The sequence below is a fragment of the Pseudoalteromonas sp. BSi20311 genome, assembly GCF_000239875.1.
Taxonomy (GTDB): domain Bacteria; phylum Pseudomonadota; class Gammaproteobacteria; order Enterobacterales; family Alteromonadaceae; genus Pseudoalteromonas.
On the sequence record NZ_BADU01000060.1, the window covers coordinates 1 to 57,671 of the forward strand.

The window sequence follows — 57,671 nt, forward strand, 5'->3', positions numbered from 1 at the left end:
TTCGCGCTACACAGAGGTGAATTGGTATTTTTTTTAAGCATTTCTCTGTGAACTCAGTGTTCTCGGTGGTAAATATTTTTTAAATTAATGACCTTGCGCGGCATAAAGCCCCGCCTAAAATAAATTTAGAAGGTAACCATATCAGTAGGCGGAAGTTTACCTCGCGCATTTTAATATGACGTCTAAAATCTAATCTTGTTTAAACACAGAGAAGTGAATGAGTGTAAATGAGAAGACAACGGGCTTCGAGTGACGAGCTGCGAGCTACTGCTAAAACCTTTGACCTTTGACCTTTGACTTTTGACCTTTGACCTTTGACTTTTGACCTTTGACCTTTAACCTTTGACCTTTAACCTTTGACCTTTGACCTTTAACCTTTGACCTTTGACCTTTAACCTTTGACCTTTAACCTTTGACCTTTAACCTTTGACCTTTAACCTTTGACCTTTGACCTTTGACCTTTGACCTTTAACCTTTAACCTTTAACCTTTAACCTTTGACCTTAAACCTTAAACCTTTAACCTGAAACCTTTAACCTTTGACCTTAAACCTTAAACCTTTAACCTGAAACCTAGGAACCTAAAGCCCGTAGCTCGAACCTCGTGGCCCGCACCCCGAGGCCCGAATCTCACACCTAAATCTCAGGCATAAAAAAAGCCGCATAAAATGCGGCTTTGGGGGTTTAGTCTCACTTCACTTTGGGCGTGTCTCCAAAACTTAGTGAATACGTTACCAAGGAACTGTTTAAGACTAGATAGACTCTAATGCAATTTTAACCATTTCGTTGAACGTGGTTTGACGCTCATCTGCAGGTGTTGCTTCGCCGGTGATCACGTGATCGCTTACGGTGAATAATGCCATTGCTTTTGCGCCATACTCTGCAGCTACACCGTATAGGCCAGCTGTTTCCATATCAACCGCAAGTACACCTAGTTTGTCTAGGTCTTTGTAGAAAGTGTCATCAGCTTGATAGAAAGTATCGGTAGTAAATACGTTACCTACTTTTGCATCAATGCCTAAATCTTTAGCCGCATTAACGCCGTTTAAAAGTAAATCAAAGTTAGCAATCGCTGCAAAGTCAGTACCACGAACACGGGCACGGTTCACGTTAGAATCAGTGCTTGCACCTTGTGCAAAGATTACGTCGCGAATTTTAATATCGCTGCCAATACCACCACAGGTACCAATACGGATAATATTTTTAACGCCAAAACTAACAATAAGCTCACGAGCATAAATTGACATTGAAGGAATGCCCATGCCAGAACCCATAATGCTCACTGGCTTACCTTTGTAAGTTCCAGTAAAGCCGTACATGTTACGTACGCCAGTTACTTGCACTGCATCATCTAAAAAGTTTTCAGCAATATATTGTGCGCGTAGCGGATCGCCTGGCATTAATACTGTTTCGGCAAAATCACCTACGTTTGCACTGATATGCGGAGTACTCATTGATTGTTTTCCTTTTGTTTGGCTAAAAGCCCTATTACTTTAAAATAGCGAGCGTATTTCTAAGTTATTTAACTGTGTTCAGCTTATCAATAAAGCCATCACCATATTCTAACGCTTTAAGGTTAAACCATTGCGCAAGTGTTTGACCGATATCAGCAAAGCTATTGCGTTCGCCCAGTGGCATGTTGTTCATTCCTGGCTGGTAAGCAATAACTGGCACATATTCACGTGTGTGCTCAGACCCTGGAAAGGTCGGGTCACAGCCATGATCGGCGGTGATCATTAATAAATCATCTGGCTTTAGCTGATCTAAAATAGTTGGTAAGTAATCATCAAACTCTTTTAGCGCTTTAGCATAGCCAACAGGATTTCTGCGATGGCCAAACTTTTCATCAAAATCAACTAAATTGGTAAAAATTAAACTGTGATCCTGCGCAGTGGCCATCACTTCACTGGTTTTTTCTAGCAAGTTCATTAACCCTGGCGCTTTATGCTTTTGGGTAATGCCTTGGTGCGCATAAATATCTGAAATTTTACCAATACTGATTACTTCGCCACCGTCTTTTGCAAGTACATCAAGCAATGTTGGCGAAGGCGGTAATACTGAATAATCACGACGATTACCGGTTCTGGCAAAGTCTTGACTATTTGAACCCAAAAATGGCCGCGCAATCACTCGTCCTATATTCATTTCATCAAGCAGCGCCCGTGCGATTTCGCATACTTGATAAAGCTTCTCTAGACCGAATGATTCTTCATGCGCGGCTATTTGAAACACACTGTCAGCTGAGGTGTAACAGATTGGTTTACCTGTTTTTACGTGCTCTTCACCTAGCTGCTCTAAAATGGTGGTTCCCGATGCATGGCAATTGCCTAAAATGCCCGGAATACCTGTGCGAGCAATAAACTCGTCTACAAATTCTTGTGGGAAACTCGGTTGTGTTTTTGGGAAATATCCCCAATCAAATAACACTGGCACGCCAGCCATTTCCCAATGACCCGATGGCGTGTCTTTACCGCTTGAAAGCTCTTTTGCATAACCCCATGCACCTTGTGGCTCATTTCGGTCAGCAATTAAACAGGGTTCTTTACCAGCGGCTTCACATGCATCAACTAACCCTAATTTTGAAAGGTTAGGAAGCGAAAGCTTACTGCCAGTTTCGTCATAATATGCCTTGAGTAAATGTGCGAATGTATTAGCACCTACATCACCGAATTTATCTGCATCGGGTGCTGCGCCAATTCCTAAACTATCCGCCATTAAGATAATTGCTCTTGCCATTGTGACCTCACATCTGTTCTAGGTGGTTACTTTATCTGCTCTTCGATTTTTCCGTACAGGACATAAGTCCTGTTTCATAAAACCTAAACATTATAAATTTGCACTCTTAAGCGAAGCAAAAGAGATTAATCGTGTCTTTTTTGCTATTGTGATCTACCAACAATATATCCTTCTGTGTGGGTGAGAACTTTAGTGACACGAACTATTATAGCTATTGCAGGCGCATCGGCGTCCGGCAAATCTCTATTTAGCCAAACAATTTATAATGAATTGGTAAATGAGCTTGAACCAGGCGCTATCGCCATTATTGAAGAAGATGCTTATTACAAGGATCAATCGCATTTGCCGATGGCACATCGTACGCAAACGAATTACGACCATCCTGATGCATTTGAACACGAACTAATGCTTGAGCATTTAACACAACTTCGTAATGGCCACTCTGTTGAAGTACCAACTTATGATTATGCCCAACATACACGCAGCGATAAAACACGCCGTGTGGCTTCGGCTAAAATACTCATTGTAGAAGGTATTTTATTACTGAGCGATAAAGCGCTTAATAAAGAATTTGATATCAAGGTGTTTATAGATACACCGCTAGATATTTGTTTAATGCGCCGAATGCAACGCGACATGGAACAAAGAGGCAGAACATTACAATCTGTTGTTGAGCAATATCAAGCAACTGTTAGACCGATGTTTTATCAATTTATTGAGCCTTCAAAGCATAACGCTGATTTAGTTGTGACTCGAGGCGGTATGAATCGCGTTGCGATTGATATTATAAAAAGTAAAATAAAGTACATTTTACAAGAATAACAACGGGAAACGTTTGTATGACAACATTTATGAGCTTAGTAGGCATGATGGTGCTACTAGGCATTGCCTTTGCAGCCTCAACTAATCGCAAAGCAATAAAACTAAGAACCGTGGGTATCGCATTTTTAATGCAAGTGATTATCGGCGGATTTGTACTGTTTTTTGAAGCAGGCAAAAATGTATTAGCGAGTATGTCTCGCGCCGTTTCATCGGTTATTGGTTATGCCAACGATGGAATTAGCTTTTTATTTGGCCCATTAGCTTCGCAAGATACGCTAGGGTTTATTTTTGCAATTCAAGTATTGCCCGTTATTGTGTTTTTCTCAGCGTTGGTTGCTGTGTTATATCACTTAGGCATTATGGATTGGATTATTAAAATTTTGGGTGGCGGTTTACAAAAATTATTGAAAACCTCACGCACCGAGTCGCTTTCAGCCACAGCAAATATTTTTGTTGGTCAAACTGAAGCGCCTTTAATTGTTAAACCGTTTATTGCAACCATGACCAAGTCGGAATTGTTTGCCGTAATGGTTGGTGGTTTAGCCACCGTAGCAGGCTCTGTAATGGCCGGTTATGTAATTATTGGCGTAGACCTTAAGTATTTAATTGCAGCCAGCTTTATGGCGGCACCAGGTGGTTTCTTAATGGCAAAAATGATAGTGCCAGAGACAGAAACACCTAAAGATGATTTAGCCGAGATAGATTTAGGCGATGACAAACCGGTTAATGTTATTGATGCAGCAGCATCAGGCGCAGCAAACGGTATGCAGTTGGCACTTAACGTAGGTGCTATGCTACTTGCTTTCGTTGCGTTAATTGCTTTATTAAACGGTTTATTAGGCGGTATTGGTGGGTTGTTTGATTACCCTACATTAACGCTACAAGAAATTTTAGGCTACTTATTTGCCCCTGTTGCATGGTTACTAGGAGTACCGTGGAATGAGGCAATTATAGCCGGCAGTTTTATTGGTCAAAAGTTAGTGGTAAATGAGTTTGTTGCTTACTTAGACTTTATAAATTATCGCGATACGTTAAGTGCGCATACACAAGCAATTGTTACTTTTGCATTGTGTGGCTTTGCTAACTTATCATCGATAGCCATTTTACTAGGTGGATTAGGCGGTATGGCGCCTAGTCGGCGAAAGGATATCGCACGCTTAGGGCTCAGAGCAGTGTTAGCAGGATCTATGGCTAACCTTATGAGCGCAGCAATTGCTGGGTTTTTCCTCTCGCTAGCTTAGAAACTTAATGAGATGATCCATCTGTTGCAAAACAATAGGATAGCGCTTTAAGGGGTTAAAGCACTATCTGACTTGAACGATACTTCACCAAGGGCCGCAAGGCCCTTTTATCGTTTTAGCCCCCCTACTTTAAACCCTTTTAATATCTTCGTTAATTCTCACGTTCTCTCTACGATTAATACCAATTCGCTTAGTTAAGTAGTCTATTTTGAGGCTGGAAAACGCATTGATAGCAAGGCAGAAAATTGGCTATTTAGTTGTTCTCGGCAATTGCTCCTGCATTGCTCTACCTTCTGCATCCATGCAGTCGTAAATGAGAATTTTTTAACGCAGGTAGCGACACGTTTACCCCCGTAAAATGATTAAGTATTATTGCGGATTGGTATAAATTCAGCACAGTCAAAGTGTTAAAGTCATCAGAAAAAGTGGCCCAGAGGCTAACTAGCGGTGAAATGCTATGCGTTCAACTATGATGTCGGATAGCGATGAATTTAATTTTTAACGTAACGGTTAATATAAGGTTTATACTCAGATTCAGCTTTAAGTTGCTTTAATGCTTGATTAAAACGTTCCACCACCACGGGTGAGGCAGCCTTATTAAAACCAATATAATTGCCTTTTAGCTCATCTACATGAATTTGTTTAAGCTTTACTACGTCATCCCTTGAATAGCCAAATGGTTCAGTTTGGTGGCCTATGGTAAAGTCAGATCCAATAATTAAATCGATACGTTTTTTAAAAAACAGACGCATAAATGAGTCTGCTTCACTAAATAGCAATAAGTTTTTATCAGCTACAAACCCAAGTCGACGCACCAGCATTTCATAAATATCGCCTCGTACTATGCCTAGCGAGTAGTTTTTAGCTTGGGTGATATCGTCCATGACAATATGTTCACTGGTTTTTAATTTATAAAAATAGGTTTGATTTGACACCAAGGGTCCAACCCATTTAAAAAGAGGCTCTCGCTCTTGCGTTTTTGCCAAAGAAAAAATGGCTGACTGCGGGTTACTTTGCACTAAGTGGTAAGCACGCTTCCAAGGTAGCATTATAAACTCGCACTCTAGCGCTGCACGGGCACAGGTATCTTTTACTATGTCATGATTGATACCCACCAATTGGCCAGTGCCATCTTGAAAGTTATACGGAGGAAAACTTTCGGTATAAATAACCAGTTTAGGCTCAGCAGCCTGAATTTTTTGGCTAAATAACAGCGCAAAAGCTAATAGTATAAATTTATAGATACACACCCCCTATGATTTAAGTAATAACTTTAACCTAGAAAACTCGTAGAGACTATTAATTTATAACGCTGTCTGTAATGTTAAAATAGCAGATGACTTAAATAGAAATAAAATGACGGGAATGTTAAAGCGGTGGTGTAATATTCTTAAATTTTGGGCACAAAAAAAGCGCCTTAAGCGCTTTTTTTCATTTTACTTAAAAAGTAAAATTATAGAGCTGTGATGTTATCAGCTTGAGGACCTTTTTGACCTTGTGAAAGAGTGAACTCTACACGTTGGCCTTCAGCTAAAGTTTTGAAACCTTCGCTTTTGATTGCTGAGAAATGTGCGAAAACGTCTGGACCATTTTCTTGCTCGATGAAACCAAAACCTTTAGACTCGTTGAACCACTTAACTGTACCTGATACGATGTTAGACATAGTATTATTCCTGATATAAAAATTAAATTGTGCCCTAGTGGGCGGTGTAGCAAAAAATGAGATGGTACTTAAAAACTTCAGGACGGTACTACAAGTATTACTTATACAACAACGAAATGGAGATTTATAAATTACATGCTTTCTTTCTAGCTGCGGCCTACTATATAGAGTTACAGTGACAAGTCAACCTTTTATGCAATTTAATTAATAAAATAACGCTCGTAACCCACTTTATACATTAAGTACTTGTTTAAGCAGCTTAAAACTCAAACTCTAACGCCATTCTAAAGCTATGATTCTTCTCTGACTGGCTGATTTCAGTAATAAAACCGGCTTCCCACTTTAATTGTTTTTGCCCATCAAAGCGGTGTAAACCAATAAACCCTGGACCAATACCCACAAAGTCTTCCCCTAAATACATTTCAATCGCAGGTTGAAATGCAGCACGATAGCGGTAACGATACTGCGCTCTAAACTCACTTTCCCACTCGTTTTCTATGTCTTGCCCCCACTCGTACACTAAAAAGGCATTAAGCGTTAAACTGGCGCGATCTATCTCTTTTTCAACTACAAATCCCGTTGTGGCTTCAAAAACATCTTTGGTGTGTTGTTTTTCTAGTTCAAACAAAGCGCCCCAATCGGCCCATAATCGGCCTTGTTCTATTAGTTGCCATCTAAGCTCCAATTCATATGCTTGTAAGCCAAAGTCGCCGTTGTCGTCTCGCTCACCCACTAAATAACCTTCTAGTGCCATGGTATCGTTAATTGCCCCGCCCAACCCTAAACGCTGCGCTAAAATATTGCCGCTGTCAGTTTGGTGCGATACGAATCGCCATTCGACCTCGCGTTCAAACGGTAAAACGTACGGGTGATATACTTTATCCACCACCATTCCGTCGGCGTGCGCGTATGTGGGTATCAATAAACCAATTAACATAGCACCTGCAAATAACTTCATTGCCTTCATGATTGTTCCTTAGCCATTGATTTAGGAATAAAATAACAAACAGATAAAAAGACCACGCTGCTTAGGATATAACTTAAAACACTGGTTAAATTAGGTGTGGCCTCATAACCAATAAACGCACGCAACATACGCCCAAACTCTGAATTTTCGGTTAAAATAGCACGTAAATCCCAAACCGTTGCGGTGGTTGCTATCACATCAATTTGACTGGCTAAATCCAGTGCTACCACTAGTTTTGCTGCACTATTTAGTGCTAGTAAAAGTAAAATAGGGGAAAGTCCGAAACGCTGTTTAATGGCACTCAATAAAAAGTACAGCAACACACTAAAACTACTGCATATTCCAAGCCCTAAAAAAGTGCCAATAAATAAGCTTTGTGCCGCTTCGTTGCTTTGCCAAAATCCAATTAAATAAATTATGTAATGACTCAAATAAAGCGTCATCACACTCATAATTGCGATAATAAAAGCAGCTGTTGCTCGTTTAACGGCGTAGTGCAGTGCACTGAAAAAAATTAAAATACACAAGCCAATCTGAGTATATTCTAAACCTTGGTAATCGAACCAAGGACTAATAATCGGGGCGCTTTTTACAAATAAAAATGTTAAGCCTATACCTAAACCAAGCATACCCAGCAACCGTAGCAAACTTTGCTTGGCAATCACTTGCAGCAAAATAAGTAAAATGGCGACTGGCAGTAACTGATTGAGGCTCATCACTAAACTAGTTATTAGCATTGGGTTGCTCCTTATCAGTGACAATAACAGCACCGCGCGCAGTATTTGGCGAAAACTCACCAAAAAATTCATAGCGGCCAGGTGTTAATGGCCCAATATAAATCACGCTTTTGCGATTAGGGTAAAGCACTTTCTCTCGGTTGAGATCAAAGCTGTCGAATTCTTCAGGCGTACTATCTTGATTTTCGATTAACAAGCGTACCTTTTTATTAGCTGGCACGACGATTTCTGCGGGGTAAAACAAATGATCTTTAAGTACAACTAAATACTCTTTGCTAACAACATTAAATGACAAAAATATGCAGCAATATAAGTAAGGGCTAATAAGTCGTTTAATCACATTTAGCTCCTGCAAAAACCACCTGCACCTTTAAGCCGCCCAAAGCGCTATCCGTTAAATTAATCTGGGCGTTATAAATAGCGATAATATGCTGAACTATTGCCATGCCCAAGCCAGCTCCCTGCTCACCTGAAGGATGTTGATCGCCGCCAACGCGATAAAAGCGATTAAATACTCGTTTTTTTTGCTCATCCGTCATACCTGGGCCACTGTCTTCTATTTGCCAAATACGCTGCCTGTGCGTTTGATTTAGGGTTATTTTTATTTGTCCATTTGCTGGCGTGTACTTAATGGCGTTACTGAGTAAATTTGAAATCAACGTCACTAAGGTAAATTCATCACCATTAATAATAAAGTCATCCCCATCAAGGCTGATGGAATGATTTTTAGCCGCCAATTTATCATATAACTGGCTAACCACGGCTTGGCTAATGCCCAATAATGACTGTTCTTTAAATTGCTTTTGCCACTGCTCTGGCTGAGTGCGTCCGAGGATCAACATTTGCTCTACGATATTGGTGAGTCGATTAATACCTTGAGTCATGGCTTGTAACTCTTGGTTATCACCTTGCTGCGCCGCAAGATTATGCACATTTATTTTTAAGCTACTCAAAGGAGTGCGTAACTCATGTGCCGCATCAGAGGCAAAAAAGCGTTCTCGTAAATAGGCGGTTTCTACGCGTTTAAATAAGTCGTTCAAACGGCTGATCACCGGTTTTATTTCTTCATCGGTTACCTGCCAATTAATAGCAGTAAAGTCATTTGCTTGGCGCTGTGCTAGTTGCCTTGATAAGCGTGTTAATGGGGCTAATGCGTACTTCACAAAAAAGCTGATAAACAAAGCAAGTAAAGGAACCGCCCAGAGCATAGGTAGCATGGCCGACAAAATAACTGCTTCAGCGAGTTCAAATCGTTTAGCTATTGGCTCGACAACGATCACCGTGCGCAAAGAGGTTTTAAACACAAACACTCGCATGCGCTGACCTGCAATATTTAGCGTTTGAAAACCTGCTTGATAGTGGCTCAAATCAAGATTCAGCTCATCAGAGCCGCTCAGTAGTTCACCTGCTTGCCAAATTTGGTACAACAACTGCGAGCTTTCATGGGTTTTAGGCGCCATAGCATTACTCGATAAAGGCTGTTGCATCAAAACGCCTGCCACTACTTTTAGCTCGCTATCGAGTAACTGCTCACCATGGCTCATGCTTTTTTGATAGCCTTTAACTAAGGCTAAAAAGCAGGTTAATACCATCATTGACAGTAAAATAAGCGTCAGCCGTTTACGAATTGACATTTTTTCCTACTACGTAGCCAATACCGCGGAGAGTTTTAATAAAATCGCTAGGGAATTTTTTTCTTAAGTGATGAATATGTACTTCAATGGTGTTAGAGCCAACCTCTTCACCCCATTGATAGAGTTTATTTTCTAACTGCTGTTTAGATTGCACGCGACCTTGGTTTTCCAATAGTGCCTTTAGCAGCATGTATTCTTTTCGTGGCAGAGAAAGCAGCTCATCGCTGAGTGTGACACTATGCGCTGACGTATCCATGGTCACTTCACCACAGTGTAATAAACTTGACTGAGTTTGATTTACTCGCCGGCTCGCCACACGCAAGCGAGCAAATAACTCGGCTGGTTCAAATGGCTTAGCTAAATAATCATCAGCGCCCATGTCAAGCCCTTGCACCTTGTCATCTATGCTACTTCGTGCAGTTAGTATAACCACCGGAATCACTTTTTTTTGCGCTTTTATGTGCTTTAAAATTTGTGAACCATCACCATCGGGTAAACCTAGGTCAAGTATAACCAACTCTATTTCACCACTGCCTAAGCATTGCAATGCATGCTTAACCGTTGCGCTATGCTCTACACTGTAGCCTTCTTGGCGCAATGAGCGGCAAAGCCCTTGGGCTACAAGGTGATCGTCTTCGACTAATAATAAATGCATTGTGGCGTGTGTTATCTCTTTAGTTTTTTATCAACTTTAGCTAATAATTGGCTAATTGCTCGCTGGCGATATTTGTCCGCTTTGGGGCGAGTATCACGAATGCCCGCCGCTTGTGCAACTAACAAATAGGCTTTAGCTTGTTTGTATTGGCGTTCATCATATAAAAATTCACCATATAAGTAATTAGTATCAATGCCTTTTTGGTTAAAAGCGAGTGCTTGCTTAAATAATTTATCTGCGGTGTCATCATCACCAAAGCCAATAGGCCAACCGGGCACCTTACTGTATAAGGTTGCAAGGCTTGCATACGCTGAGCCCCCTAAAGCACTGTCGTCTATTTTAAGGGCTTGTTCTAATGACGCCTTTGCATCTTTAGCATAACCGAGCGCCCCTAAACCACCTTTTGCACCAGCAAAACTGGCCAGCACAATGCCATTCCACGTATAGCTATTTGCCGAATCCGGATAGTGTTTCGTAAACTCACTACTTTGCTCACTTAACGCTGTAAACGCTTTAATTTGGGCATCGTCTTTAAGCTCATAATTAGCCACCGCCCATTGCTGTTGAATTGCCAGTAAATCACTTTGCTCATCGGCCAGCACCGGTGATGAACTCACGCACGCTACTATGAAATAGCTCACTAAATTAAATTTTTTCATCATAAGATCCTCTATTAACCTAAAAACTGCTTTATTTTAGGTAGTTGCTTTGCAATAGCGCTATCAACAATACGCGGAAATACGCCATTAATGCGGGCAAACAATTTTTCAGGAAAACCAATAAAACGTCGCGGATTCGCACTGTGCAATAGCGCAACCAACTCATCTGCCACTAACTGTGGAGAGTCCATTTTGTTACCTAGCGCCTTATTCATTGCTCGTGTTTGTGCATTATTAATATCTGTATCGGTAGCTCTTGGTGCTAAATAGCTTACTTTAACGGGCGTATCTGAAAGCTCTCGAGATAGCGCTTCGCTAAAACCACGCAAACCAAATTTGCTCGCGCAATATAAAGTTTGATACGGATAACCTATGCTGCCAAACGACGAGCCGACATTAATAATATGCCCCTTCGATGCGTGCAACTGCGCTAAAAACAGCTGACATAACTTCATAGGAATAGCCAAGTTAGTGTTCAATATCTTGTCGATTTGTTCACTACTCGATGCACTTAAGCTTTGCATCACATTAATGCCTGCATTGTTTATCAGTAACTTAGCGCCACCTAGTTGCTTAGCTTTAATGGCTAATGCCAACATGTTTTCTGCAACCGTTAAATCGCCGACAAAAACCATACTGCCAGGACATTGGCTACTTAACGTATTGAGGGCATCACTATTTCGCCCTACCAAAAGTAACTGCCAACCTTGGCCGTGTAGTGTTTTGGCAATGGCTTGACCAATTCCACCTGTCGCACCAGTTAATACACATAAGCCGGTATTCATGCATGTTGCTCTTGTGCTGATGCTTTAAAAAACGGCTCGTCATCTAAAGCGCGAAAAATATCGCCGTACAAACGGTAAAAACATTTTGCGCCATGTAAAATAGCCTGCTGATCCGCCTCGTCAGTAATTTGATTCATTAGGTTTTCAAAAAACTTAACATGCTCTATATCAAGCGCGCCGTGAGAGGTTAAATAGCTAAACGCTTTTTTAGGAAGTCCTACTGCATTTGCTATGTTTGATGCGGCACCGTCGGCTAGCGCAATTGAAGTTCCTTCTAATACGTGAACCATGCCAAAAAAGCTAAGCGGATTTTTACGTGCAATACTATCGTAGGCATACGACACCATCATTTCAGTAGCGAATTGTGGCTGACTATGGCGCACACTTTCTTTATCAAATCCACAGACTGCAATATCGTTTAGCACCCACTCTTGATGGCCAATTTCTTCTTCAATATATTCAGCTACCGCTTCGCGTAACCATTCTTGCTCATCAGTTAAACGCGCGCCAAGTGACATCATTAAAGGAACGGTGTGTTTTACATGATGATAAGCCTGCGCTAAAAACGAGGCATACTCTTCAAGCGTTGCTTGTCCGTTAAATACACGCTGTATAATTGGCGCAGCTAATAAGTACTCACGCTCGTTTTGAGTTTGTGCTTTTAATGTATTAAAAAAATCACTCATGGATCACTTCTCCAAGTCGGTAGAACTGTTCAAAAATAGGGCTATAGTGCTGACTAATTGCCGCTCGTTTAGGGCGATTATTAGCGGTTAATAATCCTTGCTGCTCGTTTAAAGGTTGGGCTAAACGGTGCCACTTTTTAATCTGTGCGTAGTCAGGAAGTTGCTGGTTTACTGTTTTTAAATGTGCTGTTAATTGCGCATCACTAAACTTGGGAGCCGCATAGATAAGCGCGCTTAAAAATGGCTGGCTTTCACCAAACACCACCGCTTGCTGTATCGCACTTTGGCTTAAAATTAATGATTCAGGCCATTCGGCGCTAACATTGCGCCCCATACTGGTGATGATCAGATTTTTTACTCGCCCTTTTATGTACAGCTTATTATTACGCTTAGATACTAAGTCGCCAGTGGCGTACCAGGTATTTGGGTTATGCGGCGCTTGATTTAAATACCCTAAAAATAACGCTCCTTTAATAAATAACTCACCATTTTCAACTTTCGTTTCAACGTGCCCTAATACTTCACCAGCGCTATTTATGTCGTCATAGTTGGGGGTGTTTAAACTCACTACTGAAGCAGCCTCGGACAAACCATACCCTTGATAAACCGGTAGGTTATATTCTCGTGCAGTTAAAATTAAAGATTCACTAACCCTTGCTCCGCCAACAGCAATAAACTTAAGTGACTTTGGTGGCTGCCAGCCTTGCTTTGCAAAGGCAACTAAACACGTTAATAACTCAGGCACTAAAATAAGGGTGTTAGGTTTCACACTATCGATTGCACCAATGAGTTTGTTAGGGTTTTTTAACCCTGAGCCAACAAAACCTAATTCGTTTAGCGGCATTAAATGTACACAACCGCCACTTAACAAAGGCGCATACACACCCGCTATATTTTCCAATAGTACTGGCAGCGGAAGTAAGCATAAATGCACGGGGTTACTAATGTTTATTTGCTCACATAATGACTGAGCTACCTGCATCTGGCTTTGTGTTGATAAGCACACCCCTTTTGGCTCGCCAGTAGAACCTGAAGTAAAGGTAATTTTTTGCGTACCAGTAAAATAGTCCACGGGCTCAATCGCATCGAGCTGATAAATATAAAGGGTATAATGCTCAAATAATGTTACCGACAATGAATGCTTACCAAGCGAATGACGAGGCATATCACTAATAAAAAACTGAGCACCGCATTGCGCTAGCACATACTGTGTTTGCTGCTGACTAAAAAAATGGGCGATAGGCACCGCAACCTTGTTTGCAGCACTGGTTGCGGCATCAACAACCAGCCAAGCTGGAGTATTATCAAGCTGGAAGGCAATTGCACCAGAATCTAAAGCGTTAAAAATAGCTGTCAGCTTATTAGTTTCTTGTTGTAACTCCAAAACGCTAATAGGCATCACTTTATTGGCTAAGTAACTAACAACCACTGGCTCATTCGCTACCTTATTAATATTATTTAATAGGCTCATAAGCTCTCCAACGCAGTCATCAAGGCATTAATTTGTTGTGTATTTTGCTGTTTAATATTTAACAGCATGGGTGTGTTAAGTACTTGCTGATGTGCCTGCGCTAAATTAACAATGCACACCGTAGGCTGGTTCTCATAATAGCTACCCCAGCTCTTTGGCTGATCTACTACACTGCCATTAGCCAGTGCAATTTCGTTGCAGCTTACACCTAGTAGGCGCAGTAAGGCGCGTACTTTTTTGGTAGCGCAAAACACTAAGTAGCTCGCGCCAAAGCCGCACAAAGCTTCATTTACAATAATAAAATGAGACAACGTGGCTTTTCGATGTGTTGAGCATAGATTACCTAGCTCAAATACCGTATTTCGCGGTGTGCCTGGTGGTAAAAATTGCTCGATGGCCGCAGCTAAATATTGCTCAATAAATAAAGCAGAGGTTGCACTTCTTAAACCCAAAGTGCACTGACCTTGCACAGTTTGGTACTGGCATAGTAACGGCATAAATGAAGTAAGATGAGCATTGTACGCCGTTAAAAACCCTTGTTTAACGGTGTTTTCAAGGCGCTGGCGGTGCTCATCATTTTGCGTAGCAGTAAAAAAATGAAAAGACTGTTGAAACCGCACAGCGGGGGAATGATGTTGAGCTAGTTGCATAAAAGCATCGCCTGTATTAAATCTATAGATAAAATTTAATCAGTGAAACTTAAATAAAACTTAAGGTAAGTTAATTTTAAAAATAAATTTAATTTTTAGCTGGCTATCACACACTTATTTCGGCCTGTTTCTTTGGCGTGATAGAGCGCTTTGTCAGCGCATTTATATACTTGGTCAATATCATCACTATGTTGTGGCCAAGTGGCGATACCAATAGATACATTTATATAGCCTACTTTTGCCATTAATGTGCTGGCTACTTGGTTGCGTAAACGCTCAGCAATAACAAACGCACTATCACTATTTTCGTTAGGTAACACTAGTAAAAACTCTTCCCCACCGGTGCGTGCCACAATATCGTGCTTGCGCGATAGCGATTGTATAATGTGAGTAAGTGTTTTTAATACTTCATCACCCGTATCATGACCAAATGTATCATTAACCCGTTTAAAAAAGTCGATATCAATTTCAAGCACAGCAAACGGTATATGTTTATCCATTAGGTTTTCAAGCAATACGTTTAAGCCACGTCGGTTGTGTGCGCCAGTTAGCGGATCGGTAAGTGCATCTTGACGTAATTGCCCCATTTGCGATTGCAAAACATGAACGCCTTCTAACATCGCGTGTTTAAGCTGGTTACTTTCGAAGTACCAAGACTTAATACCTTTAAGATGATCCACGTTTTTCTTATCGGTTGATAAATTGGCGCTATCGGCTAATAACCTTAACGGCTTAGCAATATAGTGAGCTAACATAGCTATTAATAAAAAAGTAATGAGTACTATGGGTAACATTCGTTTAAGCACTAGCCCTTGAAAAGTGTCTAACTTAGCAAGTGTTGCTGCTTCACTTCGCTGGGCAACAATCCCCCAATTAGCAAGCCCTACGTGGGAAAATCCGGCCAGCATTGTCACTCCCTGACTATTTATAACCCGAGTGTATCCATCTTCACCTTGCAACACTCGCTCTATTACTGGGTTATTAAATACTTGCTCACCAATGCGCTGAGACTCCGGATGATAAAGTAAGGTTTTGTTGTCAGCGACCACATAAAAGTACGCTCCGCCATCGTAACTATGCTGTTTCAACAAAGCATTTAAAATACTTTGCTGCTCTAAATAAAAGCTACCGCCTATATAACCGTAATAATTCCCCTCTTGATCAAACAAGGGGTAAGAAAGCACTACAATTAAATTATTAGCAAGCGAAATATAAGGCAGACTGACCTGCGGACGTTTTAGCTTAAATGCTTGCTTAGAATGGGGTGAATTAACGGTTTTATTAATAATATTTAAAGACACAGGTGAGGCTGCTTTAACCACACCTTGCATATTGATAGCAACCGAATTAAAACTCTGAGTTTGCTCTAAAAGGCGGTTGGTTTCAGCTTGGAGTAACTCAGTGTTAGTAATATCTTCAGCAATAATACTGGCTGAAAACTCAAGTTGCTGCATTGCCGCTGCTAAAAAATGCTCAGTTGCTGAGGCTAACTTACTGGCAAATACATGATTACTTTGCAGGGTATCTTCTATTACCCGTTCTTTTTGCACTTGATAACTAATATATAAACCACTAAACAAAATAGCAGCTGCAGCGGGTATAGCTAACAAAAGAATTAATTGCCTTAGGTTAAAAGTAAATGGTAATCGAAAACGCAAATTAATATCATCCTAAGCAAATAAAAACGACTGCTATGCACTGCATACACCATTAATATAATACATAAATAGAACTAAGTAGCCTAATTTTTGTTATTTTAAGGATAATTAAATCATACAGTTTATATTTGCTGGTTTTTGCAGTTAAGCTCAATAATAGTTAAGCTGCATGCACTTTATTTTTATTTAGCCTTGAGGTGTGTGTTGCTAAATAAGTACTTGTTATCGTCTTCTCTTTTTTTAATCGGATGTTTCATGCCAATAAAATCTTCTTTTGCCGATTCTTCGCTGTCACTTAAACAGCAACTTGGGCAAAAGCTCATGCTCGATTTGCGCTATTTTTGTGACCAAGGCAGTAGCCAACGTTGCAGAACGCCATTAACCGAATTGCCCGATGAATTAGCAAAAGCAATTAGCTGTTATGATATTGGCGGGGTAATTTTATTTTCTGAAAACACCCAAAACATAGAACAAATAATTAGCCTTAATCAGCAGCTACAACAAGCTGCATCTAAATCTAAGTCAGGCCTACCACTGTTTATTTCTATTGACCAAGAAGGCGGACGTGTAGCTCGTTTACCGCGCGATGTGGCCACCTCATTCACCGGTAATATGTCAATTGGCGCAACTTACCCTGAGCATGGTACTTATTTCGCAACCCAAACGGCACGGGTACTGGCCTCTGAACTCTCAGCGCTTGGCATTAATGTAAATTATGCGCCTACAGTTGATGTGAACATGAACCCTGACAATCCGGTTATTAATGTACGCTCTTTTAGTGAAAACCCCGATGAAGTTGCGGCACTGGGCGCGGCACAAGTAATTGAGTTTGAAAAAAACGGTATTATTAGCGCTATAAAACACTTTCCAGGACATGGCGATACCAATGTAGACAGCCATACAGGCTTACCTAAGGTAATGCATTCAAAAGAGGTTATTTACGCTCAAGATTTAGCACCCTTTAAACAGATTATTGAGCAGCATAGTCCGGGTATGATAATGACTGCGCATATTCAATACCCTGAGCTTGATAGCAGCACATTAACTAATGTAGACGGTAAGCAAATGATTAAACCCGCGACCATGTCGCGTAAAATCATGACCGATATTCTTCGCGATGAGCTGAACTATCAAGGTGTAGTGGTAACCGATGCACTGGATATGGCCGGTATAAGTCATTTTTTCAGCCCTACCCAAGCAGTTGTAAACACTTTTGCAGCTGGGGTTGATATAGCGCTAATGCCAATAGAAATTAGAACGCCTGAGGATATAAATAAACTTGATGCGCTCATTGACTCTTTAGTCAGTGCAGTTAAAACAAAACAACTAAACGCAGACGAAATTGCCCATTCGACGCAGCGTATTACCTCGCTTAAACATCAATTTAAATTACACGCTTTGCCTAACCCCATTAATGCATTAGCCAATGCCAAACAGGTTATTGGTAATAAAGCACATCGTGAATTAGAAGCATCACTGGCGTTAGCGGCAATTACCCAAATAAAAAACAACAATAATACCTTGCCGCTTAAACTTAGCGCGGATCAGCATATTCATATTATTATGCCCGACACCCGCAAGTGTATGGCAATGCAACAAGCAATTAGTGCGTTAAGTTCACAACCACTCAGTTTTAGTTGCAGCAGCTTACAGGGCTTTTATCCAAGTGAAGCGCAGCGCAACATAAACCAAGCAAGTATTGTTATTGCTGGCAATGCAACGCCGAATCAAAGTGCAGTGGAAATTGGCGGTATGGATGATTTAGCCGATAACCCAAACTTTGCCTTAAAAAACGCAGAGCAACCCAAAGCGCTTGAATCATTACTAAAAATGGCTAAACAAAAACACACTCCAACGGTATTTATTAGTTTGCGAGCACCGTATGACATTGCACAATTTGGTCACTATGCTGATGCAGTGCTTGCTTCCTACGCTTATAATATTGATGTGGATAAAAACGAGCTGGTATCTGGGCCTGCTTTTACTGCATTGGCGAAAGTATTATTAGGCCAAGCTCCAGCCAAAGGCCAATTACCGGTAACAATTAAACAATCGAAGAGCCATTAATATGAAACTTAATTGTGATTTAGGCGAGAGCTTTGGCGCATGGCAAATGGGCCTTGATAACGATGTTATGCCCCATATTGATATGGCAAATATTGCTTGTGGCTTTCATGCAGGTGATTCGAGTGTAATGGCGCATACCCTAAAGCTAGCTAAACAACATAATGTTATGATTGGCGCTCACCCAAGCTACCCCGATAAACAAGGATTTGGTAGGCGTTCAATGAGCATGAGCGTGGCTGAGCTCACTCAGTGTTTGCACTATCAAATAGCCGCCCTTGATGGCATGGCAAAAGTACAAGGGCTAACCCTTAGCTATGTAAAACCCCATGGTGCGTTATATAACGACATGATGACAAACCAGCAACTACTCACCACTGTTATGGGTGCAGTTGCCAGTTACCCTGCAAACTTAAAGTTGATGATACTCGCCACAGCCGATGCCAAGCTACATCAAACCATGGCTCGCCACCTTGGGCTCACACTCGTATTAGAAGCGTTCGCAGACAGGCAGTACACTGACCAAGGGCACTTAGTATCACGAAATATAGCCGGCAGTGTGCATAACAAAGACGCATTATTAGCTCAGGTTAAGCAGCTTTTAGCCAGTAACAGTGTGACTACTCAATCTGGAAAATCGTTAACACTAGTCGCTGACAGTGTTTGCGTGCATGGCGATAACCCCCAAGGCATTGCAATTATTGAAGAGATAAAAGCGCTTTGCTCAGCCAATAACTAAAGTCAAAAATACAGATTAAGCTGTAAACCCCCTTTACAGCTTTTGCTTTCTTTTACCACCTGCATTCATTGGTAGTTTTAAATGCGAGCTTCGTCGCATCTGACTATAAATTATCCCTCTACTACCCTATAAATAGATTAGTGATTTAAAACAGGGATAAACAATGAAAACGCTTTTAGCTATGAGCCTTATACTAGGTAGCAGCCACTTGGCCGTTGCCAATACCGATACATTGCAACTTCAAGATATATTCAACTTAGAATATGCCAACCAAATAGATATTACTGACGACGGTAAAACAGTGTACTTTGTCCGCAACCGCATGGATATTAAAACCGATCGCAAAGTCGGTAATATTTGGTCTGTTGATTACAGCACAGGACAATTACAGCCCTTAACATCTGGTGTATTTATGGACTACTCGCCGGTGTTGTCACCCGATGGACAGCGCCTTGCATTCATCTCTAACAGAGATGGCAGTAATCAAATATACATGAAGTGGCTTAAAACGGGTGCTGTGGCAAAAATTAGTAACCTTACTAATGCACCTCGCTCAATCACTTGGTCACCTAATTCTAAACAACTGGTGTTTAGTATGTTTGTTCCTGAAATAAGCTCACCTCCTGTTAGTTTGCCAGGCAAACCTAAAGGCGCTAGCTGGGCAGAGCCAGCTAAATTTATTGACAATGTTTACTACCGTGCAGATGGCAGTGGCTATAGTCAAAAAGGATTTAATCAGCTATTTACTCTTAATGCGAATGGCGGCAATGCACAACAACTCACTACCGATAACTTTGATTATAATGGCGGTGTAAGCTTTAGTAAAAACGGCGAATCACTTTATTTTTCAGCCAATAGACACGCTGAACATGCACTCAAGCCAACCAATAGTGAAGTGTACCAGCTTAATTTAAACACGTTAGAGATCACCCCACTGACCGACCGTAATGGGCCAGATCAACAACCTCAGATCTCACCTAACGGTCAGTACCTTGCTTATACTGGCTACGATGATAAGCGCACTAACTATGAAAATACTCAGCTTTATATTCGTGATTTAAAAACCGGTGATACCCAAAGTCTTACTCCCGATTTCGATCGCAGCGTTGGCCAAATACAATGGAGCGCAAATTCAAAAGGCCTCTATTTTAGTTATGCAGATGAAGGCCAAACCGCACTCGCTTATCAACCTCGAAGTGGTAAACGTAAGGTGATTACCGAACAAATAGGGAGCGTGGCGTTTGGGCGTCCTTATTCTGGTGGTGATTTTGATATTAGTGAAAATGGTGACATTGCATTTACCTTGGCTGATACCCAGCGCCCTGCTGATGTAGCTACAATAAAACGTGGCAAAGTACAGCGTTTAACTGATTTAAACTCAGATGCACTACAAACTAAACAGCTCGCCAAGGTTGAAGAGCTATGGTTAAAATCAAGCCACGACGAATTACCAATACAAGGCTGGGTTGCTTACCCGCCGGGTTTTGATAAATCAAAAAAATACCCACTGGTGCTTGAAATCCACGGTGGTCCTGTTGCTAACTATGGCCCTCATTTTAGTGCTGAAGTTCAATTATTTGCAGCCAAAGGAAATGTTGTTTTATACATGAATCCGCGAGGCAGTGACTCGTACGGTAAAGAGTTTGCGCAAACTATTCATCATAATTACCCAAGCAATGATTACGATGATTTAATGACAGGCGTTGACGCGCTAATCGACAAAGGTTTTATTGATGAGTCTAAGTTGTTCGTTACCGGTGGTTCTGGCGGCGGTGTATTAACCGCGTGGATTGTAGGCCATACGGATCGCTTTGCTGCAGCTGTGGTTGCAAAACCAGTGATTAATTGGATCAGCTTTGTACTAACTGCCGACTTCTATCCATTTTTTGCCGATTATTGGTTTCCAGGTAAACCATGGGATCATATTGAGCATTATATGAAGCGCTCACCAATCAATTATGTTGGCAATGTTAAAACCCCAACCATGCTACTGACTGGTGAAGCAGACTACCGTACGCCAATTTCAGAAACAGAGCAGTTTTATCAAGCCTTAAAATTACAGGGGGTTGATACCGCGATGGTGCGCATCCCAAACGCTTCACATGGAATTACTTCCCGTCCATCTAACTTAATGACCAAAGTGGCATATATTCAATGGTGGTTTGATAAACATTCGAAATAAAACGTCGAGTTATGAGTGACGAGCTATTGTAAGCTCGCTTCTCGACGCTCGACGCTCGACGCTCGACGCTCACAAGTGTAAACCCCCTTTACAGCAATAATGTGAGTAATCCCTTACATACTTAAACTAAATATCGGACTTAGTTTCAAGCTGAGTTGGTAAAAATTCGGTTTATACTAACTCAGCTCCTTTGAGTTAGTAAAAATTCGGTTTGAGTCACTGTTTATAAGCCCTCAGTTAGTAAAAAAATGTTTTATAAGCTACAACAGTTAGTAAAAAATCGGTTTATTACTTTATAAACCCCGGTTAAAAATCTTTAAATTAAGCGTTTATATAGTCAAATTAAGGGTTAGAAAGGCAAATCTACCCTTAATAATGAAGATAATGGCTGTTTTCAAGCTGGTTAGTTAAAACCTGATCTGCTTTTTGAACTAGCTAGTTAAATCGTGATCTGCTTTTAATAGCTTAGGGTCTGTTGACCTTTGCGGATTAAAATTTGCTCAAACTAGGGGCGGTTTAATCGCGGCGCGAGGTTTGTAACCTAGTGGGCTAAGTAAAAACCGAGCAACAAAGAGTAAATCGCCCCTAGGCAGAACCCTTCGGGCAGCGCCTGTTTGGCATTGATGCTGCGTTATCGCCTATTTATGGGGAAGAACCACACCACATAGGCTCTGCCTTGCCTAACTACCAAACAGACTGCTGCAAATTTAACCTTGAAAGGTCAACAGACCCTAGTTAAACTCTTATCTATATGTGGTAAAAAGCGGTTAATTTATTGTGCTTACACGTGTCAAAGCGTAATCAACATAAAGCCCTCACAGCCAAGCATAAACATCCTTTAAATTTAATTTACACTTTTAACCTGCACTGCATCCCTGAATAACTAGCTAGTAAAATACTGATCTATTAAATTTTGCCTTTATGCAGGCATAAAAAAAGGGCCTTGCGGCCCTTAAGTAACACTATCTAGTTGAATTAGAATTGGTTCATGGTGTTAGCTTCACCACCGGCTTTAAGTGCATTCTCGCCAGAGAAGTACTCTTTGTGCGTATCGCCAATGTTTGAGCCTGCAAGGTCTTGGTGCTTAACTGACGCTTGCTCACGACGGATTTCTTGACGTTGTACGTCACGTACATAAGCCAGCATACCTAAGTCACCGAAGTAACCTTCAGATAGAATATCTGTGCTTAGTGCCGCTGTATGGTACGTTGGCAATGTGATTAGGTGATGGAAAATACCAGCTTCACGTGCGCCATCGCGTTGGAAGTTTTGTACTAATAAGTCTGCAGCTGCAGCAAGCTCTGTTGCATCCATTTCTGGAGCCATAAGCGCTTTGTTGTCATCAATACTTGGGTAAGCGCTTAGATCACGACCTGCTTCTTGCCACTCTTGGTATACTTGCTCACGGAACTTAAGCGTCCAGTTGAACGACGGTGAGTTGTTGTATACTAATTTAGCATCTGGAACTTGTTCTTTAACGCGATTTACCAGCTCTGCAATTTGTTTTACGTGTGGTTTTTCTGTTTCAATCCACAGTAAATCAGCGCCTGACTGTAAGCTAGTTACACAATCTAGTACTACGCGGTCTTTCTCAGTGCCTTCGCGGAACTGGTATAAACCGTTATCTAGGCGTGTAGGCTTACAAAGTTGGCCATTAAGCTTCATTGCCGTTTCGCCTTCATTTAAATCTTCAACGCTGTTTACCGGTGTTGTTTCTAAAAATGCATTGTATTGGCTTGCTAAGTCACCTGGTTTTTGTGAAACCGGTACTTTTTGCGTTAGGCTTGCACCTAGTGAATCGGTACGTGCAACGATAATGCCGTTATCAATACCTAGCTCTAGGAACGCGTAACGTACTGCGTTAATTTTAGCTAAAAAGTCTTCATGAGGAACGGTAACTTTACCTGCTTGGTGACCACATTGCTTAGCATCTGATACTTGGTTTTCGATTTGGATAGCACAAGCACCCGCTTCAATCATCTTTTTAGCAAGTAGGTAAGTCGCTTCTTCGTTACCAAAACCTGCATCAATATCAGCAATGATTGGCACAACGTGCGTTTCAAAGTTATCAATTTTATTAAGCACGGCTTGAACGTCGCCGCCGTTTGCTTTTGCATCGTCTAGCTCATTGAATAAATGGTCAAGTTCACGTGCATCAGCTTGCTTTAAGAAAGTGTAGATTTCTTCGATAAGTGCTGGTACTGATGTTTTTTCGTGCATACTTTGATCTGGAAGTGGGCCAAACTCAGAGCGAAGCGCTGCAACCATCCAGCCACTTAGGTATACGTAGCTGCGTTTAGTTGTTTTTTGGTGACGCTTAATTGCCATCATCATTTGTTGCGCAGTAAAACCATGCCAACAACCTAAAGACTGCGTGTACTGGCTTGTGTCTTTGTCGTATGCCGCCATGTCTTCACGCATAATGTCAGCAGTAAATTGTGCAATATCAACACCAGAGCGAAAACGGTTTTGTAAACGCATGCGAGTTGCGTATTCAGGATTAATAGTTTTCCATGCACTGCCTTGTGATTGGCATAGTGTTGCTAGTGTATCTGTTTCGCCTTGATATGTTGTCATAATAAAGTCCTTCGAACGGGTATTAATATTTATTGTTGAGAGAGTGACTACATCGCGTTAGCTCTGTAGCGCTTAATTAAACATTAGGCTTATTTTTTAGATTTAGTAAATTTATAGTTGTTATTGCGGCTATACATATAGTGAATGGTTAAAAAGCACTCAAAGCGACTTTTTTTGCGATATGGTAAGTGTACGCATATAAAAAATGCACTCTGACGGACCGTTTAAGGATTTTAATTATGAGCCACACTCTCACCCACTCTGGACTCAGCGTTGATAAGCAACTAGCTGAATTTGTTAAAAAACAACTATTACCTGGTACCCATCTAGACGAACACCAGTTTTGGAAAAGCTTTGCTCATATAGTGCAAACACTTACTCCGCTGAACAAGTCGCTACTCGCTAAACGTGAACAATTACAAAAGCAGATTGATGACTACCATGTTGCTAATAAAAACGGTGATCAAGCCCAGTACCAAGCGTTTTTAAAAGACATTGGCTATTTAGTTGATGAACCTGAAGACTTTAATATTGAAACCCAGAATGTAGAGCCAGAAATAGCATTGACTGCAGGGCCACAGTTAGTGGTACCGGTTAGTAATGCCCGTTTTGCTTTAAATGCTGCTAATGCACGTTGGGGTTCACTTTACGATGCACTATACGGCACAGACGTACTCAGTGAAGACGATGGTGCAGAGAAAGGGACTCAATACAATCCAGTGCGCGGCTTTAAAGTAATGGCTTACGCCAGACAGTTTTTAGATAAAGCGCTACCGCTTGAAAATGGCTCGCACATCGAAAGCACTAATTATTCAATTGTGGATGGCGCACTTGCTATTACATTACGCGACAGCTCGCACACTGCGCTTAAAAACCCTGAACAACTCGTTGGCTATCAAGGTGAGGCACAAAACCCAAGTGTTATTTTACTTAAAAACAATGGATTACATGTTGAGCTGCAAATAGATCATCACCACCCTATTGGCCAAGCTGATAAAGCAGGGCTAAAAGATGTGGTACTTGAAGCGGCGCTGACCACTATTATGGACTGTGAAGACTCCGTTGCTGCAGTGGATGCCGAAGATAAAGTGCAAGTGTACAAAAACTGGTTAGGCTTAATGCAAGGTAACTTAGTTGAAACGTTTAGAAAAGGCGACAAAATGGTCGACCGTACGTTACAAGCCGATCGCCAATACACAGGTCTTGATGGCCAAAAACTGACCCTAAAAGGGCGCAGTATGATGTTTGTGCGTAACGTTGGGCATTTAATGACAAACCCTGCCATTACCGATGTAAGTGGTAATGATGTGTTTGAAGGCATCATGGATGCCATGTTCACCGCAACAGCCGCACTGCACGATTTAAACACTAAAAATGCCATTCAAAACTCAACTGCACAAAGTATTAATATTGTAAAACCAAAAATGCATGGCCCTGATGAAGTGGCATTTGCTAACACTTTATTTGGTATGGTTGAAGAGGCACTAAGCTTGCCGAAAAACACCCTTAAAATGGGCATTATGGACGAGGAGCGTCGTACTTCTGCTAACCTAAAAGCCTGTATTCATGCAGCTAAAGAGCGCGTTGTATTTATTAACACCGGCTTTTTAGACCGCACCGGTGATGAAATACACACCTCTATGCAAGCGGGTGTGGTACTGCCTAAAGCGGCTATTAAAGCACAGCCTTGGATCAGCGCTTATGAAGATCGTAACGTCGATATTGGCCTAGCCTGTGGCTTAAGCCACAAAGCACAAATTGGTAAAGGTATGTGGGCAATGCCCGATAAAATGGCGATGATGATGGAGCAAAAAGTTGCCCACCCTCAGTCAGGTGCAAATACGGCTTGGGTGCCCTCTCCTACTGCCGCTACATTACACGCAATGCACTATCATGATGTTGATGTATTTAGCCTGCAGCAAAGCATTGCCACGCGCCAAATAGCAAGCCTAGAAAGCTTGCTAACACCACCGCTAATGACAACCCCAGAAACACTATCAAAAGAAGATATTCAAAGTGAGCTTGAGAACAACGCGCAAGGCATTTTAGGTTACGTAGTACGCTGGATTGACCAAGGAATAGGCTGTTCTAAAGTGCCTGACATTAACCATATTGGCTTAATGGAAGATAGAGCGACCTTACGTATTTCAAGTCAGCATATCGCCAACTGGCTGCATCACGGCGTGTGCAGTAAAGAGCAAGTGCAAAATGTAATGGCAAAAATGGCTAAGGTTGTTGATGGCCAAAATGAGCATGATAGCCTTTACAGCCCTATGGCTACTAATGAGCAAACACTGGCTAAAAGTGTTGCTTATCAAGCCGCTATGGCACTAGTATTTGAAGGCGTTAGCCAACCTAGCGGTTATACTGAGCCGCTACTGCACAGCTACCGCTTAAAATATAAAGCACAGCACTAACTTAAAACTTAACCTAAAAACAAAAAAATCAGCTTTACTAAGCTGATTTTTTATAACTCTAGTGAATAATCACTATTCAAATCACTACGAATTAATTTTTAATGGTCGCGTTGTGATAAACATTTTGTACGTCATCGCAATCTTCAAGCATATTGATAAATTTATCAAAGTTGGCAATCACTTCTTCATCAGTAATTTCAACATGCACTTGTGGTACAAAGGTAATCTCATCAATTTCAAAGTTAATGCCTTCAAATGCTTCTTCTAATGCCGTTTTAGCTTTAAAGTACTCAGTATGCGGTGCAAACACCGACACCTTGCCATCTTCGGCTTCTACATCAGTAACATCAACATCAGCCATCATCAGGGCTTCTAACACCACTTCATCGTCGTCGCCTGCAAACCCTAAAACAGCGAGGTGATCAAACATATGAGCAACACAACCAGGTGTGCCTATTTTTGAATCTGTTTTAGTAAACGGTAAGCGCACATCTTTAATTGTACGATTAGGGTTGTCAGTTAAACAGTCAACAATCACCATACAATTACCCGGGCCGTAACCTTCGTAACGAGCGGTTGAGTAATCTTCCCCTGCCCCACCGGCTGCTTTTTCAATTGCTTTTTCGATTACGTGCGCGGGAACTTGGTCTTTTTTGGCTTTTTCAATTAAGCGTCGCAATGTTTGATTTACATCCGGGTCGGGTTCACCACTTTTGGCTGCAACGTAAATTTCTTTACCATACTTCGAATTTACTTTAGTTTTTGCGTTGGCTGTTTTAGCCATCGAACTTTTGCGGACTTCAAATGCTCTGCCCATCTTGTGCCTCTATTGAATACGTTCTGTTTTCGATATTTTACCAATTCAAAGCGTATTGGGCTAGTGGTTCAACATGCTATGCTAAGTAAAAGCAGCTGGGTATTAATTTAAATAATACCCGTTATGCTATTAGCGAAATGAAATACAGTGCAATTTAACATAATTAGGGTCTGTTAACCTTTGCGGATTGCTATTTGTTCAAACTAGGGGCTATTTAATCGCGGCGCAAGGTTTGTAACCTAGTGGACTAAGTCAAAACCGAGCAACAAAGAGTAAATCGCCCCTAGGCAGAACCCGAAGGGCAGCGCCTGTTTGGCATTGCTGCTGCGTTATCGCCTATTTATGGGGAGTAACCACACCACATAGGCTCTGCCTTGCCTAAATACCAAACAGACTGCTGCAAATACAACCTTGAAAGGTCAACAGACCCCAATCTTTTCAGCGTAACTTTCAACTAACGACACTAACTCATCAAACGCATGAATCACAAAGTCGGCTTGTTCGGCATACGCGGGGGTCACATCAGGTGCATACAAACAGGCTCGCATTTTTGCATTATGGGCCGCTTGTATATCATATAAATAATCACCAACGTAAATAACATTATCAACGGGCATTGACCAATGGCTTGCAATAGTTAATAAAGCACTTGGATCGGGTTTAGCCGGTGCGTCTGTTCGGGTGAGTACCATTTCAATTGGCAACGGATTGTGTTGCAACTTTAGTGTGGCCGCTTTATCAAAATTACGGGTCACAATAGCCATGGGGATATTTTTAGCTTGCAGAGCGTTGACAGCTGCAACAACGCCGGGTAAAAACGTCGCCGTTTGCGCGTCGAGTAGCTCATGCTGATGAACTATATTCATTGCTTCTTCACGCATGTAGGGCGAGGGCAATTGCTCTATATATTCAAGTAGGTCTAGCTCTGCAGGACAACCTACTTGGGCTTTTATTAATGAAAAGTTTAATTCTGATGATACTAAGGTTCCGTCTAAATCAAAAATAACACCTTTGATTGCCTCAATTTGCGTTTTCATTTCATTCCTTGCGCTAAATAATTAGCTCATTTTGCTGGGTTTGCTTTACATAAAAGAGTATATCAATAAACGTATTGGAAAGAGCTCAGTCCATTGCACTCCCAGTATAGCTCATTTGATAACACAATAGCTTGGGTTTGAATAATATCTGTTGTAATGGTTTTACGATGAAGTAAATTAACTCGATCAGCTAATCTTTGGTAAAAAAGTGCGCACCTTATAAAAGATGCGCGGTGGGTTAGTTAGTTTCAAATCGCGCTTCAAGCCATGTATCGTCTTGGCTAAAGTTTAACGTTTTAACTTGTCCTCGCCCTTCAACATTTACCATATTGACTTGCGCAGGCCATAAATCGCGAAGTGCGCCATTACTCATTCTAACGCCTTCAATCTCATCGGGGATCGTTGCTTCTTGGTATACCCAAAAGAACTTACCATCCACTTGTGCACCCACATAATTAAGCGTAAGTGGCTCACCCACTAAGGTTTGCAAAGCAACATGAGACTCAACATATTTAGCAAAGCGTTTTTGGTCACGCTTGTTATTTATGATATCCACTTTGCCTTTAAATAAGTTGCCAACAGCATGCTCTGTGTCATGTAAGTAAAAACGATGCATCAATTCAATATTGTGCGTGCGCTGATTAAATAACACCGTGGTAACGGATGATTTTAATTGATGCGCCATACTCGGCGCAGCAATTAAAAAACAAGCAATAATAAGCAAAAAGCGCATTATTATTGGTCCTCGCCGTTATTTTTTTCGTCTTTTGGCTCGTCTTTTTTCAGCTCAGTTTTAATATCTTGCATGATATCACGGCTTACTTTTGCCTTACTCTTTTCACGTTTGTACACTTCAATACGTGAAGGAATAATACGACGTGGGTAGTGATTATTTTCTACATTCACATCCGCTGTTTCCCAACCTGGATCAACCGTTACTGAGGTGAGCGGTTTGTTTTTGTCGGTAATAATCAGCTTTTGTACATTTTTGTGGTTACGACGCCAAATTTCTGCGGGAATGTAACGCTCTTCTTTAGTACCATCTTCATAAGTTAGCTCTAAAAGAATCGGCATCACTAGACCGCCCAAGTTTGAAAACTCCATAACATAGTAGTTTTTGTCTTCTTCTAGCGCGCGATCGAGTGTTTTACGCTCCCACGGTTTTAAGCCTTTTAAAAACTTGTTGTACGCATTACGTTCTTTATTGGTAACCGTAAAGCGATCGTTTTCGTCATAAAAATCGGTTACATCTGGATTTTTCTCAACCCAGGTTTTTTTACCTTCAGCACGATTACGCTCAACAAATAATGAGCTTGGCTTATTCGCTTCAATGTCACGTAAACGTTTAAAGTCGATATCAGGGTTTTTGGTGTCTAACCGTAATTGATATACTTTATCAAGCGAGATATCAACATGGTCTGTGGTGTAAAACCAACCACGCCAGAACCAATCTAAATCAACGCCTGACGCTTCTTCCATAGTACGGAAAAAATCAGCTGGAGTAGGGCGCTTATATTTCCAGCGCTGTGCATACTCTTTAAACGCAAAATCAAATAATTCACGACCTAAAATAACTTCACGTAAAATATTTAATGCTGCAGCTGGTTTAGTGTAGGCATTAGGGCCTAAACGAAGCACACTGTCTGATTGCGTCATAATAGGCACTTGAGTTTCAGACTTCATGTACGCCACAATATCACGTGGCTCAACACCCCAAGGAATGGTTGGATCCCATTCACGCCCAGCAACACCATCTAAAAAGCTATTTAAACCTTCATCCATCCAGGTCCATTGGCGCTCATCTGAGTTTACAATCATAGGGAAATAAATATGCCCCACTTCGTGGATAACAACCCCGATTAAAAAGCGCTTTTCTGCTTGAGAATAAGTACGCGTGCCATCGTCTTGTAAATCTGTACGTGGACCATTAAAAGTGATCATTGGGTATTCCATACCCCCTACAGGACCATTGACTGACTGTGCAGTTGGGTACGGGTAATCAAATGAGTATTTTGAATATACTTCCATGGTATGTACCACAGATTCAGTTGAATATTTCTTCCATAAATCGCCACCTTCTTTAGGGAAAAACGACATAGCCATAACCAGTGGTTGCTCATTCCCCCCTTGTTGGTAACCTTTAGCATCCCACATAAATTTACGTGACGACGCCCATGCAAAATCACGAACGTTTTCAGCTTTAAAATGCCACGTTTTTGTTTTGTCTGTACCGGCTTTTTCGTTTTCGAGTGCTTCTTCTTCAGTAACTACAAATACCGGGCGCTTTGCTGTTTCAGCTTCTTTTAAACGCATGCGTTGAGTACTGGTTAAAACTGAGCTTGGGTTATCAAGCTTACCGGTTGCCGATACAATATGATCCGCTGGAACTGTAATTTCAACGTTGTAGTCGCCAAATTCCAAGGTGAATTCACCGCTACCTAGAAATGGCTTGTTGGTCCATGCTTCGTAATCAGTATACGCAGCTAAACGAGGGAACCACTGTGCCACTAGGAAAATATCGTTACCGTCTTCTTCAAAGTGCTCATAACCTGCACGTGCACCAACCGCATCTTCTTCAACCAAGTTAAACGCGAAGTCCATGCTAAACTCAACATCTTTACCCGGTTTAAGTGGCGTGTTTAAGTCTATACGCATTAAAGTATCAACAACCGTTACGCGAAGCGCTTTACCATCTTCATCTTTAACATTGCTAATGGTGTAACCCAGCTCATTGTCGTTCATAAACTGCTGACGACGTAAATCACCTAAGCTTAATTTAGCAGGCTTGGCATCCGGTTCGTTTTGTAGGGTACTTTTAAAAGTTTGCGTGGTTTCTGCAATCGAGTCATTTTTAAAAATGTTTTGATCAAGCTGTAGCCATAAATATTTAAGCGTATGCGGTGAGTTATTTTTATATTCAATTGTTTGACTCCCCGTTAAACGACGCTTTTGCTCATCAAGCTTTACATCAATATCGTAATCAACGCGTTGTTGCCAGTAATTTTCTGCCGGTGCACCTGCGGCACTTCGGTAAACATTAGGGGTAGGCAAAGCTTCATCTAGTTGACGAAACTTATCAACATAGCTGCCTTTAGTTTGTTCAACAGATGAGGCCATCACAGAGCTCGCCATTGCCAAAGGCAATACAAACGCACTCAATGTAAATAAACTTTTCTTCATTGTTAATCCTGATCGATTTTAGTGACGCTACTGTGACAAATTTACAGCTAAGCTTCAATAAAATAGCGATAAAACCCTGCTTTTATAGGGTGATATTCCCCATCTTTATGTAAATACTATTTATAGTGTTTCATACCATAAAAAAGAACGGACATTTCGTCAGAAATTTAATAAAAAACAAAAGCAATTAATACGCTAAACAAAACTGTAAAGGGGGTTTACATATCACTAAAAGTAGAGATAAAACGAAAAAACACAGCTATTTTCATTAAAAATACTAAATAACACAGTTTTAGGTTGATCTTTACTATGGTTTGTAATTAGAATCGCCCACTTTTTTAATTTGAGGGTACTTTTTTAGTGTTTCTCTCAAATATTTTTTGTTCTAACTAGTCGTATTAAGTGTGGTGAGTTTATGGATTTTTATGTCCTAAAAAAGCAGCAAAAACTAATTGCAATACCAGCAGACGTGCAAAATTGTAAGCAGTATATTAACTCAGGCTACCTGTATATTGATAAAGTGGCTGCTTGTAATGAAACTAATGCACTGGAAGTATTACATGCTAAAAAAGCGAAAGCATTAAAGTGGCCTTTAACAATCGCCCTTGCTGCTTTACCCGTTATTTTTATTGCTTGGTATATTTTAACCTAAAGCGATACTTGCATCTTTAATTGCCTTGGGTATATTGGCGCTCTTATGGTTTTTTAAGAGCGCAAAATGAAAGTTCTTCACACTTCAGACTGGCACTTAGGTCAGCAATTTTATGAACATGATCGCCGTCATGAACACCATGCTTTTTTCTCTTGGTTATTAACCACCCTCGTTAGCCAACAAATCGACTTATTACTGGTCGCTGGCGATATTTATCACACTGCCACCCCCAGCGCTAGTGCAGAAAACCAACTCTATCAATTTATAAAGAATGCCAAAGCACAGTGCCCACAATTACACGTGGTCATAATTGCCGGCAATCATGACTCCGCTAATCGTATTTTGGCCGCACAGCCCTTATTAGCTCAGTTTGATACCCATGTTGTAGGCCGCTTTGATCCCGCCAACCCCAATGACGTGGTAATAACAATTAATAACAACGACAAACACGCTGTGGTACTCGCTATGCCATTTTTACGCACCAGCGACGTAAGTGCACTAAGCCAGAGTGAAGAGGGCCCTAGTTACCCACAAGGCGTTGCTAAAGCTTATCAACTGGCACTTGAACATGCGTTAAGGCTTAACGCTGAAAATACGCCTTTAATTGTGATGGGTCACTTGCATGCCAAGGGTGGAAATATTTCTGGTGACTCTGAGCGTAACTTAGTTATTGGCGGTGAAGAAGCCATTTCAGCGTCAGTATTTGGTAAGCATGCCAATTACGTAGCGCTAGGGCATTTACACAAAGCGCAGTTAGTGGCTAAAAATGAGCACATTCGCTACAGCGGTACACCTATTCCAATGTCGTTTTCAGAAAGGAAATATACCCATCAAGTCAATGTGGTTGAGTTTAACGTACAAAAAGACCAACCGCTAAGCACCACTGTAAACCCCCTTTACATTCCTAGGCTCGCTGAAGTAATTGTATTACCCGAGGGGGAGTGCGTCCCTTTAGGCAAGCTATGCGAGCAAATAAAAGCACTCGATACACAACAATACGAAATAGCGCCATACTTACGAGTAAAGCTAAAATCCAGTGATATCGATACCACTTTTCGTGAACAAATTGAACAAGCACTAAAAGACAAGCAGGTTAACTTTTGTGGTATAGAGCGAGTACGCGATCAGCAAGTGAATAATTCCTCAGAAACGGTATTTGAGGATTTAAGCTTTGTAGAAATGCTCAACCCAATTAATTTGCTAGAACAAGCCTTTAATAACGACAAAGATATGGCCGGAGAAACCGTACCCAGTGAATTAAAAGCACTATTAACCGACGTTATTGATGAACTTGAACAGGAGCAGCTACTATGAAAATAACCGCCGTACGTATTCATAACTTAGCCTCCATTGCTGATGCCGAAATCGACTTTTTAGCATCACCACTCAAAGACGCAGGTTTATTTGCTATTACAGGTGACACTGGCGCAGGTAAAAGCACCGTACTTGATGCCATTTGTTTAGCTCTTTATACGAAAACTGCCCGTTTAAAAGGCGATAAAGGCAACCTAATTGATTTTAACGGCGATAACATAAAGCTTAACGATGCCCGTAATTTATTGCGCCGTGGAAAATGGGAAGGCTATGCGGAAGTAGACTTTAGCGGCCAAGATCAACAACTTTATAGAGCACGCTACAGCATTCAACGAACGCATAAAAAAGTAACCGGCAAACTAAAAGTAGCCGAGCATACTTTGCATAGCTTACCTGATGAAACCTTAATCGCCGACAAAAGCACCACCATAAAAGCCATTGAAAATAAAATAGGCCTCACTTTTGAGCAGTTCTCCCGTGCAGTGCTACTAGCACAACACGAGTTTGCCGCATTTTTAAAAGCCACTGGCGATGAACGCGCACAACTTTTAGAGTGCCTTACAGGCACCGATAAATTTAGTCGAATAGGCCAGCGTATATTTGAGCGTAATAAAGCAGTAAAAGATAAATTTGAATTACTAACAGCCAGCTTAGCCAGTTACACGTTATTGTCTGATGAAGAACTCAGTGAGAAAAAACACACTCTTGATGAACTTAAAAAACAAACTGAACACACAAAAACAACGTTGGCCAACACAGAGCAAGGTGTTAACTGGTACAAGCAAGCACACAGTTTAGAGCAAGCATTAACAGCCGCTCAACAAAACGAGCAACAAGCAAGTGATGCACTTGATGCGGTTAAAGTGCAAACTGAGCAAGCCAAACAAGCACAAAGTGCGCTTGAAATTAAAGATAATCGCCAGCGTTTTAAAAGCTTAACGGTGCAAAACAGCCAGTTAAATTCACAAATTAAAGAATTAAACGCGCTAGATCATGCCGCGCTTATTAACGAGCAAGCAAGTAAGGTTAAAAAACAACAAAGCGAACTAGCAACAGCAAAACAACAACAACAAACGGCTGAGCCACTGATTACAAAGGCACGTGAACTCGACAGTCAATTAGCTATTTTTACGCAAAGCATTACAAGCCTGACACAACAAAAAACTAAAGAGCAGCAGCAATTAAGCGAGTTACAACAGCAGTTACAACAAAATAATCTCAGTGTGGAGCAGGCAACAACACAAAGCGCCCACCATAAGAAATGGTTACAAGAGAACAATCAACTTAAGTCATTGGCCACTGATTGGAACTATTTTAATCACAGCTTTAAGCAGTTTTTTAATACTACAACGCAATTAAAAACACTCGAGCAACAAAAGCAAGCAACTACTTTGCAGCTAAGCACACTCGCTACCAAGCTTAATGAGCAAAATAAACAGCTTGAACATGCAGAGCAAGTGCTAAGCACTGAAAAACAAAACCTAAATAAACTCACCCAACAGCAAGAGCAATTTAGTATTGAGCAGTGCGATAATCAGCTTAAAAACATCGATTATTTAAAAGAGCAGCGAGCGCGTTATAAGCAATTTAATCAAGAGCTAAAGCACACTGCACAGCAACAAAGCAATGTGGCAGAAAAGCTAACTCAGAGTGAGCAAACTAACACTACATTGCTCGCGCAATTAAGCAGTAAAGAGCAAGCACTGAAACACGCCGAACAATCGCTTAATCAAGCACGCTTGCGCGCGAGTGAACATGTTGAACACTTACGCGCACAACTCCTGCCTAATGAGGCATGTGCGGTTTGTGGAGCCACTGAGCATCCTTTTGCAAACAATCAAAGCCAACCTTTTAATAACTTAATAACCGACTTTGAAAATACTTATACTGGCGCTAAACAACAGCACTTAGATGCACAAACCCAGCTACATCAACATCAAACACAGCATGCGGTTTTAGTCGCAGAGCATAAGCAGCATAGCCAAGCGATTGCTGATGCCCAAGCCAAAATGTTAGACATTAAAAATACCATGCAAGCGGCTAAAACAGATCTTAATGACTTGAACGTTGAGCAACTTGATGACACCCATAAACAATTAAGCGTGCAAAAAACGCAGTACTTTGCTGCGCAAAAACAAAAAGATCTGTTACAAGAAGCGGTTAACCAACTGCAAAACACGGTTAAAAAAGAACAGACTGCGCAGCAACAATTAAATACCCAGCATGTTGAACTGAATAATCAGCTCACCATGCTTAATAATAAGCACCAGGAATTGCACAGCCAACGCGAAGCACTTATAAGTGAGCTGAATTCTCACTTTGAAAACAGTCAATTTTGGCAAGCATTACAAACCGGCGCGTTAACGCTAAGCGAGTTAGGTGAGCAAGTAGAGCAGTATCAACATCAGCAACTACAACTTGAACACACTCAAAAGCAATTAGACAGCGCCAATTTACAGCTGCAGCAGCTAACCCCGCTTATGACCAAAGCTGAGCAGCAAGTTAGCACGCTCAACGACGATTTAACTCAGGCACAGCAGCAACACAATAATACTCAGCAACAGCGCTTAGCGTTATTTGATAACCAAACGATCAGCGCTGATGACTATCAGGCTCAGCTGAATAGGCAAGTAGAGCAGTGTCAGGGTGAATTAAATCAGAGTCAACGGGCACACGATAGCGCCATAAAACAGCGCGATGAGCAGGCTATTACACTTAAAAACCTTGAGCAGCGCTTCGCCGATAACAGCCAGGAGCTAACCACACTTGAAATACGCTATAATGCTTGGTTTGAAGAATTTAGCGCGCTGTATGCTGATATAAGCCATCAGCAAATCGAGGTGCTACTGGCCATAAGTAATGACGATATTAAAGAGCAGCTAAAGCATAGCGAGCAGTTATCTCAAGCATTAGTTGATGCCCGAGCCGCGCTAAAACAACAGCAACAAGCCAATGATCAGCATCAGCAAAATAATAAGCCAGCACACAACGAAGCACAGTTAATTGAGCAACAAGCTGAATTAACTGCGCAGCAAACACAATTACAAAATACCTTACTTACGATTAATACCGCCATCGAGCAGCACAACCAAAATGCAAAAGCCCTTGAGGGCAAGCAGGCTGAGCTAAGCAAACTTAAACAACAAGTAGAACAATGGCATTTACTTAATAAAGTGCTCGGTGATGCAACCGGCAAAACAATGCGTAATTTAGCGCAAACACAAACACTAAAAATATTGCTACATTATGCTAATAGCCATTTAAAAACGCTGAATAAGCGTTACGAACTCACAGCAATAGCTGACTCACTTGATATAGCGATTATTGACCGCGATATGGCCGATGAACAACGTTCTGTAAACACACTCTCTGGGGGAGAATCGTTTTTAGTATCGTTGGCACTTGCATTAGGGCTGGCCTCTCTATCCTCAAACAAAGTGCAAATTAACTCGTTATTTGTTGACGAAGGCTTTGGTACACTAGATAGTGAAACACTTAGTATTGCAATGGACGCGCTAGATTCACTGCAAGCGCAAGGTAGAAAGGTCGGTGTGATTTCACATGTAAGTGAAATGAGCGAACGCGTTGCAACGCAAATTCATGTCGCTAAAAAACCGGGTGGATACTCCACCATAAACGTAATTTAAGGAAATAGTATGCCCACTTTTACAGGCGAAGAAGCACAAGAGTATGATAACCGTATTACCCGTTTAGTCCCTGGTTACGAGCTATTACATCAACTAACCAACGCACAGCTAAGCGCTACGTTAACTGATAACGCCCATATTTTAGTGGTAGGCGCGGGCACAGGTAAAGAAATCGCAGCGCTGGCGAATATTAATTCTACATGGCAGTTTACCGCTCAAGATACCTCGGCCGACATGTTAGCCATTGCTAAGCAACGCTTTATAGAGCAAGGTATTGATGCACGTATCAGCATTGAGTGCCAACCAGTAGATAAATTAAAAGTTAAAGCCGACGTGGTATTATGTTTATTGGTGATGCATTTTGTTGAAGATAACGGCGATAAGAAGCAGTTATTAAAGGGGATTAAAAATAATCTTAAAAAATCTGCACCAGTATTTATTGCTGATTTAATGCGCCCAGAAACCCCGTTTGAACGAGAGGCACAACTTAATACATGCAAAGAGCTTGGCCTTAGTGAAGCAGGAAAAACGCAAATGGCACATAACTTAGAGCGTGAGTTTTACCCGCTTGATCGCATGCGCTTTAGTGAGTTACTCAACGAGTGTGGCTTTGGCATTCCAAAACTATACTTTAAAGCACTTGGGTTTAGTGGGTACGTGGTATAAATTTTTTGAAAAAAAAAGCTAATATCGCATTGATATTAGCTTCATCGCTTAACGTTAGTTTAGCGTGGTGAGTGCGCTTTAAAGCCCACTCCCTTTAAATTAGATGCAAACGATGTTTTCAGCTTGCGGGCCTTTTTGACCTTGAGTTACGCTGAACTGTACTTTTTGGCCTTCAGCTAAAGTTTTGAAACCGTCGCCTGAGATTGCGCTGAAATGTGCGAAAACGTCTGGGCCAGACTCTTGCTCGATAAAACCAAAACCTTTAGCTTCGTTGAAAAATTTTACAGTACCAGTAGTTGTATTAGACATAATAATATCCTAAAAAAATAAATAAAAAATTGCCCTAAAATAGGCGTTTAACAGGAAGAAAACAAACATTTAACTTGAGGATATCGCGAAGGATTATTACTAATAACAACGTGGTACTTACAAATAAACTGGGCTTTCTATCAACCCGATGGCGAGCAGAATAACAGTAATACACTTTATAACAAGCTTTATTTACACTTTATTTTTATAAATAACTGCAAAGCCACTCGCCACAGGCTTTGCAGCGTCATCGTCGCGATTTTTAATTCGGTAATCATTTAAAAATGCAAATTACGCGCTCTTACAATATCTTTCATCACAATGGTTGAGGTTAAACGTTGTACACCTGGTAAGGCTGATAGCTTGTCATCATAAAGTTGCTGAAACGCAGCTAAATCTTTAGTAACGACGTGTAATAAGTAATCTGGGGTACCAAATAAACGTTGCGCATTGGTGATCTGAGGAATAGCATCCACCGCTTGCTCTAATTTGCTTAACGACGCTTTATCACCCTCTTTGATAGTAATAAATACGAGTGCAGAAAAGTTTAAACCCACTTTCTCCGGTGAAATCTCGGTGCGGTAACCGACAATTGCTTTGCTTTTCTCAAGCTCTTTAACACGGCGGTGACAGGGCGACACGCTTAGCCCAACACGATCAGCCAATTCAGAGAGGGTGAGCCTGCCATCAACTTGTAGCTGCGCAAGAATTTTCCTATCTATGGTATCCATAGCTAATTATTTCCTAAAATGAATGCTTATATCGGTAAAATACAGTAACTTTTACTCATCAGAAAGAAATAAAATAGCTACTCACTTATTTTGGGTTATAGCGCATGGATATTAATATTATTTTTTCTTTTTGGCTGGTGTCAATTTTGTTTGTACTCACCCCTGGAGCTGATTGGGCTTATACAATTAGCGCAGGAATAGCGGGCGACAAAATTGTTCCTGCAGTATCGGGGTTAATACTTGGGCATTTAGTGGCCAGTTTAATAGTGGTGGTAGGGTTAGGTGCGCTATTAGCGTCGCATGCCATCTTTATAAAGCTGTTAACCTTGTTTGGCGCTTTATACATCATTTGGATTGCCGTATCACTGTACCGATTTCCTCCTATGCCTACAGCTTATGTCAGTGGCCAACAACACACCTCAGATACGCATCTAAAGTGGATGAGAAAGGGCTTTATTATTAGTGGCTTAAACCCTAAAGTGATGCTGTTATTTTTAGCCTTATTACCGCAGTTTGTATTGCCAACTTTATCGTTTTCTATCACTGAACAATTGCTGGTACTGAGTGTAATTCATTTAGTAGGCTGTGCGTTAGTGTATTGGTTAATAGGAATAAGCGCCAAAAAAATCCTCAGTAACAACCCCGCATTGTCGCTCAAATTTGGACGAGCCTCGGCATGTGTGCTGTTTATTATAGGCTCGCTAATGCTAGTTGATAGCGCACAAAAACTAACTCACATTGTGTAAAGCAAAAGAGAGCGTGGCTTATCTTATCTGAGCCACTAACTCACTCAAACGGGCAATTTTAATATTACTTAACTGCCTATAATCAAAATAGGGGCACACAATAATATTCTGGCTTTTATCTATAGCAAACTCATCATCAAGCCAATCAAGTTGGGCGTTTAACTTACCTTGTTGTATCAAGTTTTTAGCGTGAGTTCTTCCCGCAATAATGTGCAACTGGTTTTTATGCTCAGTGAGCACCGGCGCACTAAAGAGTAATGCAGTCCCGCTATGCTGCTGTAACAACAGCTCATCTCGATATGCTTGCCAGCTCACTGCTTGTTTGGCAAATGAGTAATACTCGCTTGGCAGCGCAAATAACACTTTGGCGTACACATTAAAGACTTTTCGCCAGCCATTGCCACAGTGCTGATTTATACTGTTTATTTGCCCACTAACCACAGGCTCTAACTGCTCTAGTATTTCAAAGTAGGGCATAGGGGGCGCTTTTGCGACATACACAGCAACTCTAAATGAGTCATCACCTAACCCTATGAACTGGCTGCTCACCTTAACTACTCTTATTTTGCGCTAAAATACGGTCAAGGTTATTAGCAAAGTTTTGTCTGTCACTTTGGCTTAACGGAGGCGGCCCGCCACTCATTTCTACGCCGCTTGAGCGCATAGTATCCATAAAGTCGCGTACATTTAGTAAGGAGCGAATGTTTTCAGTGGTGTAAAGCTCACCTCGCGGATTAAGCGCTTGGCCGCCGTTATCAATCACTTCACTTGCCAGCGGAATATCCCCAGTGATCACCAAATCGCCTTTTTCAATGCGTTTTACTATTTCATCATCAGCCACATCAAAGCCCGATGACACTTGCAGTCGGCTAATAAATTTTGATGGTGGAATGCGCATGGCATGATTTGCAACCAGTATTGTTTCTGTTTGCGTACGCTCTGCAGCTCTAAATAAAATTTCTTTTATTACCACCGGACAAGCGTCAGCATCAACCCAAATTTTCATGCTAAGTTCTTTAAATTGCTTTAGTATTAAAGCGATCCTATAGCAATTTCTAAAGAAAAGGAAACAACATGAAACTCGCTTTTAAAGCTGCATTATTTATTACCATCGTGTTTTTACTCAGTGCCTGTACCAGCGCTCCTGAAGGAATAACCCCAGTTAAAAACTTTGATTTAGAAAAATATCAAGGCAAGTGGTATGAAATAGCTCGATTAGACCATTCATTTGAACAAGGAATGGAACAAGTAACAGCCACCTACTCAATTAACAATGATGGAACGGTAAAGGTATTAAACAAAGGGTTTATTAGTGAAGAGCAGCTGTGGGACCAAGCTGAAGGCATAGCTAAATTTGTTGAAAATACCGATACAGGGCATTTTAAAGTATCTTTTTTTGGCCCATTTTATGGCGCCTATATTATTTTTGAACTTGACCAGCCTGATTATCAGTATGCCTTTATAACAAGCTATAGCAAAGATTACTTGTGGTTTTTATCACGCACACCAACAGTAAGCAAAGAGCTTAAGCAGCACTTTTTAAGCCAAGTAAAAGCGCTTGGTTTTGCAACTGATGAGATTATTTGGGTAAATCAAAAACCGCTGTAAAGGGGGTTTACACGCCCCTAGGTTGTAATAAAACGTTCACCTTATTGTAAGGTAAACTAAATAAAGTAGGACTATATTAGCCTCACTTGCAAAGAGACAGGCAGGTGAAGACATAATGACAATCCCCCTTTATTATTGGCAAGCCTTATGGCTTGCCATTTTTTTAGCTCAATTTTAGCTATTGTTTGAGATCAGGTTTTTACTAACTAAAGCCCATTTAAACCAAAAAATAACGTACTCATGGCCAAAATCACTAATATAAGTAAATTAAAAAGCTTAGTTAACCTCACCAAAAAACTATAAAAAATCATTACAATTAAGGCACTTAACGTCATATAGCCACAAAACTGTAAACCGCCATAACCCTGTAACTGGTTCACACAAAGTAGCAAGCTTAGTAAAATACTGATCCAAGCAACACTCAATAAAATTAAACGCTGCTGTTGAGTAGGGCGCTTATTAAAAACATCCTTAAAATGATTATATTTAGCTAGCGCAAAGCAGTTAAAAGCAATTAAACATAAACTAAATGGCAGCAAGGTAATCATATTTTTTGCTCCTGAGTACTTATGTGTAGACGCTTTTTAGTTTGCAGCCCAGTACGTAATTTTTCGGTTTGTAACAAAAACAGTAAACCGAACAGTAAAAACAAACTATCAAACATGAATAAAGCCCACTGATCGTTACGTAAATACTGAATTATATTACCTTCAGTGGTGAGCGCATTAACCACTGGCACACTAAAACAGGCAATACTGTTTATAGCCGCCATAACACACCATTGCAGCTTGTCACGCTTTACAAAGGCAATGATGAACACACATAGCCAAGTTAAAAAGAAAGCGAGTATTTCTTTATCCGCGCGCTCAGCAACCTGTTTACTGAGTAAACGATTAGCCAAAAAGAAAGCCGATGTAGCCAAGGGCAGTCCCATCAATGTTCCTAGATTTAACCCTTCAACTAGCTTTAGCCCCCAAGATGGCTGAGTATTTTTTTTCATTCTTTCGCGTAAGCGCTTAGCCCACATTATGCAGCCTGTCGCTATCATAATGCAGCCAGCAATGCCGCCTAAAAAATATAAACCGCGCAGTAATGGCTCTGCAAAACGCCCAGTGTGCATTGAATTTAAAGACTCATACAGCGCTTTACTGCCGGTGAGTTCATCATCAGTTTGTGCGATGAGTTCACCCGTTACGCCATTGAATATAAGGCGCGGAGTTTGATCACGCAGCGCCTTACCAGGGCTTACCAATACCATAATCGTGGCAGCCGCTTTGTTAGGGTTACTGATCATTACACGGTTTATATCGGCGTTTGGCCACTTAGTATAAACCTGATCCAAAATAGTCTTCATAGGCACAAGTTCAGCTTCGCCCTTTGCTTTATTATTAATGGGGTTACTAGGAGAAAAGTCTTTAAAAAAGCCAGTCATACCTTCTTCATAAACAGTATTAACAGGGTGGGGAAACAGCATAAATATCAGAGTAATAATCCCGGTGTAGGTAATCATTAAATGAAACGGTAAGGCAAATACCGAACTTAAATTATGCACATCTAACCAGCTACGGCTGCCTTTATTAGCTCTAAAAACAAACATATCTTTAAAAATACGTTTGTGAATCACTATCCCTGATATCAGCGCAATAAGCATAAACAAGCTAGCAAAACAGACTATCCAACGTGCTGTTTTTACATCAATATAATGTAAGTCAAAATGCAAACGATAAAAGAAATTACCCCCTCGAGTATCTACAAAAGGCGGTAAAGGTTGCATGGTATTTGGGTCTAAACGACTATTATTAAACGATGCCCTGCGCTGTCCAGGCTCTTTTGGCTTTGCAAAACCATACGTTAAATAAGGTATACGCTCTTCAGGAAGGGTTATCCGCCAATTAGGCGCATTAGGGGCTTGAGCATTTAAATACTCAACGCCAGTTATTATTTGTTGCTTTTGCGCGCCAATACGGTCTGTCTGCTGCTCAATATTATGAATACTTGGCTGATTCCATAAGCTCACTTCATCTCTAAAAAAGCTAATAGTGCCTGCAAAAAATATTAAATACAGTAACCAACACACGAGTAAACCTACCCACGTATGTAACCAGGTCATTGAGCGAAAAAAACTCCCTTTCATAACCATCCCTTCATTAACGACAATGTAAAAAATTGCACTGCAATACTTAGTAAAATACTGATCCAAACTGTTTTTAACGACTGAAGATAAAAACTATAAATAAACACCAGTGCATAAATTAAAATACTCGCAGAGACACTTAAAAGAACCGCGTCAACTTTAGAGACCGGCACCACAACACTTAACAGCGACACACTGACGGCAGTAAAAAAATACCCGCCCACAATGGCGATAAAAAAACGCGATAAAACCGCTAATTCATAGTTAAAGCGCTGTATAAAAAAGCTTAACTTAGATAAAACAGGTGGTGGAGAGTCTAAAAGACGGTTGTAGGCCTGCATAAACTGCAAATTCCTTTTAAACATAGCTAAAAAAGATGGCCGTATTATATCGCCAACAAATACAAAAGATAGTAATTCTTATTTGTATTTAGATAAAATGGATATTTAATTTAGTTAGTTAAATACTGATCTGATGTAAGGCAGCTAAAAAAACAATAATAACCGCTGCAAAACGGCTATATAGCTACACTTTAAGCTTATTATTAACTATTAGCATGTGGTTCTTTTAGACTCGCTATCGTTTTTAACTTTATAAACCAAAAACTTAACAAGCTGATTTATAATAAGTTTATTTATAAATAATGTAAGGATCACGATTTTACTAACTATGTTTAAAAATTACTAAAATAAACCGATTTTTTACTAACTCAGCAGAATATGAATTTAAAAAAGGCTAATAAACAAACAAAAGTAAGCTAACTAAAAGTAAATACCTCGTCATTTACTAGTTGAGTTGATAAATGGCTGATCCGTATTAAATGATAACAAGCGAAAAACAGCCAACTTAACCCCAGCGGCAAACAAAACGTAGCTTAAACGTTAGTAAAATTATGGTTTATTTTTGAGCTAAAGAGTTATGTAGTAACTATGCCGTAAAGGGGGTTTACAGCATTAAAACTGAGGCCATTGTTTAAACTTAAAATACATGAGACTAGGAAAGTAAGTATAAAAAAGGTCGCCAATGCCACCTCTCTAAACAATAACTTTTACAACATTGAAAACAGCTTTTTAAGTTGTGGCATGTATTCGCTCACAAGTGCTAGGTTATTTTCACTGACTACAGGCTCTGCCGATTGTGCAGCAGTTGATGCATTGCCAAACGCTCCCATTAATGAACTAACACCTTTGTCTTTGCTACTTTGCATACTTTGTAAGCCACCCATTAATTTATTGGCGGTTTCTTTATGTTCATCTGATAAACCTGATTTCAAGTTTTCAATGTATGCCATTGAAACTTCAGACCCTACAGCAATTAATTGTTCCGGCGTAAAACCATATTGACCGGTTACATTGGCAAAGCTTTTATATAAGTCTTGCTGTTTGATCATGCTAAGTGCGCTGTTGGCTAACGAGCTTTGTTCAGTAACCGTTTGATCTGCCGATGCACCCAGCATACTTGCTAAATCTAAGCCTTTTAACGACGCTTGATTGCTGGCCCAACTTGTAACAGCAGGTAATGCTTTCATGTAGCTTTGTAATTGACCTTCGTTAATGTCTTGTGCAAGGCTTGAGAAACTCATAGCTAATAAGCCAATTGATAACAGTAATTTTTTCATTAAGCATTTCCAAATAGTAAAGTAACGTTAATTAAAAACTAATTAACGGCTATTGCCAATACAAAGCGTAAATTTATAAATTATTATTAACTCAGTTGTGTGTTTAAGTTGATTCACCACAAGTCAATGTACTGATGTTATAATACATTTTTTGCAAAAAGAGCGGGGCACTATGTTAACTATTTCGAACAGCGTAACCATTGATGAATGGGAAGTAGAGCTAAGCGCTATTCGTTCGCAAGGCGCTGGCGGACAAAATGTTAATAAGGTAGCCAGTGCTATACACTTACGCTTTGATATTAACCGCTCTAAATTGCCCGAGTTTTATAAAGAGCGGCTGCTTGCTTTAAACGACTCAAGAATAACTAAAGAAGGAGTGCTGGTCATTAAAGCCCAGAGCCATCGCACTCAAGAGCTCAATAGGGAAGATGCGCTAAAACGGCTAAAAGATCTAATTTTAAGCGCCACTAAGGTTAATAAGGCACGTCGAGCCACCAAACCTAGCCGTAACTCACAGCGTAAGCGTATGGATAAAAAAACCAAACACGGCCAAACCAAAGCTCTCCGCGGTAATATTAAGCTATAACTTAAGTAACTCTGGTTAAGCATATAAAAAGGGCTGCGAATGCAGCCTTTAATTTAGTCATAGGTATGATGGCGAGTGACACTAAATCGGTTAAGAATTCGATGCACTACATACACCGCGCTTAAACTTACCGTTACCGCAACAGCCACCGAGCTAAACCGATATAAAGCGCTGTATACTAAATCTTGCCCTGGGCCTAACGATTGACCAAATAAAATCCCAAAGGTGGTTAATACCCCAAATCCGACACCCGGTGGACCGCCGCCTAAAATATGAAATCGACTGAATATAAACGATAATATCCATAATATAGCCACTGGAAACAGCAAAAAGTCGGTATGGTTATACAGCACTAATTGCGAAATCAATGCAGCATTACAGCCTATCAATGTACCAATAATACGTTGCCAACTTGCGGTGCCCACCGCTTTAAAGCACAACGAAAATAAAATTAAAATAGATGCCGCTTGCGCCGAAATTGAATCTTGCAAATCAAGCACCTGAAAAACCACAAACGACAAAGTCGCAACCGTGGCACATAACAAAACCTCGTGACGAATACTTTCTTTATCCTTGTGCGGTACAGCGCGCATGGGTCGCGCTGTCACATCAGGAAACAAGCCATGCATCAAGAGCGCAATAATAATAGTAATAAAAATAGCCACACCATTACTTAAAATAAGCGGGTAAATGCTACTACCTTGATCAATATGGCTGGCAAAATGTAACTGAATCGATAAACTCACCGCACCTAACGCACCAAATAAAAACGCACCACCAGAGCTCATTAAGTAAAACAATATACAAAAGCTAGCAAAAATAATGAGCGTCATTAACACCGGCAAGTGTGAAAATAAGCCCTGTAAAATAAGTACTATAAACGCACTGTAGGCAGCACTGGCAACAAATTGGCGAATCACATCTTTGTTAATACTTGGCACTAAACCGAGTAATAACATAGGGTAAACTGTAAAAAATATTCCATTGGGCCAATTCATTAACTTGCACAAAGTAAAACCAATAGTACAGCCACCGGCAATACGTAGCGCTTGGCGTAAGCCATTTGAATCGAGTTGTGGCGCTTGGCTAACATGTTGTGTCATTACTCGCCCCACTAATAAATGTAATGTAACCAACTAATAAAACGGATCTGTACTGTTCCCAACCATTGACCTACAGCCGATTGCGGAAGTAACTGCACAGTAGCACGCGCACCACTGGGCATATTATTTATAAGCTGAGTGTTATTTGGCAGCACTAAATGAATACGTTGACGCTGGGCATCGCGAACCCAGCGGTTGCTGGTTTCGGTGGTGCTAAGTAATCCATTCGCACTAAGTTGCCCGTCACTAACACCTGCTTCAAAGGTTTCAATTTTAGCGTCGAATACTTCACCAGGTCGGCTATCAAATACCACTTTTGCTAAACTGCCTGGCTGCATATTTAATAGTGACTTTTCACGAAAATCGGCCACCAAATCCGCTTTCTTTGCCACAACCGCGAGTAATGGCTTACCCGCAACCGCATAGGAACCTTCAAGTAACTGTAAATTAGCCACAACGCCATCACTTAAAGCGCGCACTTGGGTATAAGATAAATTAAGCTCAGCTTGGGCTAACTGATTGGCCGCATGACGCAGTGCTAAGTTATCTTGTCCTGAATCGCCACGCGCTAAAACAGCTTCTGCCAACTGTGCTTCAAAGGCAGCTAAATTAGATTGGCTTGCGGCAAAATTAGCCCGAATGCTTTCAAGCTCTTGCTCCGAAATAGAGTTTTGTTTGTAGAGTGTTTCGCCACGCTTTTTTAATAGCTGCTGCTCATGCAATTTAGCGTTAGCTGCACTTATTTGTGCTTCCAGCGCTTTTACATTGGTATCAAGGCGTTTATTTTGCAGTTTGGCATCATCAAGCGCGAGCTGCGCTTGCTCAAGTGCTAGTTGGTAAGTGTTTTTGTCTATTTCAAATAATACATCACCCGCTTTAACCGTTTGATTGTTGCTGACCAATACATCAGTAACACGGCCGTTTATTTGCGGCGATATTTGCACAACCGGATGGTAAACCCGTGCTTGTGGCGTAACCGGCAGCCATACATCGGCAACAATATAATAGAAAAATACAACAATAAAACCAACGAGCGATACTTTAACGTAGCGGGCAAATTTTTGATCGGGTGTCATACTTATTTATCTCCAGATAAGCTTGCAATACAACGCCGCGCATTTTCTTCCATTTGCACTAAACTATGCGCCATACCGTCAAGCTGCTCCGTGCTTAAGCCTGCATATAAACGCTGTTTAATATCGCTTGTGAGCTCTTTTAAGTGTTCTAATAACTTTATACCCTCATCGGTAAAGTACAATTTTTTACTGCGTTTATCGTGCTCATCAACTTGTCGAATAACCAGATTTTGCTGCTCTAATTGCTTAATGGTGCGCGTTAATGAGGGCATTTCAATACCTAAGCTAGTCGCCAACGCTTGTTGTGTTGCCCCTAAAGGTAAATGATGTAAGTGGATCATTGCCGTCCAGCGCGACTGAGTTAAACCTAGCGGCTCAACCGCCAATGTCACCGCTTCTCGACATAAGCGATGCACTCGGCCCATATTGCCGCATAAGGTTAAATCGAGTGTTTCATGAAAAGGAATAGTGCTGCTCATAGGAACTCTTGCTTGTGAATATCCAGCAAATTTTAGCATTAGTTAGCAGGCTAAGTAAATAATTGGTATTTTAGCTTCACGTCAATAAGTTTTATTTAGACAAATAATGCGCAGCAAGCTTGTCTAAAAAAGTATAAAGTTTAGCGTTCATTTCACTATAGTCATGGCTTAAGAGCTTTTCGGGCTGTTCAATAAAGCAGTAATTATGAGCATTGCTTAAATCATCGTTGGCAATGAGGAGGGTAACCACCTCGGTAGTCAATTCCATGTGGCATTGAAAACCAAATACTAAATCGCTATAAGCGACTATTTGCCTTGGACAACCTTCACTATAGGCAATAATACTGGCTGTAGCAGTTAGCCCTGGCATGTCGTTATGCCAATGCCCTACATTAAGCTCACTACCAAAATGGCTAAATAAAGGATGATTCAAGCCTGTATCGGTGAGGGTAATCGCAAACTTACCAATTTCTTTTTCTGGACTGGGTTGATAGGCCGCGCCTAACGCTTCACCAATTAATTGTGACCCCAAACAAACGCCCAATACCACTTTGTTTGCAGTGATCGCGCTGGCAATAAAGGCTTGTTCTTTTTTACTATCAAAATAAGGGCATTCTGCAAGCGATGTAGCGGGGGATTGTGGCCCACCCATTACGATTAAAAAATCGATATCATCGGTGTGCTGAGGTAAGGGATCAGCTAAATAAATACGGGTATAAGACAACGTGTGGCCATTCATTTTAGCCCAAGCTTCATAAGCGCCTGGTGCTTCAAAATGTTCATGAATAATAAAGTGAATGTGCATTGCCGTTTCCTTAAAATATTATCTGTTTAATAAAGTAACGGTCACCGGATATAAGTGACCATGTAACAACCCCTAAAAGTTAAGTAAATTAGCTGGAGAATATTGATCGGTTAGCACCTTAGTATCACTTGGCCAATCTTTACCATCTTTAGTGAAAAACATACGCTGGCTAATTGCCTTTATATCTACGTCATAAGGGGCAAGTAACGGAGCTAGCTGCGTCACCCGCTGCGCTATTTGTTGCTCTGTAGGGATATTGCTATAACCAGCTAAAATAATACGATTACTATTATTATTGGCTGTTACATTAATAAAATCGCCAAATACCGCATGATAGGTTGCCGACTCATGTTCATAGAGTTTGCTTGATGAAAACGTGTTAGCAGCAACAATTCCGTCTTCGGCTAATACGCTTTTTATTTCTTCAAAAAACTCTTTAGTGAGTAAGTGCTCAGGAATGTAATCGCCATTAAATGCATCTAAAATAATCCAATCAAATTGCTGCTTTTTAAGCGCCGCACGTTTAATAAAAATACGCCCATCTTGCACTTTAGCAGTTACCTTATCGGTTTCTATAAAGTTAAAATAATCGCGCGCCACTTTAATTACTGCGGGATCTATTTCAACATTTTCAATGTGTGCCTTTGGATATAGCTCATGAATCATATTAGAAAGCGTACCGCCCCCTAAACCAATAATGAGCACATTTTTAGGGTTATCAATCAGTAACAAACTAGAAAAAGCCAACTTAGTATAATTAAATACCAGTTTTTTAGGGTCGCTGATATACATACAGCTTTGACTGCTTTGTCGGGTTTTTTCATCAAACTTTAAACAGCGTAAGTCACCGGTTTCTTCAACTAATAAACTTCGATATAAAGAACGCTCTTTATGGACAACATTACTCATACTGTAAGCTGAAAATAGCAGCGCCATAATACAAATAAACAATAATTTAAGCTTGAGCATAAACGGCCTCTCGTACTCTAAGTTTATCAAAAGTAATAGCAATCAAGCCAAGTGTGCCCAACACCCCAGCAAAACCTAAAATAATGGCGTTAACATCAAACGCCAGTACCATATAAAAAGAGGTAATAATGGTGCCCAGTGCACTGCCTAAGGTACTGACAAAATAAAGCCCGCCAGCCACTTGGCCGCTGCGCTCACTATTGGTAACCAGCAAACGTACCGAGTAAGGCGAGATCATGCCTAAAATAATGGTAGGTATAAAAAATAACGCGGTTGAGGCGAGTAACGAGCCGTAGCGGCTGTCTTCAATATGCGAAAAAATAAATGCCATAATTGGCTCAGCAAACAATGCAATTGGCACCACCATAATACTGGCGACTAAAAAAATTAACCCATATTTAGTTAGCGAAGGATGACGAATAGACAGCTTACCTCCCAGTAAATATCCAAATGATAAGCTAAGCATAAACACAGTAATAATACTGCCCCAAATATGCACGCTACTGCCAAAGTAAGGTGCTAAAATTCGCCCACCTAACAGCTCTATTCCCATAATACTAAAGCCACTACTAAACGCTAAAAAGTAAATTAATGCATTTGTTTTTGTTAACATTACATTGTTCTTATTGTGTTATTTTCATCCATCTTAACGTGATGTAAGCGAACAGGCTAGCGTATGTCTAATTTAGGTGTTAATAATTAAAAGGCGTGAAATAATCGGTTGTTTTAAACTATAAAAATAATTAATGCCGCTGCTGTTAACCCCCTTTACAGTTTCTTTAATCGTATAAATAGCTGTCTGCATTATGATATTTTAGGTACGCTGCATTTTAAAACATGTTATAAATATCACACTACAAATACAGCTAATCCAATTGGATTGAAAGGACAAGAATCAATGGATACAAGCGGCAACAATAGCTCGGTAGTTATTTTTCTTATTTCAGCATGTTTATTGTTACCCTTTTTGGAGAGCATGCATGGTGGAGCGCTTTGGGGATTAAATTGGCACTCTCCACGGCTTATGGATACATTAAGCCATCATCTACTTTATATAAAATTGGTGTTGGTAATTACGGGTTTAATACTGCTTTTCACCAAACCTGAAAAAATTAAAAGCATAATTAAAAATAAAATAGCCCAGTGGTTGTTCTTTATCATTCTTACATTAGTCGCTTTAATACAAATTCCTTTTTTATGTTTAGGGATTTTATTCAATGGTTCTTCATTATCAACCCCTGATTATATTCACAAACAAAGCACGTTTACTGATCGTACTATTTATATTTACACCGCAGACCCTGGAGCAATGGGGAAAGCCTACCATTATGCGTATTTAAATTGCCCGCTAGCATTTGGCCGTTATGAGCTAAAGCAAATTGCTAAACTAAATTGGATGCGCGAATACACGTTTTACATTGAAAAGAATGACCTGATAGTAATTGATAAAAATCCTGATGGTTTAACGCATACTTTCGATATGAGTCATGTAACCTGCTCCAGCTAATATCTCCTTTTTATAATTAGCTTAGGTTATAGCTTTCAATCAAGTCTCCATAATTGCCCTTAATGCTAATAAAAATTTCGACTTAAAGCCGAGTTATTAGCACTAACTCATTTAGATCATGTATTCTTTTTAAACACAAAAAGCCGCAGTAATAAATACTGCTGCTTTTGTTTTTAGCTAAATGCTTTTAATAAGCACCAGCGCTATATATAAGCTCGTAGCTGTGGCTGTAAATCTCAAGGATGTTACCAAACGGGTCTTCCATGTAGATCATGCGGTACGGCTTTTCACCAGGGTAATAGTAGCGTGGCTCTGGCATACGTTTTTTACCACCTGCAGCAACAATACGATCCGCTAAGCCTTCTACATCTGGGTCTTGTACACAGAAATGGAAGATACCGGTTTTCCAGTATTCAAAGTTGTCTTTAGGGTTTTCTTGGTCTTTAAATTCAAAAATTTCTACACCAATTCGGTCGCCTGTTGAAAGATGCGCTATTTTGAATTTTTCCCAATTTGGACCAAATACATCGGTACACATTTCGCCAATTGGGCTGTTGTCTTCAGTGATCATGGTAGGCTCCATTATGGTGTACCAGCCCATCACCTTAGTGTAAAACTCTACGGCTTTTTCAACATCGGGAACTGAAATACCAATGTGCGAAAAACTACGTGGATATGTATGACTCATAATAAATACTCCTACTTAACTATGTTTAGTTGATGGAGTGAGTTTACGAACTGACCAACATTAAGTAAAATTATCATTAATCATCATTTTGAGTATATTTTGTAATGATAAACCCGACATGGTTAAACACGTTTTGTACTTTAGTTGAGGTAAATCACTTTACCCAAACCGCCGAGCGCCTTTATATGACCCAGTCAGGCGTAAGCCAACATATAAAAAAGTTAGAGCAGCAAGTAGATTGCGCCTTGCTTGAGCGCCACGGTAAACAATTTACGCTTACCGTACATGGGCAAAATTTATATCAGCAGGGTAGCTTATTATTAAAAGAATGGCAGTTTTTAGAGCAGCAATTAAAAGATGATTCACCTTACAGCGGTTTAGTAAAAATACAGTCGCCAGGCAGTTGCGGGCTAAAGTTTTACAATCAACTATTAGCACTGCAAGTAGAGCACAAGGAGCTAATTATAGATTACCGCTTTGCTCCAAATACCAGTGTTGAACAAGCAGTGGCAAACCATAGTGCCGATATTGGCTTTTTAACTCAAGCGCCTGCCCTTAGCGAAGTAACCAGCCATAAAATAGGCCAAGAGCCTTTACTATTGATCACACCGGCCGCAATAAAAAGCCCAACATGGAGCGCATTAAATGAACTGGGTTTTATTAGCCACCCCGATGCAAAACATCATGCACAGCTTTTACTTAGCGAAAACTACAGTGAATTTGAACATGTTGATCAAATTAAGCAAACGGGGTTTTCTAACCAAATAAGTTTAATACTGGAGCCGGTAAGTTTAGGGCTGGGTTTTACAGTTTTACCTGCGCACGCCGTTAGCGCATTTAATAAACCTGCGCTTATTAAAACGCATCATTTAGCTAATCCAATTAGCGAAAATATTTATGTGTGCCATCACCGAAATAGGCCGTTAGCAAAGCGTATGCATAGCGTTATTGACGCAATAAAAGCAGGCTAGGGCACCTAAATCAGCGCCCGTAAAGCCCCTTTACAGCTTAAGCTGTACGTTTAGCTTTTTGCGTAATGTCTGTGAGGCTCTGTTTGCTTTTTAAATAAACCTTGTGCACAGCAAAAGTAAGTAAAGTCATCAGTACCATCATACAAAGTGTCGGCCAAAGGCTGAGGGTATGATAACCAAGCGCCCCCATAAACCAGCAAATAAGTACCCATTGAATAACATAGAGCGCGGTTACATGTTTACTGGCATATAAAAGGGCACGTGTAATAGGGCCATTATATTTATCAGCAAAAATATACTGTATAGCCGCTAGTGCACATAAATTTAAGCCAATTAAATAGCTAATACCGCCGCCATTTAAATGGAAAAAGTTGCCAAACTGCCCTTTAAAATCAATGGCTAACCATATGCCGCCAATAACAAGTAAAGCAGCACCGAGTTGTGCACATACTTTATATAAGTAATCGGCATTTTGTTGGTTACTAAGATATAAACGACCAAGTACATACCCCGTTAATATCGCACTTATCCAAGGAAATACCGGAAAATACACCTGATAGTTATTAGCAAAAAACAAATCGCTAATATAAGGTGAAAGCGTAAATTGTTGCCCCCTCACAAACTGGCTCATAACTGCAATTGCAATGGCTAAAACCGCAATCCATGTTGTTTTCCAACGGGCAATATTAAGTACACCAAACAGCAATAAGCTAACTCCAGCCAGTTGTAAAATATCACCTGTTAACACCATAAATTGTAACTGCCCAGTACTGAGCGGACTTTGCCAGCCATACGCATTTATAAATGCCTCAGGCATGGTATTAAATACTTCAATAGGCAGCCAAAACTTGGCCGCATTCATTAAATAGGCAAGCAGTAAAAGCTGTATGCCACGCTTAATTAATAGCAAAGGTGTTTGCCTGCGCGAAAGCGCCATAGATAGCCCCATTGCCACCAAAAACGAGGCGGTGCCTTTGCCAAGTATATGCACAACCGTACCAAATGCGCTTTCACTTTGAAGCGTCGTGGAGGCATACATCCATAAGGTATGCACAATAATCATAATAAAAACGCTCGCACCACGCGCAAGATCAATCGTTTTAAGACGTTGGTTCATTGGTTTTAATATCCTTTTTAGGGCAGGTTTGGCATTTGCTATAACCGGCTAAATAATAGCGGCAACAGGTTAAACGCTGGGGTTTTTCAGTAAATGGCGCATCAAGATTAAAGTGCTGACAAATAAGGGTGTGCAGCTGACGATGGCAATTATTGATATGTAAAGTAGTAGCAAGGGCTAAGCTATGAGCTCGCTCAATGGCGCTACTTAATGAATCGAGTAATAACCGTGCTTGTTCTTTTTTACCCAGCGCGTAGTCGGTATTTACCCATTCACCAACTTGGCTTATAAAATGAGTAAACGCTTTGGTTTGCTCAGTTTTACTTACTAACACGCCATTATTCAGGTTAAACCCACGACAATAAGCGCCATTTACCGCTAACGGCATGTTAATGGGATCAGCCGTACTTTGCTTGCAAGCAAACCAATAGCAATAAGCGTAAACAGCTTGCCAGCAAAGCTGTAAATACAAATGCCGACTAATAAATTGCTTAGGCGCAGTAGGGTACTGCGCCTTACAACGAACTGTTAAAGCGCGCACTAATAATAAGCTCGGTTTAAAAGTTCGTTGCACGGGTTGTTGGCAATATAAAAACTGCGCAAGGGTAATCGGTTTAGCCATACAGCTTTGCCGATACGGGGTTGTTTAAGTTACCAGCAAACTGCAAACTACCTGCCGGATCCGTTAAATCAACCATTTGCTCATTATTACCCAGCTGTAAGCGGTTTAAACAAGAGTGAGCAAACTCATCACTAAAAAAGTCATACTCTTTAAATCGCTCATTTAAAGCAGGATTAGCATGTTGATATGCTTTAACACTTTGGGTAACACACTGCCAAAAGTCATGCTCTGTAATACGCTCTTCTCGCACTAAAATTGCTACTAAGTATCTAAAGAAGCAGTCAAATACATCGGTAAATATACTTAATAGCTCAAGCTCTTTCGGCATAGAAACATGAATACGTTCAACCCCTACAGGCAATACTTCAGTGCTATTAAGTAAGGCAACCTCTTCACCTATGTCTTTCATATATGCGCCCACAGGCACCGAGTTTTTAAGCTTTAAAATGAGGTTTTCGCCGTGAGGCATAAACACTAATTTATGCGCGTAAAAACAATGTACTAGCGGAATTAAATAGGCATTAAAGTAGGCACGTAACCACTGCTGCGAGCTCAAACCACTTTGCGTTATCCATTCGCCCACTAAACTTTGGCCATTATTATCTAAGTGTAATAACGCTGCCATGGTGGTCAGTTGTTCATTACTATTTAAATTATGGTTTGGGTTTTCTCGCCATAAGCAGGCAAACATTTTACGATAGGGTGTATCACCTAGCGCGCTTTGCTCAAACGTATGATGGGCATAACCTAAGGTGGCGTATTCTCTAAGCGCTGTAAAATTAGCGCCTGCGAGTTGTTGATCTTGGCTAACCTTAGCAAATACCCAATCGTTAATGGCAGGAGTCACCGCCATGTAAGCACGCGATAAGCCACGCATAAATCCCATATTTAAAATAGACAACGCCACTTTTAAATACGGTTTATGCGGGTGCGAGCAGTTATATAATGTCCGAATTGATTGTTGCGCTTGATATAAATCGTCACCTTCACCTAAATACACTAATCGCTGATTTGCCAACTCATTTGCAAATACCACACTCAATTTGTGTTGGTACTGCCAAGGGTGAGCAGGAATGAGTAAGTAATCATCGGGTTTTAGGTTTTGAGCTTTTAGCGCTGTGTTAAACGCATCTCGAGTGGTTAAATCTAGTTCATCACTTATATGGCTTGGGTAGTCGACAAAGTATTCACTATGAGCAAAGTCGCATACCGCTTTATGCGCTGCTAACCACAGTACTTTAAACGGTTTGCCTACTTCTGGCGCATAACGTAAAAAGTCAGCTTTACTAAAACCAATGCGGCCATTATTAGCAACAAAGGCAGGATGCCCTTCGCTCATTGCGGCTTCTATTTTTTGCAGCCCTAAATTAGCTAACTGCGCCGCTGTTAAGGTGTTATTTTCACGTTTAAAGCACGCACTGGCTAAAGTAGCATTTAGCTCTTCAAGGTAGGTGGCAAGGCGCTTACCCGTTAAACCTAGCGCAGGCCCTTGCATACTAAAAAAGTGCAACACATCTAGCGGCTGCAGCTCTTCGTTAAGGTTGTAAAAGCATAGGCTTGGCTCGTCTATATCTATATGATTCAGTGCCATAGCACGGCCATTAAAAATAAAGTAACCGCCTTCAACATTCACTTTAAAGCCTTGCTTTGTTGTCTCTGCGGCCAATAAACGCTCGTGCACTAGCTCGGTGAGTGCTTTAGCTTGTAAATGCCGATTTGCCCATTGCCAATGTGGCTGTATCACGTAATCAGTTTGCAAAGGTGCTAACGAATCAGTAAATAGTTGGCTGTGCCTATCAAAGGCTGCTTTATTACAAAAGCCTAAATAAGCGGCTTTTTCGCCTAGTTGAATTTGCTGGGTGTGAACAAATCCCAAACGTTTATTTAAAGTATGAATTTTACTATTAGCAATGTCGGGCTCAACCACAACACGGGCGGCACTATTTTGAGCAAAAATACTTTGCAGCACGCACTGCATCATTTCAAAACTAAAATGGCGCTTAGGTGCCGTGTTAGGCGCTAATAAAATATGCATACCCACATCATTAGGTTCCACCTCGTACGCCGCTTTCATTAAGCTTTCGTGCTCAGGGCTATAAAGCTCAACTAAAGCCAATAGGTTATTATTTTGCTCGATCACGTATGCCTGATGATGAGGCGTATCAATAATATCTTGATACGCTTTAGTTATTTGTTGCTCGGTTTGCTGCTGCATCCCCCAAAAGTGCGCATACGGTTGCTTAAGCCAATCGCAAACAGTTGGCATATCTGTTTGTTGTAATAACCGCATCGTCACTTTACCGGTATGCTGTAGGGTGGTTACAAAAGATGAAAAATACATAAAAACTCCAATAAATCTTAAAAACTAAGACGCTGAACGCGCAGTTCGAGCAACAGCCTTAACCCGCCAAAGCAAAATAAAGGCAAGGCTTGCAAAGCCAATGGCAGCAAAGTAAAACACAACCGTTGTTGAAAGATGCTCTACGCTCATACCCACTAGTAACGACGCTAAAATAACCCCGATGTTTTGAGCAATGTGCACTTTGGCAAAGTCGCTGCCGTAATGTGCAGGCTCACTTTTAGCAAATAGCATTACCTCTAGCAGTACCATCACTTGAAATAGCGCAAAACCATATAAAACACGTGATAAAATTACTAACCCAACCGACTCCTGCGCTTGTAAATAAAGCCCAAGCGCCCCTAAAATAAGTGCACATAACAAAGTGCTCGTGCGGCTTAATGTTGGCAGTGGTAAATGCTGCCTGAAATGGTTAAAAACCAGCATAACAAGCGCGGCAAAGGCAGGAATGGCGTATATAACAGCGCTTTGCAAGGTGCTGCTTTGTGCGTTTAATGCTTGCCAATGAGTAGTAAAGAAAGGGCGAATTAAAAACGCGCTAAAATAAACCACCACACTTAAAAAGCAAAATTGCCAAATAAAATAGGGA

Annotated in this window: 54 protein-coding genes (1 of these 54 running past the window's edge); 15 read left to right on the plus strand and 39 right to left on the minus strand. The window is 40.7% G+C overall.

The features are described from left to right. Nucleotides 1-750 precede the first annotated feature (750 nt). Nucleotides 751-1,452: a purine-nucleoside phosphorylase gene (deoD, locus tag P20311_RS05955; protein ID WP_008110728.1), complete on the minus strand. Its 702-nt coding sequence runs from the start codon at nt 1,450-1,452 to the stop codon at nt 751-753. Nucleotides 1,453-1,516: 64 nt separating this feature from the next. Further along, nucleotides 1,517-2,734, minus strand: coding sequence for a phosphopentomutase (locus P20311_RS05960; protein WP_008110730.1), 1,218 nt, complete (start codon nt 2,732-2,734; stop codon nt 1,517-1,519). A gap of 192 nt (nt 2,735-2,926) precedes the next feature. Here P20311_RS05960 and udk point away from each other — a divergent pair, with 192 nt between their 5' ends. Further along, nucleotides 2,927-3,556 (plus strand): uridine kinase, encoded by a 630-nt coding sequence (udk, locus tag P20311_RS05965; RefSeq protein ID WP_008110733.1) that lies wholly within the window; start codon nt 2,927-2,929, stop codon nt 3,554-3,556. Between the two features lie 17 nt (nt 3,557-3,573). Continuing rightward, entirely contained in the window at nt 3,574-4,797 is a 1,224-nt protein-coding gene (locus tag P20311_RS05970) for a NupC/NupG family nucleoside CNT transporter (protein WP_008110735.1), read from the plus strand. A 491-nt stretch (nt 4,798-5,288) separates the two neighbouring features. Here the strand turns inward: P20311_RS05970 and P20311_RS05975 are convergent, their stop codons facing one another. The 13 genes from P20311_RS05975 to P20311_RS06035 all read right to left on the minus strand — a co-directional run bounded on the left by P20311_RS05975 (nt 5,289) and on the right by P20311_RS06035 (nt 16,314). Continuing rightward, the gene (locus P20311_RS05975) at nt 5,289-6,047 is read right to left on the minus strand and encodes an ABC transporter substrate-binding protein (protein ID WP_008110737.1); all 759 of its coding nucleotides are present in this window, start codon (nt 6,045-6,047) and stop codon (nt 5,289-5,291) included. Between the two features lie 203 nt (nt 6,048-6,250). Beyond that, complete coding sequence (locus P20311_RS05980) at nt 6,251-6,460, minus strand: cold-shock protein (RefSeq protein ID WP_008467029.1); 210 nt, start codon at nt 6,458-6,460, stop codon at nt 6,251-6,253. A 259-nt stretch (nt 6,461-6,719) separates the two neighbouring features. Next, on the minus strand, nt 6,720-7,427 hold the full coding sequence (locus P20311_RS05985; protein ID WP_008110739.1) for a hypothetical protein: 708 nt from the start codon (nt 7,425-7,427) through the stop codon (nt 6,720-6,722). Then, nucleotides 7,424-8,164: a hypothetical protein gene (locus P20311_RS05990; RefSeq protein WP_008110740.1), complete on the minus strand. Its 741-nt coding sequence runs from the start codon at nt 8,162-8,164 to the stop codon at nt 7,424-7,426. Before P20311_RS05990 ends, P20311_RS05985 begins: the two co-directional genes overlap by 4 nt. After that, entirely contained in the window at nt 8,151-8,504 is a 354-nt protein-coding gene (locus tag P20311_RS05995) for a cupredoxin domain-containing protein (RefSeq protein ID WP_008110741.1), read from the minus strand. The genes P20311_RS05990 and P20311_RS05995 overlap by 14 nt, the downstream gene beginning before the upstream one ends. Further along, nucleotides 8,497-9,798, minus strand: coding sequence for an ATP-binding protein (locus P20311_RS06000; protein ID WP_008110742.1), 1,302 nt, complete (start codon nt 9,796-9,798; stop codon nt 8,497-8,499). The genes P20311_RS05995 and P20311_RS06000 overlap by 8 nt, the downstream gene beginning before the upstream one ends. After that, nucleotides 9,785-10,453, minus strand: coding sequence for a response regulator transcription factor (locus tag P20311_RS06005; protein ID WP_008110743.1), 669 nt, complete (start codon nt 10,451-10,453; stop codon nt 9,785-9,787). Before P20311_RS06005 ends, P20311_RS06000 begins: the two co-directional genes overlap by 14 nt. 11 nt (nt 10,454-10,464) lie before the next feature. Then, complete coding sequence (locus P20311_RS06010; RefSeq protein WP_036984907.1) at nt 10,465-11,112, minus strand: hypothetical protein; 648 nt, start codon at nt 11,110-11,112, stop codon at nt 10,465-10,467. A gap of 14 nt (nt 11,113-11,126) precedes the next feature. Beyond that, nucleotides 11,127-11,897 (minus strand): SDR family oxidoreductase, encoded by a 771-nt coding sequence (locus P20311_RS06015; RefSeq protein WP_008110748.1) that lies wholly within the window; start codon nt 11,895-11,897, stop codon nt 11,127-11,129. Then, complete coding sequence (locus P20311_RS06020) at nt 11,894-12,583, minus strand: TenA family transcriptional regulator (RefSeq protein WP_008110750.1); 690 nt, start codon at nt 12,581-12,583, stop codon at nt 11,894-11,896. The genes P20311_RS06015 and P20311_RS06020 overlap by 4 nt, the downstream gene beginning before the upstream one ends. Next, nucleotides 12,576-14,054 (minus strand): AMP-binding protein, encoded by a 1,479-nt coding sequence (locus P20311_RS06025; protein WP_008110751.1) that lies wholly within the window; start codon nt 14,052-14,054, stop codon nt 12,576-12,578. Before P20311_RS06025 ends, P20311_RS06020 begins: the two co-directional genes overlap by 8 nt. After that, nucleotides 14,051-14,704: a thermostable hemolysin gene (locus tag P20311_RS06030; protein WP_008110752.1), complete on the minus strand. Its 654-nt coding sequence runs from the start codon at nt 14,702-14,704 to the stop codon at nt 14,051-14,053. Before P20311_RS06030 ends, P20311_RS06025 begins: the two co-directional genes overlap by 4 nt. A 95-nt stretch (nt 14,705-14,799) precedes the next feature. After that, nucleotides 14,800-16,314 carry a sensor domain-containing diguanylate cyclase gene (locus tag P20311_RS06035; RefSeq protein WP_008110753.1) on the minus strand — a complete coding sequence of 505 codons (1,515 nt, stop codon included), beginning with the start codon at nt 16,312-16,314 and terminating at the stop codon, nt 14,800-14,802. 303 nt (nt 16,315-16,617) lie between these two features. Between P20311_RS06035 and P20311_RS06040 the strand changes: the two genes are divergently transcribed. The 3 genes from P20311_RS06040 (at nt 16,618) to P20311_RS06050 (ending at nt 21,347) form a co-directional block, all read left to right on the plus strand. Next, on the plus strand, nt 16,618-18,429 hold the full coding sequence (locus P20311_RS06040) for a glycoside hydrolase family 3 protein (RefSeq protein WP_036984908.1): 1,812 nt from the start codon (nt 16,618-16,620) through the stop codon (nt 18,427-18,429). Between the two features lies 1 nt (nt 18,430). Beyond that, nucleotides 18,431-19,165 (plus strand): 5-oxoprolinase subunit PxpA, encoded by a 735-nt coding sequence (locus P20311_RS06045; RefSeq protein WP_008110756.1) that lies wholly within the window; start codon nt 18,431-18,433, stop codon nt 19,163-19,165. A gap of 163 nt (nt 19,166-19,328) precedes the next feature. Further along, on the plus strand, nt 19,329-21,347 hold the full coding sequence (locus tag P20311_RS06050) for a S9 family peptidase (RefSeq protein ID WP_008110758.1): 2,019 nt from the start codon (nt 19,329-19,331) through the stop codon (nt 21,345-21,347). 975 nt (nt 21,348-22,322) lie between these two features. On the opposite strand, the gene P20311_RS06055 is transcribed toward P20311_RS06050, so the two are convergent. Beyond that, on the minus strand, nt 22,323-23,924 hold the full coding sequence (locus P20311_RS06055) for an isocitrate lyase (protein ID WP_008110760.1): 1,602 nt from the start codon (nt 23,922-23,924) through the stop codon (nt 22,323-22,325). Between the two features lie 239 nt (nt 23,925-24,163). On the opposite strand from P20311_RS06055, the gene P20311_RS06060 reads away from it, so the two are divergent. After that, nucleotides 24,164-26,341: a malate synthase G gene (locus P20311_RS06060; protein ID WP_008110761.1), complete on the plus strand. Its 2,178-nt coding sequence runs from the start codon at nt 24,164-24,166 to the stop codon at nt 26,339-26,341. A 91-nt stretch (nt 26,342-26,432) separates the two neighbouring features. On the opposite strand, the gene P20311_RS06065 is transcribed toward P20311_RS06060, so the two are convergent. The 4 genes from P20311_RS06065 to P20311_RS06080 all read right to left on the minus strand — a co-directional run bounded on the left by P20311_RS06065 (nt 26,433) and on the right by P20311_RS06080 (nt 31,375). Then, nucleotides 26,433-27,158, minus strand: a complete 726-nt coding sequence (locus P20311_RS06065; RefSeq protein ID WP_008110762.1) for a YebC/PmpR family DNA-binding transcriptional regulator — start codon at nt 27,156-27,158, stop codon at nt 26,433-26,435. Nucleotides 27,159-27,577: 419 nt separating this feature from the next. Beyond that, on the minus strand, nt 27,578-28,195 hold the full coding sequence (locus P20311_RS06070; protein WP_008110763.1) for an HAD family hydrolase: 618 nt from the start codon (nt 28,193-28,195) through the stop codon (nt 27,578-27,580). Nucleotides 28,196-28,433: 238 nt separating this feature from the next. Continuing rightward, a complete protein-coding gene (locus P20311_RS06075; protein ID WP_008110764.1) occupies nt 28,434-28,928 on the minus strand; it encodes a DUF6702 family protein in 495 nt (164 codons plus the stop codon). A gap of 2 nt (nt 28,929-28,930) precedes the next feature. Beyond that, nucleotides 28,931-31,375, minus strand: coding sequence for a M1 family metallopeptidase (locus tag P20311_RS06080; RefSeq protein ID WP_008110765.1), 2,445 nt, complete (start codon nt 31,373-31,375; stop codon nt 28,931-28,933). A 415-nt stretch (nt 31,376-31,790) separates the two neighbouring features. On the opposite strand from P20311_RS06080, the gene P20311_RS06085 reads away from it, so the two are divergent. The 4 genes from P20311_RS06085 to P20311_RS06100 all read left to right on the plus strand — a co-directional run bounded on the left by P20311_RS06085 (nt 31,791) and on the right by P20311_RS06100 (nt 37,654). Continuing rightward, nucleotides 31,791-32,027 (plus strand): hypothetical protein, encoded by a 237-nt coding sequence (locus P20311_RS06085; RefSeq protein ID WP_008110766.1) that lies wholly within the window; start codon nt 31,791-31,793, stop codon nt 32,025-32,027. A 66-nt stretch (nt 32,028-32,093) separates the two neighbouring features. Continuing rightward, nucleotides 32,094-33,341: an exonuclease subunit SbcD gene (locus P20311_RS06090; protein WP_008110768.1), complete on the plus strand. Its 1,248-nt coding sequence runs from the start codon at nt 32,094-32,096 to the stop codon at nt 33,339-33,341. Continuing rightward, a complete protein-coding gene (locus P20311_RS06095; protein ID WP_008110770.1) occupies nt 33,338-36,988 on the plus strand; it encodes an SbcC/MukB-like Walker B domain-containing protein in 3,651 nt (1,216 codons plus the stop codon). Before P20311_RS06090 ends, P20311_RS06095 begins: the two co-directional genes overlap by 4 nt. Before the next feature lie 9 nt (nt 36,989-36,997). After that, complete coding sequence (locus P20311_RS06100; RefSeq protein WP_008110771.1) at nt 36,998-37,654, plus strand: class I SAM-dependent methyltransferase; 657 nt, start codon at nt 36,998-37,000, stop codon at nt 37,652-37,654. Between the two features lie 99 nt (nt 37,655-37,753). Here P20311_RS06100 and P20311_RS06105 read toward each other — a convergent pair whose 3' ends face one another. Both P20311_RS06105 and P20311_RS06110 read right to left on the minus strand, forming a co-directional pair. Continuing rightward, nucleotides 37,754-37,963, minus strand: coding sequence for a cold-shock protein (locus tag P20311_RS06105; protein ID WP_008110773.1), 210 nt, complete (start codon nt 37,961-37,963; stop codon nt 37,754-37,756). Nucleotides 37,964-38,241: 278 nt separating this feature from the next. Then, nucleotides 38,242-38,694: an Lrp/AsnC family transcriptional regulator gene (locus P20311_RS06110; RefSeq protein WP_008110775.1), complete on the minus strand. Its 453-nt coding sequence runs from the start codon at nt 38,692-38,694 to the stop codon at nt 38,242-38,244. A 104-nt stretch (nt 38,695-38,798) separates the two neighbouring features. Here P20311_RS06110 and P20311_RS06115 point away from each other — a divergent pair, with 104 nt between their 5' ends. Continuing rightward, nucleotides 38,799-39,440 (plus strand): LysE family translocator, encoded by a 642-nt coding sequence (locus P20311_RS06115; protein WP_008110776.1) that lies wholly within the window; start codon nt 38,799-38,801, stop codon nt 39,438-39,440. 18 nt (nt 39,441-39,458) lie between these two features. Here the strand turns inward: P20311_RS06115 and P20311_RS06120 are convergent, their stop codons facing one another. After that, the gene (locus tag P20311_RS06120; protein ID WP_008110778.1) at nt 39,459-39,989 is read right to left on the minus strand and encodes a hypothetical protein; all 531 of its coding nucleotides are present in this window, start codon (nt 39,987-39,989) and stop codon (nt 39,459-39,461) included. Between the two features lies 1 nt (nt 39,990). Continuing rightward, nucleotides 39,991-40,446, minus strand: coding sequence for a YaiI/YqxD family protein (locus P20311_RS06125; protein ID WP_008110780.1), 456 nt, complete (start codon nt 40,444-40,446; stop codon nt 39,991-39,993). Between the two features lie 68 nt (nt 40,447-40,514). On the opposite strand from P20311_RS06125, the gene P20311_RS06130 reads away from it, so the two are divergent. Further along, nucleotides 40,515-41,048 carry a lipocalin family protein gene (locus tag P20311_RS06130; RefSeq protein ID WP_008110781.1) on the plus strand — a complete coding sequence of 178 codons (534 nt, stop codon included), beginning with the start codon at nt 40,515-40,517 and terminating at the stop codon, nt 41,046-41,048. Between the two features lie 206 nt (nt 41,049-41,254). Here P20311_RS06130 and P20311_RS06135 read toward each other — a convergent pair whose 3' ends face one another. From P20311_RS06135 to P20311_RS06150, 4 genes are all read right to left on the minus strand, one after another. Then, entirely contained in the window at nt 41,255-41,596 is a 342-nt protein-coding gene (locus P20311_RS06135) for a DUF3325 family protein (protein ID WP_008110782.1), read from the minus strand. Continuing rightward, complete coding sequence (locus tag P20311_RS06140) at nt 41,593-43,182, minus strand: PepSY domain-containing protein (protein ID WP_008110783.1); 1,590 nt, start codon at nt 43,180-43,182, stop codon at nt 41,593-41,595. Before P20311_RS06140 ends, P20311_RS06135 begins: the two co-directional genes overlap by 4 nt. Then, nucleotides 43,179-43,523 carry a hypothetical protein gene (locus P20311_RS06145; protein WP_008110784.1) on the minus strand — a complete coding sequence of 115 codons (345 nt, stop codon included), beginning with the start codon at nt 43,521-43,523 and terminating at the stop codon, nt 43,179-43,181. Before P20311_RS06145 ends, P20311_RS06140 begins: the two co-directional genes overlap by 4 nt. Before the next feature lie 707 nt (nt 43,524-44,230). Further along, a complete protein-coding gene (locus P20311_RS06150; protein ID WP_008110785.1) occupies nt 44,231-44,800 on the minus strand; it encodes a hypothetical protein in 570 nt (189 codons plus the stop codon). Between the two features lie 172 nt (nt 44,801-44,972). Here P20311_RS06150 and arfB point away from each other — a divergent pair, with 172 nt between their 5' ends. Continuing rightward, nucleotides 44,973-45,386: an alternative ribosome rescue aminoacyl-tRNA hydrolase ArfB gene (gene arfB / locus P20311_RS06155; RefSeq protein ID WP_008110786.1), complete on the plus strand. Its 414-nt coding sequence runs from the start codon at nt 44,973-44,975 to the stop codon at nt 45,384-45,386. 53 nt (nt 45,387-45,439) lie between these two features. Here arfB and P20311_RS06160 read toward each other — a convergent pair whose 3' ends face one another. The 6 genes from P20311_RS06160 to P20311_RS06185 all read right to left on the minus strand — a co-directional run bounded on the left by P20311_RS06160 (nt 45,440) and on the right by P20311_RS06185 (nt 50,431). After that, nucleotides 45,440-46,489 carry a DUF2955 domain-containing protein gene (locus P20311_RS06160; RefSeq protein WP_008110787.1) on the minus strand — a complete coding sequence of 350 codons (1,050 nt, stop codon included), beginning with the start codon at nt 46,487-46,489 and terminating at the stop codon, nt 45,440-45,442. 11 nt (nt 46,490-46,500) lie between these two features. After that, nucleotides 46,501-47,565 (minus strand): HlyD family secretion protein, encoded by a 1,065-nt coding sequence (locus P20311_RS06165; RefSeq protein ID WP_008110789.1) that lies wholly within the window; start codon nt 47,563-47,565, stop codon nt 46,501-46,503. A gap of 2 nt (nt 47,566-47,567) precedes the next feature. After that, nucleotides 47,568-48,044 (minus strand): MarR family winged helix-turn-helix transcriptional regulator, encoded by a 477-nt coding sequence (locus P20311_RS06170; RefSeq protein ID WP_008110790.1) that lies wholly within the window; start codon nt 48,042-48,044, stop codon nt 47,568-47,570. Between the two features lie 91 nt (nt 48,045-48,135). Beyond that, nucleotides 48,136-48,849, minus strand: coding sequence for a GMP synthase (locus tag P20311_RS06175; protein WP_008110793.1), 714 nt, complete (start codon nt 48,847-48,849; stop codon nt 48,136-48,138). Nucleotides 48,850-48,921: 72 nt separating this feature from the next. Beyond that, nucleotides 48,922-49,785 (minus strand): spermidine synthase, encoded by an 864-nt coding sequence (locus tag P20311_RS06180; protein ID WP_370587305.1) that lies wholly within the window; start codon nt 49,783-49,785, stop codon nt 48,922-48,924. A 19-nt stretch (nt 49,786-49,804) separates the two neighbouring features. Continuing rightward, nucleotides 49,805-50,431 (minus strand): fused MFS/spermidine synthase, encoded by a 627-nt coding sequence (locus P20311_RS06185; protein ID WP_008110797.1) that lies wholly within the window; start codon nt 50,429-50,431, stop codon nt 49,805-49,807. A gap of 285 nt (nt 50,432-50,716) precedes the next feature. Between P20311_RS06185 and P20311_RS06190 the strand changes: the two genes are divergently transcribed. After that, nucleotides 50,717-51,325 (plus strand): hypothetical protein, encoded by a 609-nt coding sequence (locus tag P20311_RS06190; protein ID WP_008110799.1) that lies wholly within the window; start codon nt 50,717-50,719, stop codon nt 51,323-51,325. Between the two features lie 187 nt (nt 51,326-51,512). On the opposite strand, the gene P20311_RS06195 is transcribed toward P20311_RS06190, so the two are convergent. After that, nucleotides 51,513-52,013, minus strand: coding sequence for a lactoylglutathione lyase family protein (locus P20311_RS06195; protein ID WP_008110800.1), 501 nt, complete (start codon nt 52,011-52,013; stop codon nt 51,513-51,515). 104 nt (nt 52,014-52,117) lie between these two features. On the opposite strand from P20311_RS06195, the gene P20311_RS06200 reads away from it, so the two are divergent. After that, the gene (locus tag P20311_RS06200; protein ID WP_008110801.1) at nt 52,118-52,984 is read left to right on the plus strand and encodes a LysR family transcriptional regulator; all 867 of its coding nucleotides are present in this window, start codon (nt 52,118-52,120) and stop codon (nt 52,982-52,984) included. A gap of 37 nt (nt 52,985-53,021) precedes the next feature. Here the strand turns inward: P20311_RS06200 and P20311_RS06205 are convergent, their stop codons facing one another. The 4 genes in view from P20311_RS06205 to P20311_RS06220 are tightly spaced (at most 24 nt apart) and all read right to left on the minus strand, a layout consistent with a single transcriptional unit that may run on beyond the window. Continuing rightward, nucleotides 53,022-54,101, minus strand: coding sequence for a heparan-alpha-glucosaminide N-acetyltransferase domain-containing protein (locus P20311_RS06205; protein ID WP_008110802.1), 1,080 nt, complete (start codon nt 54,099-54,101; stop codon nt 53,022-53,024). Beyond that, nucleotides 54,085-54,723, minus strand: a complete 639-nt coding sequence (locus tag P20311_RS06210; RefSeq protein WP_008110803.1) for a hypothetical protein — start codon at nt 54,721-54,723, stop codon at nt 54,085-54,087. The genes P20311_RS06205 and P20311_RS06210 overlap by 17 nt, the downstream gene beginning before the upstream one ends. After that, nucleotides 54,716-57,064 carry a GNAT family N-acetyltransferase gene (locus tag P20311_RS06215; protein ID WP_008110804.1) on the minus strand — a complete coding sequence of 783 codons (2,349 nt, stop codon included), beginning with the start codon at nt 57,062-57,064 and terminating at the stop codon, nt 54,716-54,718. The genes P20311_RS06210 and P20311_RS06215 overlap by 8 nt, the downstream gene beginning before the upstream one ends. A gap of 24 nt (nt 57,065-57,088) precedes the next feature. After that, nucleotides 57,089-57,671: the 3' portion of an MFS transporter gene (locus P20311_RS06220; protein WP_008110805.1), read on the minus strand. The gene runs 596 nt beyond the window's last position; only the last 583 of its 1,179 coding nucleotides appear in the window; the start codon falls outside the window, past its right edge; it ends in the stop codon at nt 57,089-57,091.

Excerpts from the sequence above, each read along its gene's own strand:
- deoD (WP_008110728.1), bottom strand. The coding sequence starts at position 1,452 with ATGAGTACTCCGCATATCAGTGCAAACGTAGGTGATTTTGCCGAAACA.
- P20311_RS05960 (WP_008110730.1), bottom strand. The coding sequence starts at position 2,734 with ATGGCAAGAGCAATTATCTTAATGGCGGATAGTTTAGGAATTGGCGCA.
- P20311_RS05970 (WP_008110735.1), top strand. The coding sequence starts at position 3,574 with ATGACAACATTTATGAGCTTAGTAGGCATGATGGTGCTACTAGGCATT.
- P20311_RS05980 (WP_008467029.1), bottom strand. The coding sequence starts at position 6,460 with ATGTCTAACATCGTATCAGGTACAGTTAAGTGGTTCAACGAGTCTAAA.
- P20311_RS05985 (WP_008110739.1), bottom strand. The coding sequence starts at position 7,427 with ATGAAGGCAATGAAGTTATTTGCAGGTGCTATGTTAATTGGTTTATTG.
- P20311_RS05990 (WP_008110740.1), bottom strand. The coding sequence starts at position 8,164 with ATGCTAATAACTAGTTTAGTGATGAGCCTCAATCAGTTACTGCCAGTC.
- P20311_RS06000 (WP_008110742.1), bottom strand. The coding sequence starts at position 9,798 with ATGTCAATTCGTAAACGGCTGACGCTTATTTTACTGTCAATGATGGTA.
- P20311_RS06005 (WP_008110743.1), bottom strand. The coding sequence starts at position 10,453 with ATGCATTTATTATTAGTCGAAGACGATCACCTTGTAGCCCAAGGGCTT.
- P20311_RS06010 (WP_036984907.1), bottom strand. The coding sequence starts at position 11,112 with ATGAAAAAATTTAATTTAGTGAGCTATTTCATAGTAGCGTGCGTGAGT.
- P20311_RS06015 (WP_008110748.1), bottom strand. The coding sequence starts at position 11,897 with ATGAATACCGGCTTATGTGTATTAACTGGTGCGACAGGTGGAATTGGT.
- P20311_RS06020 (WP_008110750.1), bottom strand. The coding sequence starts at position 12,583 with ATGAGTGATTTTTTTAATACATTAAAAGCACAAACTCAAAACGAGCGT.
- P20311_RS06025 (WP_008110751.1), bottom strand. The coding sequence starts at position 14,054 with ATGAGCCTATTAAATAATATTAATAAGGTAGCGAATGAGCCAGTGGTT.
- P20311_RS06030 (WP_008110752.1), bottom strand. The coding sequence starts at position 14,704 with ATGCAACTAGCTCAACATCATTCCCCCGCTGTGCGGTTTCAACAGTCT.
- P20311_RS06040 (WP_036984908.1), top strand. The coding sequence starts at position 16,618 with ATGCCAATAAAATCTTCTTTTGCCGATTCTTCGCTGTCACTTAAACAG.
- P20311_RS06045 (WP_008110756.1), top strand. The coding sequence starts at position 18,431 with ATGAAACTTAATTGTGATTTAGGCGAGAGCTTTGGCGCATGGCAAATG.
- P20311_RS06050 (WP_008110758.1), top strand. The coding sequence starts at position 19,329 with ATGAAAACGCTTTTAGCTATGAGCCTTATACTAGGTAGCAGCCACTTG.
- P20311_RS06055 (WP_008110760.1), bottom strand. The coding sequence starts at position 23,924 with ATGACAACATATCAAGGCGAAACAGATACACTAGCAACACTATGCCAA.
- P20311_RS06060 (WP_008110761.1), top strand. The coding sequence starts at position 24,164 with ATGAGCCACACTCTCACCCACTCTGGACTCAGCGTTGATAAGCAACTA.
- P20311_RS06065 (WP_008110762.1), bottom strand. The coding sequence starts at position 27,158 with ATGGGCAGAGCATTTGAAGTCCGCAAAAGTTCGATGGCTAAAACAGCC.
- P20311_RS06070 (WP_008110763.1), bottom strand. The coding sequence starts at position 28,195 with ATGAAAACGCAAATTGAGGCAATCAAAGGTGTTATTTTTGATTTAGAC.
- P20311_RS06075 (WP_008110764.1), bottom strand. The coding sequence starts at position 28,928 with ATGCGCTTTTTGCTTATTATTGCTTGTTTTTTAATTGCTGCGCCGAGT.
- P20311_RS06080 (WP_008110765.1), bottom strand. The coding sequence starts at position 31,375 with ATGAAGAAAAGTTTATTTACATTGAGTGCGTTTGTATTGCCTTTGGCA.
- P20311_RS06085 (WP_008110766.1), top strand. The coding sequence starts at position 31,791 with ATGGATTTTTATGTCCTAAAAAAGCAGCAAAAACTAATTGCAATACCA.
- P20311_RS06090 (WP_008110768.1), top strand. The coding sequence starts at position 32,094 with ATGAAAGTTCTTCACACTTCAGACTGGCACTTAGGTCAGCAATTTTAT.
- P20311_RS06095 (WP_008110770.1), top strand. The coding sequence starts at position 33,338 with ATGAAAATAACCGCCGTACGTATTCATAACTTAGCCTCCATTGCTGAT.
- P20311_RS06100 (WP_008110771.1), top strand. The coding sequence starts at position 36,998 with ATGCCCACTTTTACAGGCGAAGAAGCACAAGAGTATGATAACCGTATT.
- P20311_RS06105 (WP_008110773.1), bottom strand. The coding sequence starts at position 37,963 with ATGTCTAATACAACTACTGGTACTGTAAAATTTTTCAACGAAGCTAAA.
- P20311_RS06110 (WP_008110775.1), bottom strand. The coding sequence starts at position 38,694 with ATGGATACCATAGATAGGAAAATTCTTGCGCAGCTACAAGTTGATGGC.
- P20311_RS06115 (WP_008110776.1), top strand. The coding sequence starts at position 38,799 with ATGGATATTAATATTATTTTTTCTTTTTGGCTGGTGTCAATTTTGTTT.
- P20311_RS06125 (WP_008110780.1), bottom strand. The coding sequence starts at position 40,446 with ATGAAAATTTGGGTTGATGCTGACGCTTGTCCGGTGGTAATAAAAGAA.
- P20311_RS06130 (WP_008110781.1), top strand. The coding sequence starts at position 40,515 with ATGAAACTCGCTTTTAAAGCTGCATTATTTATTACCATCGTGTTTTTA.
- P20311_RS06135 (WP_008110782.1), bottom strand. The coding sequence starts at position 41,596 with ATGATTACCTTGCTGCCATTTAGTTTATGTTTAATTGCTTTTAACTGC.
- P20311_RS06140 (WP_008110783.1), bottom strand. The coding sequence starts at position 43,182 with ATGAAAGGGAGTTTTTTTCGCTCAATGACCTGGTTACATACGTGGGTA.
- P20311_RS06145 (WP_008110784.1), bottom strand. The coding sequence starts at position 43,523 with ATGCAGGCCTACAACCGTCTTTTAGACTCTCCACCACCTGTTTTATCT.
- P20311_RS06150 (WP_008110785.1), bottom strand. The coding sequence starts at position 44,800 with ATGAAAAAATTACTGTTATCAATTGGCTTATTAGCTATGAGTTTCTCA.
- arfB (WP_008110786.1), top strand. The coding sequence starts at position 44,973 with ATGTTAACTATTTCGAACAGCGTAACCATTGATGAATGGGAAGTAGAG.
- P20311_RS06160 (WP_008110787.1), bottom strand. The coding sequence starts at position 46,489 with ATGACACAACATGTTAGCCAAGCGCCACAACTCGATTCAAATGGCTTA.
- P20311_RS06165 (WP_008110789.1), bottom strand. The coding sequence starts at position 47,565 with ATGACACCCGATCAAAAATTTGCCCGCTACGTTAAAGTATCGCTCGTT.
- P20311_RS06170 (WP_008110790.1), bottom strand. The coding sequence starts at position 48,044 with ATGAGCAGCACTATTCCTTTTCATGAAACACTCGATTTAACCTTATGC.
- P20311_RS06175 (WP_008110793.1), bottom strand. The coding sequence starts at position 48,849 with ATGCACATTCACTTTATTATTCATGAACATTTTGAAGCACCAGGCGCT.
- P20311_RS06180 (WP_370587305.1), bottom strand. The coding sequence starts at position 49,785 with ATGGCGCTGCTATTTTCAGCTTACAGTATGAGTAATGTTGTCCATAAA.
- P20311_RS06185 (WP_008110797.1), bottom strand. The coding sequence starts at position 50,431 with ATGTTAACAAAAACAAATGCATTAATTTACTTTTTAGCGTTTAGTAGT.
- P20311_RS06190 (WP_008110799.1), top strand. The coding sequence starts at position 50,717 with ATGGATACAAGCGGCAACAATAGCTCGGTAGTTATTTTTCTTATTTCA.
- P20311_RS06195 (WP_008110800.1), bottom strand. The coding sequence starts at position 52,013 with ATGAGTCATACATATCCACGTAGTTTTTCGCACATTGGTATTTCAGTT.
- P20311_RS06200 (WP_008110801.1), top strand. The coding sequence starts at position 52,118 with ATGATAAACCCGACATGGTTAAACACGTTTTGTACTTTAGTTGAGGTA.
- P20311_RS06205 (WP_008110802.1), bottom strand. The coding sequence starts at position 54,101 with ATGAACCAACGTCTTAAAACGATTGATCTTGCGCGTGGTGCGAGCGTT.
- P20311_RS06210 (WP_008110803.1), bottom strand. The coding sequence starts at position 54,723 with ATGGCTAAACCGATTACCCTTGCGCAGTTTTTATATTGCCAACAACCC.
- P20311_RS06215 (WP_008110804.1), bottom strand. The coding sequence starts at position 57,064 with ATGTATTTTTCATCTTTTGTAACCACCCTACAGCATACCGGTAAAGTG.